53 protein-coding genes and 3 pseudogenes (1 of these 56 running past the window's edge) are annotated in these 57,671 nt (G+C 44.5%); 27 read left to right on the plus strand and 29 right to left on the minus strand.

The genetic code is table 11. The features are described from left to right. Window positions 1-1,225: gluconeogenesis factor YvcK family protein (locus F6K64_RS04220; RefSeq protein WP_287264921.1), on the plus strand; the 1,225-nt coding region annotated here is incomplete at its 5' end. 96 nt (window positions 1,226-1,321) lie between these two features. Then, window positions 1,322-1,816: a bifunctional alanine racemase/tRNA (adenosine(37)-N6)-threonylcarbamoyltransferase complex ATPase subunit type 1 TsaE gene (locus tag F6K64_RS04225; protein WP_008186100.1), complete on the plus strand. Its 495-nt coding sequence runs from the start codon at window positions 1,322-1,324 to the stop codon at window positions 1,814-1,816. An 8-nt stretch (window positions 1,817-1,824) separates the two neighbouring features. Here the strand turns inward: F6K64_RS04225 and F6K64_RS04230 are convergent, their stop codons facing one another. Next, complete coding sequence (locus F6K64_RS04230) at window positions 1,825-1,977, minus strand: hypothetical protein (protein WP_154659841.1); 153 nt, start codon at window positions 1,975-1,977, stop codon at window positions 1,825-1,827. A gap of 118 nt (window positions 1,978-2,095) precedes the next feature. Beyond that, complete coding sequence (locus F6K64_RS04235; protein ID WP_008186102.1) at window positions 2,096-3,451, minus strand: dihydroorotase; 1,356 nt, start codon at window positions 3,449-3,451, stop codon at window positions 2,096-2,098. Between the two features lie 334 nt (window positions 3,452-3,785). Here F6K64_RS04235 and lepB point away from each other — a divergent pair, with 334 nt between their 5' ends. Further along, on the plus strand, window positions 3,786-4,406 hold the full coding sequence (gene lepB, locus F6K64_RS04240) for a signal peptidase I (protein ID WP_044493708.1): 621 nt from the start codon (window positions 3,786-3,788) through the stop codon (window positions 4,404-4,406). Window positions 4,407-4,421: 15 nt separating this feature from the next. On the opposite strand, the gene F6K64_RS04245 is transcribed toward lepB, so the two are convergent. The 3 genes from F6K64_RS04245 to F6K64_RS04255 all read right to left on the minus strand — a co-directional run bounded on the left by F6K64_RS04245 (window position 4,422) and on the right by F6K64_RS04255 (window position 7,989). After that, entirely contained in the window at window positions 4,422-5,726 is a 1,305-nt protein-coding gene (locus F6K64_RS04245; RefSeq protein WP_008186106.1) for a dihydroorotase, read from the minus strand. Window positions 5,727-6,354: 628 nt separating this feature from the next. Further along, window positions 6,355-6,801 (minus strand): hypothetical protein, encoded by a 447-nt coding sequence (locus tag F6K64_RS04250; RefSeq protein WP_008186108.1) that lies wholly within the window; start codon window positions 6,799-6,801, stop codon window positions 6,355-6,357. A 261-nt stretch (window positions 6,802-7,062) separates the two neighbouring features. Continuing rightward, window positions 7,063-7,989, minus strand: coding sequence for a DMT family transporter (locus F6K64_RS04255; protein WP_008186110.1), 927 nt, complete (start codon window positions 7,987-7,989; stop codon window positions 7,063-7,065). Between the two features lie 104 nt (window positions 7,990-8,093). Between F6K64_RS04255 and F6K64_RS04260 the strand changes: the two genes are divergently transcribed. Next, the gene (locus F6K64_RS04260) at window positions 8,094-8,471 is read left to right on the plus strand and encodes a DUF1823 family protein (protein WP_008186111.1); all 378 of its coding nucleotides are present in this window, start codon (window positions 8,094-8,096) and stop codon (window positions 8,469-8,471) included. 119 nt (window positions 8,472-8,590) lie between these two features. Here F6K64_RS04260 and F6K64_RS04265 read toward each other — a convergent pair whose 3' ends face one another. From F6K64_RS04265 to F6K64_RS04300, 8 genes are all read right to left on the minus strand, one after another. Then, window positions 8,591-11,617 carry a hypothetical protein gene (locus F6K64_RS04265; RefSeq protein ID WP_008186113.1) on the minus strand — a complete coding sequence of 1,009 codons (3,027 nt, stop codon included), beginning with the start codon at window positions 11,615-11,617 and terminating at the stop codon, window positions 8,591-8,593. A gap of 397 nt (window positions 11,618-12,014) precedes the next feature. After that, complete coding sequence (locus F6K64_RS04270; RefSeq protein WP_008186115.1) at window positions 12,015-12,374, minus strand: hypothetical protein; 360 nt, start codon at window positions 12,372-12,374, stop codon at window positions 12,015-12,017. A 466-nt stretch (window positions 12,375-12,840) separates the two neighbouring features. Beyond that, window positions 12,841-13,422 carry a Uma2 family endonuclease gene (locus tag F6K64_RS04275; protein WP_008186117.1) on the minus strand — a complete coding sequence of 194 codons (582 nt, stop codon included), beginning with the start codon at window positions 13,420-13,422 and terminating at the stop codon, window positions 12,841-12,843. Window positions 13,423-13,591: 169 nt separating this feature from the next. Then, on the minus strand, window positions 13,592-14,446 hold the full coding sequence (locus F6K64_RS04280) for an OmpA family protein (RefSeq protein WP_008186118.1): 855 nt from the start codon (window positions 14,444-14,446) through the stop codon (window positions 13,592-13,594). A gap of 258 nt (window positions 14,447-14,704) precedes the next feature. Next, entirely contained in the window at window positions 14,705-16,234 is a 1,530-nt protein-coding gene (locus F6K64_RS04285; protein ID WP_008186121.1) for a hypothetical protein, read from the minus strand. Between the two features lie 367 nt (window positions 16,235-16,601). Continuing rightward, window positions 16,602-17,885, minus strand: a complete 1,284-nt coding sequence (hisS, locus tag F6K64_RS04290) for a histidine--tRNA ligase (RefSeq protein ID WP_008186123.1) — start codon at window positions 17,883-17,885, stop codon at window positions 16,602-16,604. A gap of 18 nt (window positions 17,886-17,903) precedes the next feature. Beyond that, complete coding sequence (locus tag F6K64_RS04295) at window positions 17,904-18,200, minus strand: hypothetical protein (RefSeq protein WP_008186125.1); 297 nt, start codon at window positions 18,198-18,200, stop codon at window positions 17,904-17,906. 292 nt (window positions 18,201-18,492) lie between these two features. Continuing rightward, entirely contained in the window at window positions 18,493-19,458 is a 966-nt protein-coding gene (locus F6K64_RS04300) for a hypothetical protein (RefSeq protein ID WP_287264923.1), read from the minus strand. A 52-nt stretch (window positions 19,459-19,510) separates the two neighbouring features. Between F6K64_RS04300 and F6K64_RS04305 the strand changes: the two genes are divergently transcribed. Next, window positions 19,511-19,735 carry a hypothetical protein gene (locus tag F6K64_RS04305; RefSeq protein ID WP_131826839.1) on the plus strand — a complete coding sequence of 75 codons (225 nt, stop codon included), beginning with the start codon at window positions 19,511-19,513 and terminating at the stop codon, window positions 19,733-19,735. Between the two features lie 47 nt (window positions 19,736-19,782). Here F6K64_RS04305 and F6K64_RS04310 read toward each other — a convergent pair whose 3' ends face one another. The 3 genes from F6K64_RS04310 to F6K64_RS04320 all read right to left on the minus strand — a co-directional run bounded on the left by F6K64_RS04310 (window position 19,783) and on the right by F6K64_RS04320 (window position 21,936). Continuing rightward, window positions 19,783-20,559 (minus strand): RNA polymerase sigma factor SigF, encoded by a 777-nt coding sequence (locus tag F6K64_RS04310; RefSeq protein ID WP_008186130.1) that lies wholly within the window; start codon window positions 20,557-20,559, stop codon window positions 19,783-19,785. A gap of 64 nt (window positions 20,560-20,623) precedes the next feature. After that, the gene (locus tag F6K64_RS04315) at window positions 20,624-20,764 is read right to left on the minus strand and encodes a hypothetical protein (RefSeq protein WP_154659842.1); all 141 of its coding nucleotides are present in this window, start codon (window positions 20,762-20,764) and stop codon (window positions 20,624-20,626) included. A 341-nt stretch (window positions 20,765-21,105) separates the two neighbouring features. Then, window positions 21,106-21,936 carry a photosystem II manganese-stabilizing polypeptide gene (locus F6K64_RS04320; RefSeq protein ID WP_008186133.1) on the minus strand — a complete coding sequence of 277 codons (831 nt, stop codon included), beginning with the start codon at window positions 21,934-21,936 and terminating at the stop codon, window positions 21,106-21,108. A 185-nt stretch (window positions 21,937-22,121) separates the two neighbouring features. Between F6K64_RS04320 and F6K64_RS04325 the strand changes: the two genes are divergently transcribed. The 4 genes from F6K64_RS04325 to F6K64_RS04340 all read left to right on the plus strand — a co-directional run bounded on the left by F6K64_RS04325 (window position 22,122) and on the right by F6K64_RS04340 (window position 26,826). Then, on the plus strand, window positions 22,122-22,577 hold the full coding sequence (locus F6K64_RS04325) for a hypothetical protein (protein WP_229414579.1): 456 nt from the start codon (window positions 22,122-22,124) through the stop codon (window positions 22,575-22,577). Between the two features lie 356 nt (window positions 22,578-22,933). Continuing rightward, window positions 22,934-24,376, plus strand: a complete 1,443-nt coding sequence (locus F6K64_RS04330) for a phosphoglucomutase/phosphomannomutase family protein (protein ID WP_008186138.1) — start codon at window positions 22,934-22,936, stop codon at window positions 24,374-24,376. 213 nt (window positions 24,377-24,589) lie between these two features. Then, entirely contained in the window at window positions 24,590-25,165 is a 576-nt protein-coding gene (gene rdgB, locus F6K64_RS04335) for an RdgB/HAM1 family non-canonical purine NTP pyrophosphatase (protein WP_071986902.1), read from the plus strand. A gap of 188 nt (window positions 25,166-25,353) precedes the next feature. Next, window positions 25,354-26,826: a zinc ribbon domain-containing protein gene (locus F6K64_RS04340; protein ID WP_008186142.1), complete on the plus strand. Its 1,473-nt coding sequence runs from the start codon at window positions 25,354-25,356 to the stop codon at window positions 26,824-26,826. A 152-nt stretch (window positions 26,827-26,978) separates the two neighbouring features. Here the strand turns inward: F6K64_RS04340 and F6K64_RS04345 are convergent, their stop codons facing one another. Continuing rightward, window positions 26,979-27,317 carry a P-II family nitrogen regulator gene (locus F6K64_RS04345; protein WP_008186144.1) on the minus strand — a complete coding sequence of 113 codons (339 nt, stop codon included), beginning with the start codon at window positions 27,315-27,317 and terminating at the stop codon, window positions 26,979-26,981. A gap of 322 nt (window positions 27,318-27,639) precedes the next feature. Between F6K64_RS04345 and F6K64_RS04350 the strand changes: the two genes are divergently transcribed. Together F6K64_RS04350 and F6K64_RS04355 are read left to right on the plus strand one after the other, a co-directional pair. Beyond that, on the plus strand, window positions 27,640-30,996 hold the full coding sequence (locus tag F6K64_RS04350) for a valine--tRNA ligase (RefSeq protein ID WP_287264925.1): 3,357 nt from the start codon (window positions 27,640-27,642) through the stop codon (window positions 30,994-30,996). A gap of 22 nt (window positions 30,997-31,018) precedes the next feature. Beyond that, complete coding sequence (locus tag F6K64_RS04355) at window positions 31,019-31,483, plus strand: HmpF-related protein (RefSeq protein WP_287249098.1); 465 nt, start codon at window positions 31,019-31,021, stop codon at window positions 31,481-31,483. Window positions 31,484-31,659: 176 nt separating this feature from the next. On the opposite strand, the gene F6K64_RS04360 is transcribed toward F6K64_RS04355, so the two are convergent. From F6K64_RS04360 to F6K64_RS04380, 5 genes are all read right to left on the minus strand, one after another. Next, window positions 31,660-32,328: an HAS-barrel domain-containing protein gene (locus F6K64_RS04360; protein WP_287249100.1), complete on the minus strand. Its 669-nt coding sequence runs from the start codon at window positions 32,326-32,328 to the stop codon at window positions 31,660-31,662. A 174-nt stretch (window positions 32,329-32,502) separates the two neighbouring features. Continuing rightward, window positions 32,503-32,694: an NAD(P)H dehydrogenase subunit NdhS gene (locus tag F6K64_RS04365; protein ID WP_044493740.1), complete on the minus strand. Its 192-nt coding sequence runs from the start codon at window positions 32,692-32,694 to the stop codon at window positions 32,503-32,505. Window positions 32,695-32,790: 96 nt separating this feature from the next. After that, entirely contained in the window at window positions 32,791-34,059 is a 1,269-nt protein-coding gene (rodA, locus tag F6K64_RS04370) for a rod shape-determining protein RodA (protein ID WP_008186160.1), read from the minus strand. Between the two features lie 132 nt (window positions 34,060-34,191). Next, complete coding sequence (locus F6K64_RS04375) at window positions 34,192-34,314, minus strand: hypothetical protein (protein ID WP_287249107.1); 123 nt, start codon at window positions 34,312-34,314, stop codon at window positions 34,192-34,194. Window positions 34,315-34,455: 141 nt separating this feature from the next. Continuing rightward, window positions 34,456-35,523, minus strand: coding sequence for an Mrp/NBP35 family ATP-binding protein (locus F6K64_RS04380; protein WP_502708028.1), 1,068 nt, complete (start codon window positions 35,521-35,523; stop codon window positions 34,456-34,458). Between the two features lie 545 nt (window positions 35,524-36,068). Here F6K64_RS04380 and F6K64_RS04385 point away from each other — a divergent pair. The 4 genes from F6K64_RS04385 (at window position 36,069) to F6K64_RS04400 (ending at window position 37,904) form a co-directional block, all read left to right on the plus strand. Further along, window positions 36,069-36,425, plus strand: coding sequence for an enolase C-terminal domain-like protein (locus F6K64_RS04385; protein ID WP_267872056.1), 357 nt, complete (start codon window positions 36,069-36,071; stop codon window positions 36,423-36,425). A 376-nt stretch (window positions 36,426-36,801) separates the two neighbouring features. Further along, complete coding sequence (locus F6K64_RS04390; protein ID WP_008186167.1) at window positions 36,802-36,945, plus strand: EamA family transporter; 144 nt, start codon at window positions 36,802-36,804, stop codon at window positions 36,943-36,945. A gap of 16 nt (window positions 36,946-36,961) precedes the next feature. Then, on the plus strand, window positions 36,962-37,342 hold the full coding sequence (locus F6K64_RS04395; RefSeq protein ID WP_287264927.1) for a 2-oxoglutarate and iron-dependent oxygenase domain-containing protein: 381 nt from the start codon (window positions 36,962-36,964) through the stop codon (window positions 37,340-37,342). Then, window positions 37,278-37,904 (plus strand): 2OG-Fe(II) oxygenase family protein, encoded by a 627-nt coding sequence (locus F6K64_RS04400; RefSeq protein WP_229414581.1) that lies wholly within the window; start codon window positions 37,278-37,280, stop codon window positions 37,902-37,904. The genes F6K64_RS04395 and F6K64_RS04400 overlap by 65 nt, the downstream gene beginning before the upstream one ends. A 347-nt stretch (window positions 37,905-38,251) precedes the next feature. Here F6K64_RS04400 and F6K64_RS04405 read toward each other — a convergent pair whose 3' ends face one another. Beyond that, window positions 38,252-38,938 carry a class I SAM-dependent DNA methyltransferase gene (locus F6K64_RS04405; protein WP_008186174.1) on the minus strand — a complete coding sequence of 229 codons (687 nt, stop codon included), beginning with the start codon at window positions 38,936-38,938 and terminating at the stop codon, window positions 38,252-38,254. 13 nt (window positions 38,939-38,951) lie between these two features. Continuing rightward, complete coding sequence (locus F6K64_RS04410; protein ID WP_287264929.1) at window positions 38,952-39,794, minus strand: aspartyl/asparaginyl beta-hydroxylase domain-containing protein; 843 nt, start codon at window positions 39,792-39,794, stop codon at window positions 38,952-38,954. A gap of 28 nt (window positions 39,795-39,822) precedes the next feature. On the opposite strand from F6K64_RS04410, the pseudogene F6K64_RS38725 reads away from it, so the two are divergent. From F6K64_RS38725 to F6K64_RS04450, 8 genes and pseudogenes are all read left to right on the plus strand, one after another. Next, a pseudogene (locus F6K64_RS38725) lies at window positions 39,823-39,921 on the plus strand (IS982 family transposase); the annotation flags it as partial. Window positions 39,922-40,042: 121 nt separating this feature from the next. After that, the gene (locus F6K64_RS04415; RefSeq protein WP_008186177.1) at window positions 40,043-40,198 is read left to right on the plus strand and encodes a hypothetical protein; all 156 of its coding nucleotides are present in this window, start codon (window positions 40,043-40,045) and stop codon (window positions 40,196-40,198) included. A gap of 231 nt (window positions 40,199-40,429) precedes the next feature. Then, window positions 40,430-40,810, plus strand: a complete 381-nt coding sequence (locus F6K64_RS04420; protein ID WP_008186179.1) for a 2-oxoglutarate and iron-dependent oxygenase domain-containing protein — start codon at window positions 40,430-40,432, stop codon at window positions 40,808-40,810. Beyond that, window positions 40,746-41,414 carry a 2OG-Fe(II) oxygenase family protein gene (locus F6K64_RS04425; protein ID WP_229414582.1) on the plus strand — a complete coding sequence of 223 codons (669 nt, stop codon included), beginning with the start codon at window positions 40,746-40,748 and terminating at the stop codon, window positions 41,412-41,414. The genes F6K64_RS04420 and F6K64_RS04425 overlap by 65 nt, the downstream gene beginning before the upstream one ends. A gap of 205 nt (window positions 41,415-41,619) precedes the next feature. Further along, on the plus strand, window positions 41,620-43,389 hold the full coding sequence (locus tag F6K64_RS04430; RefSeq protein ID WP_287264931.1) for a S8 family peptidase: 1,770 nt from the start codon (window positions 41,620-41,622) through the stop codon (window positions 43,387-43,389). Beyond that, a complete protein-coding gene (locus tag F6K64_RS04435) occupies window positions 43,386-43,610 on the plus strand; it encodes a hypothetical protein (protein ID WP_008186190.1) in 225 nt (74 codons plus the stop codon). Before F6K64_RS04430 ends, F6K64_RS04435 begins: the two co-directional genes overlap by 4 nt. Window positions 43,611-44,035: 425 nt before the next feature. Continuing rightward, a pseudogene (locus tag F6K64_RS04445) lies at window positions 44,036-45,345 on the plus strand (RNA-guided endonuclease InsQ/TnpB family protein). 1,007 nt (window positions 45,346-46,352) lie between these two features. After that, window positions 46,353-48,881: a CHAT domain-containing protein gene (locus F6K64_RS04450; protein ID WP_008186198.1), complete on the plus strand. Its 2,529-nt coding sequence runs from the start codon at window positions 46,353-46,355 to the stop codon at window positions 48,879-48,881. Window positions 48,882-48,960: 79 nt separating this feature from the next. Here F6K64_RS04450 and F6K64_RS04455 read toward each other — a convergent pair whose 3' ends face one another. Further along, window positions 48,961-49,545, minus strand: coding sequence for a hypothetical protein (locus F6K64_RS04455; RefSeq protein ID WP_008186201.1), 585 nt, complete (start codon window positions 49,543-49,545; stop codon window positions 48,961-48,963). Between the two features lie 64 nt (window positions 49,546-49,609). Between F6K64_RS04455 and speA the strand changes: the two genes are divergently transcribed. Further along, on the plus strand, window positions 49,610-51,757 hold the full coding sequence (gene speA, locus F6K64_RS04460) for a biosynthetic arginine decarboxylase (protein WP_008186202.1): 2,148 nt from the start codon (window positions 49,610-49,612) through the stop codon (window positions 51,755-51,757). On the opposite strand, the pseudogene F6K64_RS04465 reads toward speA, so the two are convergent. Then, window positions 51,757-51,981, minus strand: a pseudogene (locus F6K64_RS04465) (helix-turn-helix domain-containing protein); the annotation flags it as partial. The gene speA and the pseudogene F6K64_RS04465 sit on opposite strands and share 1 nt — an antisense overlap. Before the next feature lie 282 nt (window positions 51,982-52,263). On the opposite strand from F6K64_RS04465, the gene F6K64_RS04470 reads away from it, so the two are divergent. Then, window positions 52,264-53,373 (plus strand): homospermidine biosynthesis protein, encoded by a 1,110-nt coding sequence (locus tag F6K64_RS04470; protein ID WP_287264932.1) that lies wholly within the window; start codon window positions 52,264-52,266, stop codon window positions 53,371-53,373. A gap of 25 nt (window positions 53,374-53,398) precedes the next feature. Here F6K64_RS04470 and F6K64_RS04475 read toward each other — a convergent pair whose 3' ends face one another. Further along, window positions 53,399-54,436, minus strand: coding sequence for an agmatinase family protein (locus tag F6K64_RS04475; protein WP_287264934.1), 1,038 nt, complete (start codon window positions 54,434-54,436; stop codon window positions 53,399-53,401). Between the two features lie 205 nt (window positions 54,437-54,641). On the opposite strand from F6K64_RS04475, the gene F6K64_RS04480 reads away from it, so the two are divergent. Then, the gene (locus tag F6K64_RS04480; protein ID WP_287264935.1) at window positions 54,642-54,905 is read left to right on the plus strand and encodes a ParB N-terminal domain-containing protein; all 264 of its coding nucleotides are present in this window, start codon (window positions 54,642-54,644) and stop codon (window positions 54,903-54,905) included. Between the two features lie 137 nt (window positions 54,906-55,042). After that, window positions 55,043-55,522 (plus strand): Dps family protein, encoded by a 480-nt coding sequence (locus tag F6K64_RS04485; RefSeq protein ID WP_008186208.1) that lies wholly within the window; start codon window positions 55,043-55,045, stop codon window positions 55,520-55,522. A gap of 171 nt (window positions 55,523-55,693) precedes the next feature. On the opposite strand, the gene rppB is transcribed toward F6K64_RS04485, so the two are convergent. Together rppB and rppA are read right to left on the minus strand one after the other, a co-directional pair. Beyond that, window positions 55,694-57,088: a two-component system sensor histidine kinase RppB gene (rppB, locus tag F6K64_RS04490; protein ID WP_008186210.1), complete on the minus strand. Its 1,395-nt coding sequence runs from the start codon at window positions 57,086-57,088 to the stop codon at window positions 55,694-55,696. Beyond that, on the minus strand, window positions 57,088-57,671 hold the 3' portion of the coding sequence (rppA, locus tag F6K64_RS04495) for a two-component system response regulator RppA (protein ID WP_008186212.1). Its footprint extends 112 nt past the window's final position; the window shows 584 of its 696 coding nt (coding positions 113-696); its start codon lies beyond the right edge, outside the window; the stop codon is at window positions 57,088-57,090. The genes rppB and rppA overlap by 1 nt, the downstream gene beginning before the upstream one ends.

Below are 57,671 nucleotides of genomic sequence, written 5' to 3' on the forward strand. Positions count from 1 at the left end.
TGGTGTAGTGCTAACAAGTTTGGGATTAGCGATTTGGGTAAAGCTGACCCCAGTTTTTTACATCATTAAATTCACAGCCCAAGTTTTAGAGAAAATTACCACCATTATTCCTAACCATGTGTCTGGTCCAATTGCGCTGATCTTGGGTCTGGTTTTCATCTTCTGGGGGCAAACCCGGACGGTAGGATCAATTACGGAAGTTTTAAAACCCGACCACGATCGAAAACTGATTGATGTGCTGATGGATCATCGTCGGTTAAACCGGGGACCGAAAATTGTAGTCATTGGGGGTGGCACTGGTCTTTCTAGCTTACTTAGAGGACTAAAGGTTTATAGTGCTAATATCACTGCTATTGTTACGGTAGCTGATGATGGCGGTTCCAGTGGACGGCTGCGACGGGAAATTGGAGTGCTACCACCGGGGGATATTCGTCACTGTTTAACGGCACTGGCAGACCAAGAAAAGTTGTTAACCGAACTGTTTGAATACCGTTTTCGAGCTGGTAGTGGTTTAGTCGGTCACAGTTTTGGAAACCTTTTCCTGACCGCAATGAGTGATATTACTGGGGATCTAGAACAAGCTGTTGCTGCTAGTTCTCAGGTATTAGCAGTGCGAGGAAGAGTGTTGCCAGCTACCCTAACTGATGTCAGCCTTTGGGCTGAATTAGCTGATGGACGTCGGATTGAAGGAGAGTCTAATATTACTGATGCTCGGGGAGTGATCAAAAAAATTGGTTGTACTCCCGAACATCCACCTGCTTTACCAGCAGCACTCAAGGCAATTCAGGAAGCAGATTATATTATAATAGGACCCGGTAGCCTCTATACCAGCATTATTCCCAATCTGTTGGTGCCAGAAATTACCGATGCGATCGCAGCTCGCTTGATACCCCGCATCTACGTTTGTAATATCATGACCCAGCCAGGGGAAACTGATGGATATAGTGTCTCTGATCATATCAAAGCTATTGATGAAGCCTGTGGTAAAAGGCTATTTAACGCGATACTGGTGAATCGAAAATACCCCTCAGCTGGCTCACTGATTAAGTATGCTCAAGTTAAGTCTCATCCAGTATTTCTAGATCGAGAAGAAACTTCTAAATTAGGGCGTCGGATTGTAGTGACCAATGTAATGTATGAAGATGAGGAAACTAATTTAGTGCGGCACAATTCAGAAAGGCTGGCAAGGGTTTTATTACGATGGTATAGTCGAGCGCATGCTTAGATAAGGTGAGTGCGATGAAAATTTTTAAAGGAAAATAAAAGCTGAGATGTTAACTCAGAATAACCATTATTCGAGGTACTCTATTGCTAATAACTAATGACCAAAATTTTTCTAGCTGATGCTGAAGCAACGCGATCGCTAGGTGTGGAATTGGGGAAGTCTCTCCCAGCTAGTAGCATCATTTTGCTGGAGGGAGACTTAGGGGCTGGCAAAACAACCCTAGTTCAGGGTATTGGTGAGGGAATAGGCATTACTGATGCCATTGTCAGTCCCACCTTTACTCTGATCAACGAGTACACAGAGGGACGTCTCCCCCTGTATCACCTCGATTTGTACCGCTTATCTACCTCAGAAGTAGAGTCATTAAACCCAGAAAACTACTGGGAGGGAATTGAAGTTGCCCCAGGAATTGTGGCCATCGAGTGGGCTGAGCGCCTACACTATTTGCCACCCAGTTATCTACATCTGACACTAACCTATTCCCAGGACGGTGGACGTCAGGCTCAATTCACCTGTAACGGTCAGTTTGATTTAGGTTGGCTGTTGGATAGGTTATCTGGTTGTTCGCCCTTGGCGTCGAGTGTAGAGTAGGTTAAAGGTTAGTGGGATTGAGGTTGCCTGTTTGATAAGTTAGAAGGTTTAAGGTCTAAGGTTAGAAAGGTTGAACGCGATCGCGTGGCCGAAAGGCCAAGGTTAAGTACCTGGACATAAATTCCGTTAACTGTGTTGTTAACTTGATTAGAGTTACTCAACCCCTTTCTGTTTCCTGATCCGAAGTTCCCTATTTCTTGATATCAACAGTCAACTTTAATTTTTTCCCACTACCTATTCAATCCTATTATTAAATCCTATAGTTAAATCCGATAGTGTTTAACTGGTAAAAGTTAAAGCTTCACCTCGCACATCTGTGTTCAATTTTCCTCTGTCGTAGACTACTTGACCACCAACAATGGTCATCACTGGCCATCCGGTTAAGTTCCAACCTTCAAAAGGACTCCAGCCGCATTTTGTTAAAAGTTCTTCCCGTAACACTGGGTGGTAATTTTCCAAATCTACCAGTACCAAATCCGCATCATAGCCAGGAGCGATCGCACCTTTGTTGGGAATTCCATAAGCCTTAGCAACTGCTGTAGACATCCAGTCAGATACTTGAGCCACACTACACCGTCCCTCTATGGCTTGAGTCAGCATCAGTGGCAGAGATGTTTCTACTCCAGGCATTCCCGAAGGAGTGTGGGGGTACCCTTTGGCTTTTTCCTCCAAGGTATGAGGAGCATGGTCTGTAGCGATAAAATCGATCACGCCATCGAGTAGAGCTTGCCAAAGAACTTCGTTGTCGTGGCAGGAGCGCAAAGGCGGATTCATCTGTGCCAGGGTACCAATCTCTGCATAGGCATCGGTATTTAGTAATAAGTGCTGGGGAGTGACTTCCGCCGTCACCCAGCTAGGTTTGTCTTCCCTAAGCAATTCAGCTTCTTCCGCTGTGGATAGGTGCAAAATATGCAAGCGCCGCTGATATTTTTTAGACAACTTCAGGGCTAACTTGGTGGCATTAAGGGCAGCTTGATTGTCCTGAATCTTAGAGTGAACAGCAGGGTCAGTAATTCCAGCAAATTCCTTACGCCGCTGATTAATTCTAGCTTGGTCTTCAGCGTGTACTGCAATTAAGCGATTGTACTTCCGAGAACCTTCGCTAAAACCTTGAGCAAAAATTGGTTCTATCACTGCTTCATGATCTACCAATAGTGCACCATGAGCTGAACCCATGAATATCTTAATCCCACAAGTCGGCTGGGCATTGTGCAAATCTGGCTGATTTGCTGGTGTTGCACCGATAAAAAAGCCATAATTAACTAAACACTTATCTGCCGCTCGCTTGAGCTTGTCATCCAGTGGGGCTTGGGTCGTCGTCGGAGGACGAGTATTCGGCATCTCTAAAAAGGACGTCACTCCACCCTTGGCACAGGCACAACTGGCAGTAAATAAGTCTTCTTTATGTTCTAGACCTGGTTCCCGAAAATGGACTTGGGGATCAATTACCCCTGGCAACAAAGTTAAGCCTTGAGCGTCTATTTCTTTATATGCCGTAACGTCCGTTGGCACTGGGATTTCTGGGGCAACCTGAACAATCCTTCGACCGCAGGTGTGGATATCCCCCAGTAAAAATTCACCAGAGGGCAATAGAATACGAGCATGGCGGATAAACAAGCAAAAGTCAGACAACATAGGAGGATGTTAGAATTTGACAGTTTCCCTGCTCGGTGTCTAGGTAGATACAGTAGATACAAACCTGATATATAGCTAAATACAGACAACCGCAGCTAACCTACCACCATGGCACAAACAAACAGGGTTGTCCTGCCAAATTGACTTTATTCACAAAACTTTACATAATCTTGATTTAGGCTCCCCTACTAACTTTAAATTTTTAAGATCTAGCTAGAAAACCCCAGAGGTTTAAATTTGCTGTTAAATTTGCTGTTAAACTTGCTGATAATTTCCCAATCAGCTATTTGTTTAAATTTCCTCAAACTTGTGTATCGGTAGTAGTTGAATGGATATGAGTCGTGTACCAGATAAAAGACCAGAAAAAAAACCTACACAGCCTTCTAAAGACAATGCTTGGGTAGAAGGAATCAAAACGATTAGCTTGAGTGCTGTTCTTGCCTTTGGGATTCGCACGTTTGTGGCTGAAGCGCGATACATCCCATCGGGATCGATGCTACCGACACTACAGATTAACGACCGCTTGATTATTGATAAGATAAGTTATCGCTTTTTCCAAGACCCACAACGAGGAGAAATTGTGGTATTTGCTCCCACTGAAAGGCTGAAAGAGCAAAACTTTAAAGATGCTTTTATCAAGCGTGTAATTGGTTTACCCGGTGACAAGGTTTTGGTGAAAAATGGGCGAGTTTATATCAATGATAAAGAAATAGAGGAAAAGTATATCGAAGAAGCACCACAGTACGATTTTGGACCACAAACAGTACCACCAGACCAATACCTAGTACTGGGAGATAACCGTAACAATAGTTACGACTCTCACCACTGGGGCTTTGTCCCTCGTGACAAAATTATCGGTCGTGCTGTAGTGCGGTTTTGGCCGTTAAATCGAATGGGGAAATTGAAACCAAATCCGATTTATCCTGAAGGATTAAATCAGTCAACTGACTTATGAAGTCTAAGTACTTCATTATTTATATTTTACACTCGCTTCGCTCGCTGGACACCAAGTTTGCACGACACGACCAATTAATTCTTGCCCTAGCCAGGGGGTATTACTAGAAAGGGATTTGAGGTTTTTTTGGTGAACAATCCAAGGGGATTGAGGATTGAATAAGACTAACTCAGCGGATTGACCAGTAGCAGTGCTAGGGGGGTCTTGCTGTAGACAAATAGCAGGATTTGTGCTAAGACTTTTCCAAAGTTCTAAAGCTGACCAATCCCCTGTCTCGACTAGAGTATGCCAGAGCAGGGGTAGGGCTAGCTCTAAACCAATCACTCCTGGTGGTGCTTCAGCAAAGGCAACGGTTTTTTCTTCATAAGTGTAGGGAGCGTGGTCAATTGCGATCGCATCAATAATCCCCTCCCGAACACCTCGGATCAGTGCGGCTTGGTCAACTGGGTTTCCCAACGGCGGTTCCAAGCGCAAATTGGAGTTGTAACTGCATAAGTCTTCCGTATTGAGCAATAGATGCATCCAAGTGGTACTGGCTGTTACTGGCAACCCCGCTGCTTTGGCTGATTCAATCAATTGGACAGCACGACTGGTGGAGATACGCATGAGATGGACTGGCGTGCCAGTGGTTGCTACCACTTCTAATAAGGCAGCGATAGCGGATGATTCTGCGATCGCAGGATTCCCTGGCAAACCCAAAGCAATTGACTGGATACCTTCTCGCATCACTCCCCCATTTGCCAACTTAGGGTCACAAGCCCAAAGTGCCACTGGTTTACCCAAGGATTGTAGGTATTCCAACAACCGTCGAACTAGTGCTAAATTACATAAAGGACCTTCATCGGTAAAGCCCACTACTCCCCCTAAAGCTAGTTCAGCTAATTCAGTCATTTGCTGTCCTTCTAACCCGATGGTGAAGGCACCCCAGTGATAGAGTTGAGGTGAGCAAGGGGGGAGGCTTAGATAGGGAGAGTTTTGGAGTTCTTGCCGTTGTGCTAAAACAGCAGAATTGTCTAGGGGGGGTTTAGTGTCAGGCAAAATGGCTAAGCGAGTAAAGCCTCCATTTGCCGCTGCTGCCAGTAGTGAAGACCAGGTTTCCCGTTGCTCATGTCCTGGTGCACCAGAATGGCTGTAGAGGTCTACTAGTCCTGGTCCTAAAATGTGTCCCTGACAATCTTGCACCACTGTATCGCCAGAGATTTCCTTGATGTGAGTTTCTACTGCCGTGATTACACCATCAGTAATCAGCACATCAGCGACTTGGTCAATTCCAGAAACTGGGTCTAAAACCCGGACTTGTTGAAGTAGTTTACTATTCATTGGGGAAACGGAAAATGAAAAATAATTGGCTTTTAACTTAATCCCCCTTTCTAGCTAATCATATTTAAATTACTTGTTATGACGACTTATTTTTTACATTACTAAGTATATTTTTAAAATATAGCAGTCGCCAGCGATGCAGCGCGGTCTTGGGGAGGCAGCGCGGTCTTGGGGGTCCCCCCCATGAGCGACTGCCGTGGTTTCCCCCGGAGACGAAACCTGATTACGTTGAGCCTTTATGGTTGGTAGGTTATGCAAAAAAGGGTTAAAACTTATTGATTAAGGCTCAACTGTCTTACGGTAACTTCAAACCATGAGCGACTGCATCAAGACAGGGCAGTTAGGACATGACAAAAGTCTCACACCCTTTGTAAGCGCAAGAGTTTGACTTCTGACTTCTGACTTCTGACTTTTGACTTCTGCTATACCACTTTGCCAGATTTTGTCAGACTTATAAAGATGTAATAAATAGGCCGAAAACAATTTATTTTTCAAGCTTTATGAGTCATTACAGACTTTCTGGGAGCATCCAAATTTGGAATAAACATACCACATTAAGCTGTATTAACGTGATGTTAATGCCTATAGAATAAGAGATATTTCCCAAAATAGTATGCTCCCGAATTTATTAATTTTTATTGGCAGCAAATACGTTAACCAATTTGACCACTTGTGCAGGTCTATGATAAAATGTCCAATGCTGCGGAGACTCTGTTATAGCGTCAGTGTTGGATATTTTCAGCCTTTTTGTGATGTCTTCACTATTGGAAAACGTGGCTAAGTAAGTTGTTATTTCCCTAGCGCTGTAAGTAACATAATCATCATCATTTTCTATTTGACCGTTTCTATCTCCTGGAGCATCATTTTTCAAAAGAAGAAATGAGATATGGTTAGGGGGAGCAATAAGTTCCACATATTGCGTCGGCAACAGATCACGGTCACAAAATGAATGTAGAGTTAAGTCACATATTTCCATCTCAGTTTCACTACTCGCCAGGGCATTCATCCCATTGATTGTTAGCACTAGCATACAGGTTAATAACGTTACAAAACAAGTTTTGATCATTTTTTTCATTTCTTTTTTGCTTCTCCTACTTTTGGCAGACTGTAGTCAATTAACTAATTTTTTAACACTACTACGTTTTCTACCTGAAAGTTGAGGTGTAAAACCTAATAGTTGAGGTCAAAAAAATCTTTATTGAAGGCTAAACTCGAGCACTGTTGGACTTTTCTCATTTTATCAGTATAAACGAGTTGTTCGAGTTTAAAACCACTCGCTGCAAATAAATCATTATATTCTTATTCCGTGCGCCAGTAACCTTCAACCGATTAACCTTCAACCTATTTTCACATTCGCTCCATAAACTGCCACTGCAACCCCAACTAACAATACCACGGCACCTACCAAGACCAATACCCCCGGCACTTCCTGAAAAATCAGATAGCCCAAAAAACAAGCACCAACCGGTTCAAACAAAATAGCCAGGGTCACCAGGGTAGGATTAATCCAGCGTACCAACCAGTTAAAACTGGTATGTCCCACCATTTGGGGGAAAAGTGCCAATAACAAGATGTAGAGGTAAACTCCTACCGGATAATTGAGATAACTGACACCCCAGAGTAAGGATAACAGTAACAACACCAAAGCCCCCATACTGTAGGCGACAGCACTATAGCTACCGATACTCAAACCCCGCTGCTGTGCTTCACGTCCCCAAAGTACATACAAACTTGCTATCACTGCTGCCATCAATGCTAGAGAATTCCCCAACAGAGGATTACTCCCACCACTAATAGCACCCCCATCCCCCAAACTAATCAGCACAGCACCTACAAAGGCTACACCAATCCCCAAAACCGTCAGCCTAGTTAGTTTTTCCTTGAACCACAGCCAAGAAACTAGAGCAACCCAAATCGGAGTTGTGGTAACTAAGGTAGTAGATGCCGCAATGGAAGTAAAAGACAAGGAAGTAATCCAAGTCACAAAGTGTAGCGCTAAACAAATACCAGCCCCACTGGCATAGAGTAATGCACCTGGACCTAGCTGAGCTTGCCTGAAATTGCGCCAAGCTGGTAACAGTAGCATAGACGCAATAGTAAGGCGAGACCCAGCCACGAACAGGCTAAACCCTACCCCACTCACCCCAGCCGATGCGATCGCTAATCGCACAAAAATAGCTGATGTCGAAATCGCCAACACACCAGCCAAGAAAACCAATCCCACCTGCCACCGCAGCGGCTGCTTTATAATTTTCATAGCCATACAGCTTCAATCCCCAACCATTACCATTATTCCGCCAGAGGTACCAGGTGAGAAGTGAAGAAGTCTACTTAATCCTTGATAATTTCTAATTTAGAATTTAAACTATGTTTGAACTACCGCCACTCAATACTAATACAATTTGGTCAATTTTAAACGAAGAAATTGATGACGATACCGTTAATAAACTACTCTGGTACTATCTAGGTTATCGTTATAACTCAACTACCGGGCAGTGGGATATAACTGAGGTTAATCCTGAATGGCAAGAAGACTATCCCGAGCCACCCAATTTCCTAGAAAGCCGCCCTGCTACGGTAAAACTAACCCGTTCAATACCCAAAGAAAATAAACAGCTATTGAAAGAAAAATTAGGTTTCAAAGGTTACAAAATCGGGGAATTTGGTCCTCGACAAACTCGCCGAGCTACCGCAGCAAACTGGTTACTGAATTATATGGAACAAAACGGTATTGCCTCAGTCTAGCGTTTTTCATACTTATGAGGTACACAGGATTTTTTCCCTATTCCCTGCTCCCTGCTCCCTGCTTCCTAAAACTTAGGAAGTTGTACCTCAACCAATTGAGAAATGCTATGTAAAATACTTCATCCTTCAACCGTACTCGATAAATCAGTAGGAACAACTACACACTCCAACTCCGCCTTGTGACTCTCCTGCTGGTTCTCCAAATTAATTGCGATCGCTTCAATTCTGATTTGAGTCGTGCCTTCGGGTATAACTAATTGAGTCATTGCCTCCAGCTCCCCAGCCGCATTGGGGAGTAAATCTATAATAGAACGGGTTTCCTGGAGCAGAGAGCGAGTTTGCACGTCTTTAACCCACAATTTAATACATAGACGAGATTGACTAGGAGGAAGTTTTATGGTAACCATTACCTTTTCTCCAGCAACCAACTCCCTAGTAGTCGGTATTGATAAAGTGGGTGCTGTTAAGGTCGCATCCAACTCTAGGGATGAAAGATTCTCCAGTTTCGCCTTAACGTCATGTTGCTTAGTTGCAGTAGCTTTTGTAGCTTGTGGGGCTATTTCTATATCGTCTACTACAATTTCCTGAGTGCTCCAATCGTGACTAGTAATACCAACTCTAGGGGGTGTCTTTGGCATTGCTAATTCTGAACTAACTAGCGACAAATCCTCAGATTCTGTCATTGACTCCAAGACCTTTTCTGGAAATTCCCTAACCTCTTCTTGGTTGCTAGCCGTTTGATTCCTCTGTTCATCTTCCACTGCTGAGTGATCTTGCCCAGCAGGATTACTCTCTGGGGATAATTCTAACCTCAGCAATTCCATCAATTCATCATCTTCCGCTAAAGCACTCAACCGTGACCAAAAACGCTCTTCCATGTTTAAGGCTCGGAAAGCATCTTCTAAAGCGATTGACTCAGGATCTTGTACAGAATCTGGAGTCTCCCACCGAGTAGTATTCAATAATTGGTTTAGCTTGGAATTCTTGAACTGGGTATCAAGGGATTCTGAATCCTCTAACTGAACATCTGTCTGAGATTGATCAATCTCACTAATCTCAATAGTTTGGATTGCCTCAGATTCCGTTAGGGAATTAATCAGCACTTCAGAAGCATCATTAGAATTAGATGAGACCTCAGAATTTATCTCTAAGTTACTATCTTCAGTAGTATTTTTAGTACTATCTTTGGACTGTTCTACTGTGTCTTGAACTAATGTGTCTTGAACTAATGTGTCTTGAACTACTGTGTCTTGAACTACTGTGTCTTGAACTACTGTGTCTTGAGGCTGTAACTCTGACCCAGTATCTTGCTCTCGATTATTTAGTTCTGGATTGGCTGTAGTCGAGGATTCTTGATCATCTAGGGAAACGGAATCAGATCCTTTAGACTGATCTTGGACATCTTCGTGCTTTGCCTCAGGGTCAGCCACCGACTGCATTGTAGGCAAATTGGGCAATTCGAGGGATTTAACAGTTATGTCACTCGGCTGATGCTGGTAAAGTTTTGGTGGTAAAGACCGTCCAGAGATAGGTTGCAAGAACAGAGATGGATGGTTTTGGGGTAGCTCAACCAGATCCAGCGTAGTCTCCTCTAAGGGGTATTCATCTAATAATAGAAGGTCTTGATCAGGTTGATCAGGTTTGGCAGATTGAGCGATGCGATTAGCAAGTACTACCATGGTTTCCATGGGCATCCCCTGATTCCCTGGCACAATTACTTCTAATAAATCCTCTACATTAGCTGTAACAGTAAATTGTTGAGTTGCTAAAGGAGTTGACTGTGAATTATAAAGGGTGATTTTTCCTAAAATTAGACCACTTTGGCAATCCGTCGGAATATCTAGACTATGGCTAAATCCTAAAAATAACTCCTCTTGAGATAGTGAGTACTCAATATCTAACAAACGTTTTCCTGTTTGAGGAAACCGCAATTGATAGCGTAGAGTAGCAGGGAATAAGTTTTCTAAAACACTATCTAAAACACTAACTGTTATACTATCACCATTATTATTAATTTTATCATTATCTACTACCAATGCTCCTTTGATAGTCAACGACTCTCCTCGCTTTGCCAGGAAAATTTCCTTATCTAGTCTTAGGGTTAAACCGTACTGATTAACATCTGTATCTGAAACCCAATCTGAATCAGAGGTTTTTCTTAGCTGTTGGTTATCTTCAGATTCCCTATCTTCCAACTCATCCAATACTGGCTGAAGCACCTGTTGTAGTAGTTGCTCCAAAGTTTCCAGAGATTCCTCCATGATGGAATTCTCAACAGTCGATTGGAGTGGTAAGTCTTCCGAGATAGTTGCTGTTAGTTGTTGGTTGGTCTCAGAATTAACCGGTGCCTCTGGGTAAACCTCTTCTACCTCTTCCAAAACTGTCTCTGGGCTAGGACTAGATTCCTCTGGGCTAACCCCAATTGGTGCTTGGGCTTGGTCAACAGGTAACTCTGGTGCAGCAATGGTTATGGGTTGTTGCTCTGGTGGTGTTATCTGACTCTCGTACTCCTGAGGGTTAGATAATTCTGATCTAGCATCTGAGCTAGCATCTGTTACTTTCAGGTCATTAGCAATAGTATTGGTGGAGGGAGAATCAACAGCTAGCTCAGGTGTACTCAGGGAATTGTCTAGTTGAGGCGGCTGAGTATCAGTTTCGGTGACTTCTACTGGGGTGGCTTCTACTGGGGTGGATTCTACTGGGGTAGATTCTACTGGGGTAGATTCTACTGGCGTGGATTCTGCTACTGATGAGGATACAGAGGTTTTCGGGGGTGTCTCTACATCTTTGACTTTGGGTATGACTTGTAGCGCTAAAGATTTTCGCCAGGACTCACCCAGAAAATCGTCCATGATATCGTTACTGCAACGTAACTTCCACAGACCAGGTTTAAGCTTGGTGAAAGGAATAACCACCATTAACCCTTCTGAGTTGGTGCGACGCCATCGTTTCTGGGACTTGCGTTTGGGTGGCACTTGCTCTGTGCTATCATAGCTGACGCAAATTTCTACATCAGTATTGGGCCGGTTGGAACGAGCCACTATCCGATACCGACCGGATTCTATCTCCATCTCAGAAGACTTGATTGGCTTCCAGGAGCGCTCCCCCTCTTTCTGTAGTAGAAATTCCCAGTACTTCTTAGCCATTGTCGATATCTATGACCCAAAGACCTGCTAATGGACTTGATTGCTTTTCCAATTAGCTTACACTTTAAGTCGAGTATTTTGCTTATCCCCACCCTCGGGATTTGTCAACCACCGGATTCGACAGAGTGACTGACATCTACTCTGTTTAAGGGGATAAGAAAGCAATACCACAAAATTAACCTTTAAGATGTGCTTGTTGATACTAAATTTTAGGGCTAATCTTAAGAAGTAAGCATTCAGCTATCAGCTATCAGCTATGAACCGAAGGCTTGTACCCATGTTACGGGAATGGCTCAGGGCTGACGACTGACCGCTGACCGCTGAATGCTGACGTTAAGGATTCTTCTAAGCCTCAGAGATCGCCTGCCTAAAGTGTTGCTGATTCGAAAGCTAGAATTTACCAATTCATCAGTTCATCTATTACAGTGCGAATACGATAAGTGTTCCGGTCACAAGGATTCACACAAATAACATCTACCCTGACATAATCACCTTTGGGAGCACATACAAGATTAAAAATAACGTTATTTCCTCTTTTATAGCGCCATGGGTGAAATTCAGTTTTTTCGATTTCTCCTCCATTTACAAGAATATTCATTTTTTCTATACCTTTCTTGTTACAGCTTGTCTCACTCCCACTACTAACGGAATGCCAACCTGTACTACCTCCATTTGCGCTTATTGCATTAGCTAATCCTTGGTTTAGGGTCATACTTACAATAGTTGCAACAGATAAAATGCTTAATTTATTTAACATCGTGATTCCTCCTTATCTCTTGTTAACTAATTTTATAACATCTTATTCTTATTGATTATTCTTAATAATCAATAAGAATAAGATGTTTTTAAAAAACTTAAAATTACTTAATATTTATTGGGTATAAATTTAAGGCATTGCTGAATTAAAATAGATAATAGCGTTTTCAAACGAGTTGTAAAATTATAGATTGTCGAAAAAGACAAGAAGCAAGAGGCAAAAAGCAACAGGGAAAAGAGCTCCAGAGTTTTATAGGAAACTCAAAAAAGACATTTTCAGTTTACATCTCAAATACAAATGCTATAAAACCGTAGGGGGTAAATCTCAATGCATGCTGTTTGATCCGGTGGGTGGAACGGGCATCTTGCCCGTGGGTGGAACGGGGCGGGCTGTCCCAATTCTGGCTACGAGGAGGAACATGAAGGCTCCCCTAAGGCACCCTACTCGACTAATCTTAAGGATTTTTCTAAGCCTCAGAGATAGCTTGTCTGAAGTGCCTAATAGCTTCAACTTTGGAAGCCATCATCAGACACCGAGACAATAAGTCAATATCCAAATCTGGCAAGACTTCACTCTGGGAAATTTTTTCGTAACCATCAAAGCGCAAGTGATACAAAGCAAATACACCATCCTCCCAAAACCAAACTTCGGGTACTCCTAATGATTGGTAACGACTTAGTTTGCTCTGATTACCACTGGTAAAGACAACTTCAATAGAGAGGTCTGCAATCACTCCTGACGCTCTACCAATTAGGTAAGATTGGTCTGCTTGTGCAGATGCTTCCCCTTCCTTCTCTTGGGTAAAGCTACCGGTTGGAGTGAACTCAATTTGTTTTTCAACAAAATAAGTACCCAGCAACAGTGCTATGACACCACTGAAGACTTCATGGTCTTGGGAAACTGCCAATATTTCTACCTCACCCCTGTAGTAGAACAGTCGAATTCCTGGGGAGTTGACGAACCCCGCTTGAATTGATTTGAAGTTATGCCAACTTACCCCGGAGTGGACTAGCCGTTGGTCTGTTTGTTTATCTACGACATAGGTCATGGCGATTATTCCTTGTTCACCATAGAAAGCCTAATCATGGAGTTTGCGATCGCAAACTTCCTGACTACCATCTTTGTAACCATTCAGCTGACAGCTGAGGGCTGACAGCTGACGGCTAACAGCTGACGCATCTTTCCTTACCAGATTAGCGAGATTATGTCCTCTTCAGCTATTGAACATTTGTTACCTTACCGAGACGAGTAAAGCGAATTTCAATCCTGCGCCTAGTTTGATCATCCTTTAAACTAATCGGAGCAATTTTTCCATTAGGTAAAATTAACTGGGCTGCAGAATAAGCCCGAAATTGCAACCCCTTCAGCCGCCCTTCCTTAGATTGAATCTCACGGAGTAATTGCACAACTGCCAAAGCTCGCATCAGTCCTAAATCAGCATTAGATCCTGGTCTAAGTTGACTGATAGAGGAATTTTTATTAACTACATTCCCAATGGTCTGGTCGATATTGCCAGCACCAAGATTAGGTTGACCATCGGTGTGACCAATCAGTTCTACTACATTAATTTCATAGTCCTTGGCATTGCTTTCAATCGCAGGGACAATTTGCTGCCGAATATAGTCTTTCATCGCTGAGGGAATTTCCGCACTGCCGGAATCAAATCGGTAAGCCCCCTGATCTTTGATTACAATAATTGGAGGTGTATCTGGTGGTTTTGGTGCTGCAGCAATCTGTACCTGCAAAGCCCTAACCTGCTGTTCTAGTGCCTTTTGGCGGTCAGTTGAGCGCTTTGCCCTAGCTCTCCAAATCGCTACGCCACGCTCAAGTTGATCAACCCGAACTGCCTTAGCTCGTAATTCCGCATTCTCCCTTGCTAATTGCACCACTTCATCTTCACTTCTGGTGAGATCATCAATGGTTGATTCCAAGGCAGTTTGTGCCAGCACAGACTTCAAAATAGACAGCAACAAAAATAAGATCAGGATCATGAAGGCATTAGACATTAAGTCTGTAAAGGCTGGCCAGAGATTTATCTCTTCATTCCAATCATTATTTCGTGAACGACGCATTTTATCAATTTCCTGTCAATTTTATAGTTATTATGTAAGTATTCAGCCGTCAGCCGTCAGCCGTCAGCTTATGCCCATAGCGCACGCTACTAATGGTGCTTTTGAATAAGCGATGCAGCCCCTACCCACTCGCGCTTTGCATCAAGAAAAGAGCTAAGCATTCGTTTAATTTGAGTTAGGTTCCAGCGTCGAAGCCTGTGCCACAAAGCTGATAGCTGATAGCTGATAGCTTACGTGATTATTTGTCATTTGCCAGGTTTATCGTTCACTGCTCAAACGCCTGACTAGCTCTCCTACAGTCATATCTTGGGTTATGCGAGTTGAACCATCGACTTGATTGGACTCAATCATTTTTTTGCTAATCTTAGCAATTTCCTGATTAGTGTTATTGAGATGATTGACAACTTTTTCAAGATTGTGTCGCATAATTTCATAATTATGCTGGTCAGTATTAGCTTGCTGAGTAAGACTTTGATCAAGGCGATCGCCTAAAGCCTGAATGCCCAGACTTACTCCTTCGGTATAGCTTTTCACATTTGACACTAACTTAGCCAATTCAGCCTGAACGTCACTCAAGCTATCGCTTCGAGAAACAATCCGTTGCTCTAATTGATCAAGCCTAGCGATCGCTGACTGAAATCCCTGTGCTCCTTGCTGAAGTTGGGGGATAATCTTCCCTAAGGCTTGTTGACTGTGATGATGCTGCTTCACTACATCTATAGAAGATTGTCTGAGGGCACTGATTTCTTCTGCCAATTTTACCAACTTAACCCCATGAAGTTGAAGTTCAGCCATTGCTACTCCCATAGCTTGGACTGATTGGGATAGCATACTGGCTGACTCAGAGAAACTGCTTTGGGTTCTAGTTAAATCTACTGTAGCCTTAGATAATTTTTGAGGAAACTGGCTATGCTCGAAGGTTTGAGCCACTTGGGTAAATTGAGCAGCAGCTAACTGAAATTCCTCAGCACTTCTGGCGATAGTACTAGCAGCTTGGAAGAATCTATTGTAAGAATTTTCTGCTATTTTAAGCACTTGAGTGTTAGCATCAGCAATTTCTTGAACTTTTTCTCGTAGTGAGGATTCCACTGCTTCTCGAACAGTCTGACCAAATTTCGCCAAAAAGTTGTCAAAGATATTGGACATCCCCTGAACCAATACATCCAGGCGTGTTTGCCCTACTAAAGTCGGCTGATAAATATTATCCAAGTAGTCTTCTAAGTAACTAATTAGATTATTTTTGGCTAGCCCTGTATTGAAGGCGACATTAACTACGGTTAAGACAGCACTAAAAAAGATCGCAGTTAAGCTAGTGGTAAAAGCAATCCCCATCCCTTCTAGGGGTTGCTGTAATTGGTTAACTAAAGTATTGATATCGGTAGCATCAGACTGACTGATTGTTTGACTCAGTGCTAACAAATTGATGGTGATGCCGATAAAGGTACCTAGTAAGCCAAAGGATAACAGTAAGCTAGGCATAATCCGACCAATGTAATCAATTTGGTCACAAGAGATGCCAACAACTTTCTCGTGGCTGTAGGCTTGGTCAATTAATGCGCCTGTATTGACCTGCTCTAAATGTCGGCTAGCATCTGAGAACCGTCTTTCTAGCTCCTCTACAATTCTGGGTTTTTTCCCACGAGGCTGTCCATGGATTAGTCTTCTTACTCGCTTCCCTAGGGATAAAAGATGGGTATGGAGAGCAAAACGTAGTAAAATTACGAATACTGATGGGATTACCACCAGTACTACAGTCAGGGCAATTAAGTAATCAGGTATTGGTAGCATAGCAGCAGCTGGGGAACTCTATAGGTGAAATGGTAGCGCAGCATCCTCAGGATGATAACCCATTTCTTTATAACCTAAGCATACCCAGACTTATCTCAAACCATTGATATTTAACTACGAAATAATAGGAGGTTATTGAGTGTTAACACTGAATAGTCAAGGGTGCATCTCCTAACAGTTTGACCCAGCAGTGGTGCGTTACGGGCAACAACCTCACCCTGGCTACGAGGCCAAATATCAAGGCCCCCCTAACACACCCTACCCATACGAAGGTGCGTTACGGGCAACAACCTAACCCTGGCTACGAGGCGAAATATGAAGGCCCCCCTAACGCACCCTAAGCAACTCAACACTCAACACTCAACACTCAACGCAATTGTTCTATCTGCCCTTTTAACTGGTCAGTTTTATCCAATAAATCAGCTTGGGTCATAGTTTCTTGTTCCCCAGAGGCCAGCCATTTCAAATTCACTGTGTTGCTCTGAGCTTCAGCATCTCCGATCACTAAACAAGCCACCGCACCACTGCGGTCAGCTCGCTTAAACTGTTTACCAAAAGCACTTCCACTCAAGTCCAGTTCTACAGCCAACCCAGCTTGGCGCAGTTGTTGAGCCAGTTTCAACCCTTGAGCTTGAGCTACTTCACCTCTGGATACTAGATAAAAATCTAGCGCTAGGGTTGGTGATGCTTGCAGTTGTTGCAGCAAAATCACTAAACGCTCCAAACCAATGGCCCAACCAACGGCTGGAGTTTTATTTCCCCCCAATTCATGGACTAATCCGTCATAGCGACCACCACCACAAACTGTTGCTTGAGCGCCTAAGTCATCAGAGATAATTTCAAAGGCAGTGTGGGTGTAGTAATCCAACCCCCGCACCAAGCGAGGATTGAGCTGGTAACTAATCCCATTATCCTGCAACAACTGCTTTACCTGATCAAAATGACTTTGGGACTCTGAACTGAGGTAGTCTAAAATGCTCGGAGCATCCTGAGCAATCTCTTGAGTACGTTTGTCTTTACTATCTAAAATCCTGAGGGGATTGCGAGTTAAACGGTCTTGAGAATCTTCGTCCAACTCATCTTTGTAAGGAGTGAGGTAATCTACCAGAGCCTGTCGATACTGTTGACGGTCTTCGGTACTACCGACAGAATTCAGGTCAAGTTTCAGGTTAACTAGACCCAAGGTATTTAGGATATCGATTGCGATCGCAATTACTTCTGCATCTGCCCTCGGATCACGAGAACCAATCACCTCTACCCCCAATTGATGAAACTGTCGCTGTCGTCCAGCTTGGGGATTTTCATAGCGAAACATCGGACCGGTATACCAGAGCCGTTGTACTCCACCAGCAGCATAGAGGCTATTTTGAATATAAGCTCGCACTACTCCCGCTGTCCCTTCTGGACGTAGTGTCACCGAACGAGGAGGGGTTGCCCGGTCGTTGAAGGTATACATTTCCTTCCCCACCACATCAGTAGCTTCCCCAATCCCCCGTTCAAACAGTTCAGTGCGCTCAAAAATGGGAGGACGAATTTCTCGATAAGCCGCTCTATTGAGAATCTGTTGTGCGATCGCTTCTACTTGCTGCCAATATCCCACTTCGTCTGGCAGGATATCCCGTGTTCCTCGTAAAGCCTGGATTAAACCCATTAACCTTTTGCTTCCCCATCATGTGAGCTGCTGTCCACCATCGGAAGTGTCTTCTTCCCAGGCACCATAGCGATTTTGATAATAGGACAAAATTTGCTTGACCCGTTCTGTTTCTAATTTATCAGCAGTCTCGGCATACTCAATCCACAATCCACCAACTTGGCTCTGATTGTAATCAAACTGCTGGGATGTTTGGGGTAGTAAATCAGCGTCTACCCCTGTCACTTGCCGTAAATGGGCAGCTACCTCTCGATATACTGCCAAGGGTAAACCAGGACAACTAATTTGATAACGCAATAGTTTACACTGCTCCATGATCCTAGGGTACCTTGTATTAGGGATTAAGTAGCAGAACCATTAACCCAATTTCTAACACCTTTAGCTATCAGCGTGTCGCGTATCAGCTATCAGCCAAAGGTCTGTGGCAACGCTACTGCAACAGTTTATGCCCATAGCGTACGCTACTAATACTTTTTCATAAAATCAGCACAATTAGTAGCGTCAGCCAAGGCCAAAGGCTTTTGGGCCACGGTACGGGAATGGCTGATGGCTGACGGCTGATAGCTGAATGCTTACCTAACACCTAACACCGTGCCCTAAGGTTACCTCAAGAAGCTGATGTTGAGGTTTCTCCAACTCGTCTAGAGACTTCAACACCGTTTTCTTCCAGAATCACCACTGGATCTAAGCCTCTATACATTTCAATCCGCTTGACTAGCACTTGTCCACCTAATAGAAACTGTCCAGCTTGAACGCTACGACTAGGCTCATTAGGGACATCTAGGATAGCGTAATAGACACCCCTACCATTGTCAACTACCCCTGTGACACTGATCTTATATGCCAGTTCTGGTTCTGGTAGGATTGGCAGTTGCAGATCAAATTCAGGAGGGATAGGGGGGATACCATCCTTGACAACAGAGCTATTGTCTGGTTTTGAACCAGGCTTAGCTTTGCTCGTCTGTGTAGGCTGAGTTTTCTGGGGCCGTGGCAAAACATTTCCTCTTGATGAGCCAGGAGACTTTCTAGGGATTGATGAGCTTGGAGCCTTACGGTCGGGCTTGCTAGCTCTTGAAGGGCTGGTCGGCCTGCTAGCTCTTGAAGGGCTGGTCGGCCTGCTAGCTCTTGAGGGGCTGGTGGGTTTTACTGCTACACTACTTCCTGTCCCAGGACGCGGACGCCAAGCCGGTCTTGGTGGTGTAGGAATCAGAGGCTGTACCCTCGTAGGGGAACTACTTGGTCTGCCAGGATTGGGCAAAATCTCCACCTCTGGTTGCACTGAAATTGCTGCAAACGGGTCAAGACGTCCCTTATCAATCCGATTTCTTACTTCATTGCTTGGCAAGGTTGTGATCAACGGTGGTATTGGTATTACCTTTTCCTGCTCCGGTTTTTCCGGGGATTTAGGAGCAAATTCAGCTACAGGAGGAGAAGGTTTGGTGCTATCCGGGGAAGCCACCGGAGTAGGTTTAGGGGTAGTCGGCTCCACTTGATCAGCCTTTCTCCCCGGTTGACAGCCTCCTATAAGCAGAGCCAGCACACTCACCCATACGATGCATGATACTTTACCCATGACCACCTAAAAATAACGCTTTATCCGAGCATACCCTTGAAGTTATCGATCTGTGGCACCAACTTCTTTGAAGATAGGATTTTTTTGGCAAATTTCCAAAACTGGAGACTCTAAGCAAAAGGCTGTGGGCAGGTCAGCCGTCAGCCTTTTGCCAAAGGCTCACCCTTGGCCAAAGGCTACGCTGCGCGAATGCGAACAGCCGTCAGTGGTCAGCTTATTTTATCCAAAAGCACCTCAACTAGAGTCCAGTTACTTTGCCAGCTGTATAGGATTCTAGATAATTTTATATTATATTTATAATAATGTATGTAGTGAAAATTAATCTTAATCTTGTGTCGGTGTCATTAACTTTTGCAAAGCTTCCAAGCCTTTTTTAACGCGGCGGGATACCGTTACTACACTGATGTCTAAGCGCTGTGCTACCTCTTTTTGGGTCAAGTCATGTAAAAAAACAAATTCCAGCACTTCACGAGTGCGCTTTTCCAAATGAGCTAGGGCTTGTTGAATGCGGATTTGGTCTTCCTGTGCCAGCTGAAAACTGCGATAGCGAGGATCTGGCACTAACTCACCCAAGCTGGTGTTTCTGTCCTCTGAATCTCCCACTGGTGTATCTAAGCTCAGAGGTTCCCGATTTTGATGAGCTAGGGTAATTTCTTGCCATTCTTCTAGGGAAATGTTTAATGCTGCTGCTATTTCTTCTTCTGTCGGTTGCCGGTTTAACGTTGCTCGTAAATTTTGAGTAATTTCCACAGATTTTTGCCGTAGGGCTAGCCAGCGTCGAGGAATGCGAATTGAATAACCCCGATCTCGTAAATAGTGCTGAATTTCACCACGAATGTAGGGGATAGCGAAGGAACTAAATGCTATGCCCTTGGTGGAATCAAATCGTTCTATGGCAACAATTAAGCCAATACAGCCAACCTGAAGTAAGTCTTCGTAGCTTTCATTACACTGCTTGACCCAATGATGAGCTTCTCTCCTCACTAGTCCTAAATTGAGAGCAACTAGCTGATTGCGAAGTTCAGGGTCAGGATATTGCTGGTACTTTTGTAATAATGTTAAGCTTTGATACTTAAGTTTATGGTTAAGGTTAGTCGCCATAACAAAGTTGAAGGTGGTAGATTACAAGTAGATCACAATTAGATCACAATCGGCTATGAGACCGCTAACTCGTGCCAATTATCCTGGATGGCTGCAACAAATTTTTACTCCCTTTTGCTAATGGGTCAGGTTGAATTGGTAATGGTTGTCGGATTCCCGATTGACGATTTCCCGGATCCAATCCCCGGAAGATCTTATGTTGCATTCCTTTTCGATCAAGGGGTTCAGTTTTATTGGCGTGGGTTTATGCTAAAGTTTTGTTTGATAACATAGGTGATTTAGTTAATTTAGTTTATTAATCTCCAAAAGCACCGCCCTGGTCATAGTGTTATTGCTTTAATTGTAGATTTACCATTAAGTTTATTAAAACAGTAATTTCACCCGAATCCCGAATTAGAAACGATGAAAGTTTATTAATAATACATACAGGATAACGAAAACGCCACATTCCGATCAAAAAAGGGGCATACGCCCCTTAGCAATTAACGTTTTTGCCAATTTCCCATGCTGGGAGTCAGTGGCTTCCAAGACTCAAACCAAGGTCAGCTATGCTTGTTTTGGTTGAATGCGACCGTAAAATATTCCCTGAACTTTCACTTCTTCTGGCTCATCAGCACCTAAGTCAGTATCTGAGGGTTGTTCACTTATGAATGTACCAGCAATTTCGCCACTCTCGCTATCTACTTGAGCTATGCGCAGCTCAATGGTGCCTTCTCCCACATCTGCGCTCTTAACATTGGCAAACTCTTGGCTATCCGCTTGAGATGGCAGAGCAACCGAATTATCATAACCACTAGCCAGACCTCGACCTTTGGGATCTAGGAAAACAGCACCCCGATAAGAGGGGACGTAGAAATCACCAACAAAGTCGGTGGAAGCATTGATGCTCTCCAAACCAGGCTCAGTTGTGGCAACCAATTTTTTAATGGTAAACAGGAATGGGACTTGCTCACCTCCAGGCAACTGAATAGTGATGGGTTGGAAATCTATACCATCCTTTTCCAAAAACTTCAGACTACCATCTTCTTGAAAAACTAAGTCTCCTCGCACTTGAACCAGGCTAGAGGTATAACGGGTCAATAATTTGCCGGGAAGATATTCTGCCTCTTTGCGCTTAGTTCCTTCTTCCTTGACAAAGAAGTTGGTTGGCTGTACGCATATATCGACAATCTCATAGGACTGGTCAGGGTCTACAGGAATAGCACCCCGAGTCATTTCTGACAGCTGTGGACAGTTATTGGCTAAACCAGTGTTTTTAATCTGGTCATAGGTAAGTCCTTCGATACTTTCCAAGCTGGCTACATCTGGAGAACAGGAAGCTGTAAAGACCCCCAGACATAACGCGAGGAAGGCACAAATCAAAGCACGATACTTCATAGTCAATCTCAATCGTCAATAATCAGATCTAAAAATGTATGTTAGGTTGGTTCTGGAATTGGGTTGCTGGTGCCATAGGAGTTAAACAGCTGCTGCCCTCTAGGCATTGACCAGTATGATCCACAATTCACACCACACCCATGTTATAAGTCGGGCTACACACAAACTATCGGGAAGCTTGTTATTTGGTTGAACTACTGCCATTTGGGCATAGGGCATGCAAAAATGGCACCGATTCCGTGAGCCTCAGCTGTTCTTTAGAGCATTGTACACGGGAAGAGCCGCCTTTACTGCGACAGTTATTTGATGGAATGGATCGGGATAAAGATTTGGATTCAGAGCAATTACAGGCTAAATTACTAGAGATTAGCGCTGATCTTCGTTCTTTGGCAAAGAATTACCAAGATGATAACTTAGCGCTGTTGGCTATACTCAGGGGTTTAGAGGAAGTCCATGGCGAGATTCGAGACGGGTTATTTCAAGCCTCATTGCCGGATACTCGCCAGAAACTATATGATTTTCTAAAGGATATTGAAGAAAAGGGTGGTTGGCCCTATATTGAACGCATGAATCTAATCTCTGTACTTAATAAGCTGCCTGAGTCAGCCCGATCTAAGCAGGGTATCACTGACGACCACTAGGAAACTGTTGCCCAAGTCCTGGGATGATTGATAGAGATTTAGAACAGACCGAAGAGTCCGGAAGAGCGTGAAAACCAGACTATATCCCGCTTAAATTTAGGAAAAACCTTGCTTGCTGAGCAAGTCATCGGTGCTAGGCAATAGCCCAACGTCAATGGTGGGAGCCAATACACCCACTGGACAAAATCCCGACAGAGTGACTTAAGTTAAGTAACTACTATCAGTACTACTAGATGACGACAAAATAGCGAGACAAGCCAGATCAAGCTTTGGCGGGTCAGCAAGACACTAACTCTTTCCAATGCTAGGATTTTGCCGTCAGAGTATTAAAATTTAAGTAAGTATATACTACTATTATGGCGATTGCCGGAGATTCAATTAAATTTGGGACAGACGGCTGGCGAGGTATCATTGCCGCCGATTTTACCTTCGAGCGCTTGGCAATAGTTGCCCCTGTTGCTGCTCAAGTTCTGGCAGATGCTTATGGGGAAACCACGGGTAGCCAAACGATTATAGTGGGTCATGACCGACGCTTCATGGCAGAAGACTTTGCCAAAAAAACTGCAGAGGTGGTTCAATCTGCTGGTTTTGATGTCTTACTCTCTAACAGTTATGCTCCTACACCAGCCTTCAGTTGGGCAGCCAAGTCCCAAAATGCTTTGGGAGCTTTGGTAATTACTGCTAGTCATAATCCTGGCAATTACCTAGGCTTAAAAGTCAAAGGAGCGTTTGGTGGATCAGTTCCTCTAGAAATAACTAAACAGATTGAAGCCAAACTTTCTCAAGCACCAGCTACACCTAAGAAAGAGGGTAGTATCAAGACCTTTGACCCATGGTCAAGTTACTGTGATGCCTTAAGACAAAAGGTTGATATTGCCCTGATTCAACAGCTGATTAGTCAGGGTAAACTGACTGTCTTTGCCCATGTGATGAATGGTGCAGCAGCAGGAGGCTTGAACAAGATTCTTGGGGTACCTATTATCGAAATTAAGGCCGAACGGGATCCCTTATTTGGTGGCAAATCCCCAGAACCTTTACCCGGTTATCTGTCTGAGCTATTTGAAGCGCTCCAGAGTCACCACCGCGAACCGGGTGTTGAATTAGCGGTTGGGTTGGCATTTGATGGGGATAGCGATCGCATTGCAGCGGCTGATGCTCAGGGCAATTTCCTTAGCCCCCAAATCCTGATTCCCATCCTGATTGAACATCTAGCATCACGACGTAACTTTAGTGGTGAAGTGGTCAAAACCCTTAGTGGTTCTGACCTAATTCCTAGAGTGGCAGCACTGTATAATTTGCCAGTTTATGAGACTGCTATCGGTTACAAGTATATTGCTGACCGGATGTTATCCACTCCTGCTTTGCTAGGGGGTGAGGAATCCGGAGGCATTGGCTATGGCAACCATATTCCTGAGCGAGATGCTTTATTATCAGCACTGTACATATTAGAAGCGATCGCTAAATCTGGAAAAGACTTAAGTGAACTCTACAAGAGTCTCCAAGAGCAAACTGGCTATGCTTCTGCCTATGACCGGATCGATTTACATCTATCGGGGATGGAAGTGCGATCGCGTATACAAGAACAATTACAAACTCAGCCTCTCCAAGAAATTAATGGTCAGGCAGTGGTGGATTGCCAAACCACCGATGGGTACAAATTCCGTTTAGCTAACGACAGCTGGTTGCTGATTCGTTTTAGTGGCACTGAACCCTTATTGCGACTCTACTGTGAAGCAGCTACCCTTGAACAGGTAACTCAAACCTTGAACTGGGCTAAAGATTGGGCCAGTCAGTTTTAGAGTTGAAATGTTGGATTAGTGTTGGATTTTGGGTTAGCTGGTTTTGGGTGCGATATTGAAAATCTGGGCAATGGTTAAGTAAGATCACAATCGGGCATTAAACGCTGCTTGAACTGTATCGAATTGACTCTGATTGCCAGTTAACCTTTCATCAAACAATCTGACCTTGTTGCTTTGAGTAATCCAAAATCCCAACATCAAACCCCAAATTTGCTGCCAAAATTGCTGGTTGTAGCTACAGGCAATCCTGGTAAGCTGCGGGAAATGCAGACATACCTAGATTCTTTGGACTGGGAATTGCAGTTAAAGCCACCAGAGCTAGAGATTGAAGAAACTGGGGATACATTTGCTGCCAATGCTTGTCTGAAGGCATCAGTAGTAGCCCAGACAACTGGAAAATGGGCAATTGCTGATGATTCCGGTTTGCAAGTCGATGCCCTAGATGGTGCTCCAGGGATTTATTCTGCACGCTACGGCAAAACCGACCAAGAGCGAATTGACCGGCTACTGGGGGAGCTAGGTTTGGAAGTCAATCGGCAAGCCCAGTTTGTTTGTGTAGTGGCGATTGCCCGTCCAGATGGTGCGATCGCTTTCCAAGCTGAAGGGATTTGTCGGGGAGAAATTTTGCCAGCTCCTCGGGGAACTGGTGGCTTTGGCTACGACCCAATTTTTTTTGTTCCAGAGCAGGGGTTGACCTTTGCTGAGATGGAGCCTGAGATCAAGCGATCCTGCTCTCATCGTGGCAAGGCTTTTGAATTACTACTGCCTCAGTTGAAACATTTAGGTTAACTAGCGTGGGATACTCTTAAACCGTCAATTCCCTATAAAAATCAACTGAGGCACGCTAACTCGGTAAACTGTGCCTCGCAATTAAACCCCTAAAAATAGGGATAAATCAGTATTTAACAGCATGAAATGGACATGGATATTTTTATAGCGCTAGTGTATAATCAAGGTATAGGACTTAGCTGTTGATAATGCCAAAGAAAGTAGGAGCAACAAAAAAGATATCAACTCAAGTTGTCCCAGTAGTGGGGATGACTGGATCGGTTGAAATTGAGTTGCTGTCTACTATGAAAAAGCTGGGGGTAGTTAGGTCTGAGTCTTACAACAAGCTAGGTAGCATTAGCTATTGGGGACTTGACTGGAAGAAAGCTTACCCAGAAGTTAGAAGTTTTAGACCTCCCGAATCATTGGGACTACCCTCTAAATTGATGGAATGGACGGTTAGCGATGTAGCCAAGGCCATTACAGCGAGCCAGGCGGCCTGTATAGAGGTAGTAATAAAGAAGGTCTATCGTAAATTTCCTGGAGATAAGAATAAAAAAACCAGAAAAGAGCTTTGTCAACAACTAAAAACCTTGACTTTCCTAGAAAGTTCATTGCTGCACAGACTCGTAAGAAAAGAGTTCCAAAAAGGACATTCTTGGGTTAGGAACCAGATAGTTTATCAACAAGGATGTTATAGCTGCCAGCAACTCTCTCGTAATACCTATCAACTGGAATTGGCGGGATTAAGGAGAGGGAAGAGGAACAGGATAGTGGTCAGATCTAATCGAAAAATCAAAGGACAGATTAGGTTGATCTACAACAAACTTCAGCAAAGATTTGAAATTCACTTCTTAGTAAACCATGGCACTTCAGAAATACCTGCCGACCGTCAGAGTATTGGAGTAGACAAGGGATACACTGAAGCATTCTATGACTCAGAAGGTCAGGGACACGGGAAAGGACTAGGTAAAGTAGCTACAATAAAATCAGATAGAATATGTAAAAAAAATCGAAACAGAGGAAAGCTGTGGGCTATTCACCGGAAACTAGAAAAGATAGACTCAGCCAAGTCTGCTAGAATACTAAGAAACAATCTGAGCAGAAAGACCGAGAATAAACGATACAGGAGAAACCAATCAGAACTAAAGGCAATAATAGGAGCTGCCTCAAAGTCTCTTTTTGATGAAAAATCCTTAAAAGTATTTGCAGAAGATTTAACACAACCGTTTAAGAATAAGCGTCAGTCTAAGGCTATGTCCCGCAAACTCAATAGTTGGATGATTGGAGTTATGCGGGACTCCTTGCATAAATGGGCGAATTGGACTGGCTCGGTTGTCACGGAAGTTCAGCCTAGTTACACGTCGCAAGTTGACTCCAGGAATGGAACCCTATTAGGGAAAAGGACTGGGGATAACTTTACCGGATTTGATGGGGTCGTGTTACAGGCTGACCACAATGCCGCCAAGAACATCCTTGCTAGGGGTGCGGACAAGGAAATTTCTCGGTTCTCTTCTAGGGCTGAGGTTCAGGCAGTGTTGTTGCGTCGTACCGCGCGTTTCTTGAAAGGTATGGGACTGAGCTTGCTAGATGCAGTTGAGCTTGGCTGGCTTGACTCCAAACATAGCAAAACTCAGGCTTTCAAGCAACTCCTGACCGGGATGCCAGGAACGTCCAAATAGACGAGTGGGAGGTTCAACTCCAATTACTGTACGACCACTCCTCACTTGGACAACAATAAATTGCACCTTGACCGGATTATCTGGGTTTATCCCAACTTATACCGGTTTAAGAGTATCCCTCAGCTCCCTTGGTATATTGGTATATAGGATATTTAGACGGCTTCTAGATTTTTTTCCCCAGTACGAATTCTGACCACCTGATCGACGGGGCTAATGAAAATTTTACCGTCGCCAATTTCACCGGTGCGAGCTGCAGCGATCACTTTGTCTACGACCATATCGACTTGTTCATCTTCTACGACGATTTCTACTTTGAGTTTTTGTAGGAATTCCACAGTGTACTCTGAACCGCGATAACGTTCAGTCTGACCTTTCTGGCGTCCAAAGCCTCGGACCTCAGACACTGTCATTCCTACAATGCCAGCGTTGACTAGGGCGATTTTGACTTCGTCCAGCTTAAATGGCCGGATGATGGCTTCTACTTTTTTCAAGCTCCTAACTCCTCAGTTGTTCTGCTATTCATTTGTTATATGATAAGCATGACACTTTATCTGACTGTGGATGTGGAAATTTTTGTAAATGCTGATAGGGTAACTCTCAAGTGTTGATCTCGATTGATCAACCGCGAAGACGACTCGCTTTTCTATACTTATCGATATATTAGCTGCACAGGTATTTGGTGACTGCCCACCAACTCATGCTCCCCTGCTTTTATGCCGCACGCATCCTTCCCGTCTTTGCAGTTCATTCCCTTAACTATACCTTGAGCCTGTGGCAAAATTGAGGTAAGCCCATCTATTCACCATTCCCAGCATGACCGCAACCACACCCACCCTGGCAACCAAATACGAACCCAAAACCACCGAAGCCAAGTGGCAAAAATACTGGGAAGAAAACCAAGTCTTCAAAGCTGACCCAAATCACCAGGGTGAACCCTACTGCGTTGTTATCCCCCCACCTAACGTTACTGGGAAGTTGCACATGGGTCATGCCTTCGAGAGTGCCCTGATTGACACCCTCGTGCGTTACCACCGGATGACAGGACGCAATACCCTGTGGCTACCGGGAACTGACCACGCTAGTATTGCTGTACAAACCATTCTCGATAGACAGCTAGAAGCTGAAGGCAAAACCCGCTATGACTTGGGACGGGAAAAGTTTCTTGAACGGGCTTGGGTGTGGAAGGAAGAATCAGGTGGCACCATCGTTAACCAGCTGAGGCGTTTGGGAGTCTCGGTGGATTGGTCGCGGGAACGCTTCACGATGGATGAAGGCTTATCGAAAGCGGTAATTGAAGCCTTTGTCCAACTTTATGATCAGGGACTGATTTATCGGGGCGAATATATGGTCAACTGGTGTCCAGCCTCGGAGTCGGCTGTATCAGATTTGGAAGTGGAAAATAAGGAAGTTGATGGGCATTTGTGGCATTTTCGATATCCCCTGACTGATAGCAATGGTTTTGTGGAAGTAGCTACCACTAGACCAGAAACTATGTTGGGGGATACGGCGGTTGCAGTTAATCCTGATGATGAACGCTACCAGGATTTAATTGGTAAAACTGTAACCTTGCCAATTATGGGACGAGAAATTCCGATTATTGCTGATGAGTTGGTTGATCCAGGGTTTGGCACCGGTTGTGTCAAGGTAACTCCTGCCCATGACCCTAATGACTTTCAAATGGGTCAGCGTCATAGTCTGCCATTCATTAACATCATGAATAAGAATGGCACCTTAAATGAAAAGGCTGGCCCTTTCCAAGGACAAGACCGGTTTGAAGCCCGGAAAAATGTGGTGAAGCAGCTCGAAGCAGAAGAGCTGTTGCTTAAGGTAGAGGACTACAAACATACGGTACCCTATAGCGATCGCGGAAAGGTTCCTGTTGAACCCCTAATCTCAACGCAATGGTTTGTCAAAATTCGCCCCCTAGCTGACAGAGCCCTAGAGTCTCTTGACCAGCACCATTCACCAGTATTTATCCCGGAACGTTGGACAAAGGTCTACCGAGATTGGCTGGTGAAATTAAAAGACTGGTGCATTTCCCGCCAACTCTGGTGGGGACACCAAATTCCGGCTTGGTATGTGGTGAGTGAAACCAATGGCACAATCACTAGCGAGACTCCGTTTATTGTGGCTCACCATGAAGCAGAGGCTAAGAAGAAAGCATTAGCAAAATTTGGAGAAAATGTCAAGCTAGAGCAAGACTCAGATGTGTTGGATACCTGGTTTTCTTCAGGATTGTGGCCCTTCTCTACTATGGGGTGGCCTGATCAGACCAAGGATTTGAAGACTTACTATCCGACTACCACCCTGGTAACAGGTTTTGACATCATTTTCTTCTGGGTTGCCCGCATGACCATGATGGCAAGACATTTTACGGGTCAGATGCCGTTTAAAAGTGTTTACATCCACGGCCTAGTGAGGGATGAGAACAATAAGAAAATGTCTAAGTCGGCTAACAATGGTATTGACCCCTTAATCCTGATTGACAAGTATGGTACGGATGCCGTGCGCTATACTTTGGTTCGGGAAGTGGCAGGTGCAGGTCAAGATATCCGATTAGAGTATAACCGCAAGACCGATGAGTCAGCTTCTGTAGAAGCATCTCGCAATTTTGCCAATAAACTGTGGAATGCAGCACGGTTTGTAATGTTAAACCTTGATGGTAAAACTCCCGAAGAGTTGGGTCAACCAACAGTAGAGGCATTGGAATTATGCGATCGCTGGATTCTTTCGCGTTTTCATCAAGTGGTGCGTCAAACTAGGGATCATCTAGATGCTTATGGCTTGGGAGAAGCGGCTAAAGGACTTTATGAATTCATCTGGGGTGATTTTTGTGATTGGTACATTGAACTGGTCAAATCCAGGCTCCGTCAGGATGCTAAGTCTCCGTCGCGGGTTGTGGCACAGCAAACTCTAGCTTACGTTTTAGAGGGTATCCTAAAGCTACTCCATCCCTTCATGCCCCATATCACTGAAGAAATCTGGCACACCTTGACCCAGAAATCTGGGGAAGTGTTGGCACTACAACCTTATCCTATAGAGTACCTAGATGGTCAAACTGGGGAACAGGAACTACAGACCACGGAGACCGAACTACTAAACGATAATAAATCAACGGATAATCAAGGTGCGCTTTCCGATGAGCCTGATTCCCAATCACCCAGGTCAGGAACAGCGTTGTCTATGGGAAAGGAAATCTCTAACCAAAGTTTAGCTGTATTGTCTAAACTGCCAGAACTTTCTAAGACGTTGTTCGAGAACTACAAACAACCGATGATCGCAGCGGGGTTGGTTGTGGGAGGAATTATTGCTCTAAATATCCTCACAGCCTTCGTGGGTGCGATCAATCGCATTTCCTTAGTCTCAACTAGTTTAGAACTGATTGGTCTAGGATATGCCATTTGGTTTGTTTCCCGTTATGTGCTCAAGGCTGAGAATCGTCAAGAGTTATCGGAAGAAATTCAATCCATCAAAACAGAAATTTTTGGCAAGGAAGAAACTCAGCAATCCTCGGAATTGAAGAAAATCGAGTCCAAAATGGGTATTATTGATGGCAATATCAAACAGGGAGAAGATATTAAAGATATAGAAGATATCAAAGATATAGAACAGAGGGAGGTTAAAACAGACCGTAACATTTCGTCAATAGGCAATACCCAATCTTCTATATCCCCAAGTTCTCTAATTGACTCAGAACTAGAGCAAAGGTTTGAGCTGCTGATCGGTACAATCCGTACTATCCGCAACCTCCGAGCTGAGGCAGAGATTAAACCAGGGGTGACCGCACCTGTTATTTTGCAAAGCAGCAACAGTGAGGAACGTCAAATTTTGGAGGCGGGTATTGCCTATATCAAAGACTTAGGTAAGGTCAATCAATTAAGCATCACTCCAGCCTTGGACCAAGAGCTCAAGAATACCATGGCGGGTGTAGTCGGCACTGTCGAGGTGCTAATTCCCCTAACTGGTGTGGTGGATGTGGATGCTCTACGGGCTAAGTTAGAAAAGAATTTAGGTAAAGTGGAGGCGGAAGTCAAATCCTTGTCTGGGCGTCTGAGTAATAAGAACTTTGTGAGTAAAGCTCCAGAAGCAGTGGTTAAGGGTGCTCAAGAGGCATTAGCTGAGGCTAAAAAGCAAGAGTCTATTTTACGCGATCGCTTAAATAGACTTTAAACAGATTTCTATCAAACCGGTAATGCTACACCTAGCTCAAGTTCAAGACAATGATGATTTTGGCGGGCTGCAATTGCAACTACTTGCCCGCCAAAACTCTGATCAATTCTGGGAATTCATTGAGCCAAGACCTGTCACGTTTACTAATTCCCAAGCTTTCAAAGAAGGTTGCTTAGTCTTAATAGATCTGGCTGAAACTCAACAGGTGATCACGATTCAATCTGCCACCGATTGGGTATTAGATTTAGTCAAGAAGTATTTAACAGCTGAGGTTAAGTCTACCTTTTTAGACGAAGAAATGAAACGGGCTGAACAATGGCGGCAAGAGCTTACCTTGAAAAGCCAAGGGTTAGATATCCGCGATTTAGAAGTAGAAGCACGTCGCGAAAAAATTGAAGCTTTAGCAGAAAACTTGAAATTGGAGAAGAAACAGCTGGAGCAAAAGGTAGCTCAATTGGAGGCTAAAATAGATCAAGCTGGTAATTAGTAAAGGTAATAGGGAACGGGGAACAGGGAACGTAAGCTATCAGCTATCAGCTATCAGCTATCAGCTATCAGCTTATGCACCATGGGAAAATTTCCAAACCTTCAATTCTTTTCTTTCAATAAGTAATGGGTAGGATAACCCGTTATCCCCGTAAGGGATAACAGGGGAGGAGGATACTACCAATGAATCTGACTTAAAATATACCGCAAGCGGTCATAATCATCCTTAAGTAAGACACTCAAGGTTCGTCCGGCCTTGACTAACCAGTCACGGTCAGTCTGACGAAGACGATAAACTTCTCTAATTACAGCTGCTGTCAGGGGGTCTACTGGGGCACCATTAACTTCCAAAAGTGTTCGCAAAAAATCCAACTGTTCACTAAAGTGAATAACCTCTGATGGTTCACACTGGTAGACAGGTTGATGAATTTGCGGTGGACGGGGTGGAAGATACTGATAGACTCGACCGTGATGGTTGCTAAAACCATTAACACCCTCTTCCGAAGACATAAACCCAACGATGGCAGCACGAAACTCAGTTTTGAGCATTGCGAAAATCTGAGGCTGCTGCTCACGTAATTCTGCCAGTGACAATCCTAAAGCTGTTGCTCGATGAACCGAGTCAATCGGGCTAGTAGTAGCATAATAAACTACAGCAAAAATTTGATTACCTGACTCATCATCTACAGATTTTACCCAGCTGCCAAAAGCAGGCATGACTGGAAAGCTTAGATCTTCTGGCTCTAAACATTGAGCTAGAAATTCTGTAGTTGCTGTTTCAATCACCTCAGCAAGGTGATGTTCTGAGCGATTGCTGGGGGTAAACTGGGGTAAGGGAAGGCGCATGGTTTAGTTATTAGTCATTAGTCATTAGTTATTGATGTATGCCCCTTGATTGATTTATGCGATTGATGTATGCCCCAGTTTAATGCCCCAGTTTGAAGAGGGTGTTGAAACAGTAGTCTGGTAGAGTTTTTTAGAGGCTGATTAGGGGCTTACTGGAGACGACAAGTGATCTATCTAACCCTTTTTACCAATTTTTGGTTTCACCTCTTCGATTTCCGACAGCTGAAACGTCACTAATTTATCCCAGTTACCTCCTTCAAACAGCACAGCTGCTTTACCATCACTAACGCGCTGTACTAACCCCTCAAAGCGATAATAGGTATCGTCAACATTGATTACACGAACTATAGAACCTGGAAAAATCATGAGTGCCTAAAAACTTAGATTGCCTTACTTAGATTTCCTTTACTAGGATAGGGGCTATTGGACTTATTAGTCATCCAGTATCTTACAACCCATAACTTATTGGAACTTCAATCGCTGTCGATAATTGGCCACTGCTTGAGCCAACCCTAGGCCAAGAAAGTTGGTTAGTAGGGCTGAACGACCGTAACTGAGTAAAGGTAGAGGAATTCCTGTGATGGGAGCTAAGCCAATAGTCATCCCAATGTTGATCACGGTTTGAAACACAATCATTGAGAGCACGCCAATTGTTACCAGAGAGCCAAAGTTGTCTTTAGCATTCTGAGCAATCAGCACCAAGCGTAGGCACAACCACCACAGGGCTAATAAAATACACAAGCAACCTACAAAGCCTAGTTCTTCACCAATGGCTGAGAAAATGAAGTCAGTATGCTGTTCCGGGATAAAGTGGAGTTGAGTTTGAGTTCCCTGGTTTAGTCCCCTTCCCCAAAGTTGACCAGCACCGATCCCAATCCGAGACTGAATTAGGTGATATCCTCCTCCAAGAGGGTCTAGATCGGGGTTCAAAAAGAGCGTTAATCGGTCTTTTTGATAGTCCTTCAACAGATTCCAGAAGACTTTTCCTAACGGTCCGACAACTAGGTTAATAACCAGGGTACCCAAGGCTCCCAACCAGCGCCAAGGGAGACTGAGGAAAGCAATCAGTGTGATTACAGCAGCCCAGGTATACCATGCAGGTGAAGATAGACTGAAGACAATGGCTGACACCAGAGGGGAAATCAACACGAGCAACCAGGCGGGATTGGCATTTGCCCAGTAAAGCATACTCAAGGTAATTGCCCCAAACACCAAGGATGTTCCCAGATCAGGCTGCCCAAACACTAATGCCCAAGGTAATATAGTTACTGCTAAAGCTGCTATTACTGCTGGAATGGTAGTAGCGGGTCGTTTGTGCAAGATGGCAGCTAGAGTAATAATCAAGCCGATCTTGGCAAATTCTGAGGGTTGAACATTAAACCCTCCAATGGTAACCCAACGCTGAGCCCCCTTAGCACTGGCACCGATCATCATTACAGCAATTAAGGACAGATTGGTGATGGCGTAAATTACCCAATGCCATTGGATCAGGGAATGATAGCGCGATCGCGCGATGAATAGAGCGATGAACAATCCAATACTACCAATGAGCAAGTGGGAGACCCAATAGTTTCCACCATTGTCGATGGCTGCAGAGCGAATCATCACTGCCCCAAAGATGGTTAGCCCCACAGTCAGGAATAATAGTTGCCAGTCTAAGTCCTGCCAGGGGGCCCACAACAGCCGCCAACGAATACTATTTCTAATTCTAAATTTATTAATTTGTACCATCAGTTATGAGGTATGAGCGATTAGGTATGAGCTAAGCTATCAGCTATCAGCTATCAGCTTTCAGCTATCAGCTTTCAGCTATCAGCTTTCAGCTATCAGCTATCAACTATCAGCTTATGTGCTACGCACACGCTACTTGAGGTGCTTTTGAATAAAATAAGCTGACGGCTGAGAGCTGACGGCTGACGGCACCTCAAGTAGCGTGGGCATAGGGCACGCTACACCGAACAGCTTTTGAATAAAACAAGTAAGCATTCGTTTAATCTAAGTTAGGGAAAGCTGACCGCTGACCGCTGACCGCTGACGGTATGAGCTATTAGGCATTAGGGATTACAAAATTGTTAATGGTGATTTTCCATGTTCTATTTTTGAGTTATTATTGCCTGCAAGTCTTTGTTAATTAGAAAGGGCAGCAATGGAAACTTTGGCTGCAATCTGAGATGCGATCGCTACCAGTGCTTTAGCGGAGGCTGACTCTGGATTGCCAACAGCGATGGGCAATCCTTGATCCCCTCCCTGCCGTAGGGAAATTTCTAGGGGAATACAACCGAGCAAGGGAATCCCTAGTTCTTTTGATGTTTTTTCACCTCCTCCAGAGCCAAACAGGTCATACTGACGATCGGGCAAGTCTGGTGGGATAAAGTAACTCATATTTTCTATGATTCCCAACACGGGGACTCCCATTTGCTCAAACATTTTCAAGCCTCGGCGGGAGTCTAAAAGAGCGACATTTTGGGGTGTTGTCACAATTACTGCTCCTGCCATCGGTACTGCTTGGGCTAAGGTTAGCTGAGCATCCCCAGTGCCTGGTGGCATATCCACAATCAGATAGTCCAATTCACCCCACTCTACTTGATAGAGGAACTGGCGAATAATTCCATTTAACATCGGTCCGCGCCAAATCACTGGCTGGTCTGGATCAATTAGAAATCCCATGGACACTAGCTTGATACCGTGGTTGAAGGCTGGCTCGATCACATCCCCCTGTTTTCCTTTCTGAACCATGACTTTGGCATCAGCTAATCCCAGCATGGCTGGAGCATTGGGACCATAGATATCAGCGTCTAGGAGACCGACTTTAGCCCCCAACTGAGCCAAAGCAACTGCCACATTTACCGCAACAGTACTCTTACCGACGCCCCCCTTACCACTGGAAATGGCTAAAATATTTTTCACGCCCTCAATACCAGTGCGGTCAGGTAAGGATTTTTGCTGAGGTGTTTCAGCGGTAACATCGACTACTACATCTTCTACTCCCGATAGCTGTTTCACTGCCTTCTGGCAATCCTCTACAATAAATTCCCGCAAGGGACAGGCTGGGGTGGTCAACACTAGGGTAAAACTCACTATACCGTTGTCAACCTTGACATTGCGGATCATATTTAACTCCACCAAACTCTTCTGGAGTTCGGGGTCTTGTACCGGTCGTAATACGTCTAAAACTGAATTTGTATCAAGCATCACAGATAGGCGGGCATAGCGTGTGTTATATAAGGCCACGAGGAATGGGGCTACGGTTAGATTGTAGAGCTTTTACGAGGCGAAGTGATTGCCAATCAGACTAAGAAAACAGACAATTGCTAAGCATTCAGCTGTCAGCTATCAGCCGTGAGTCTTGGGCTATGGCTGATAACTGAATGCTTAAGATAGCTGAATGCTTAAGACAATCGAGGCGATCGTTAGCAACTGTCTTGAACTGTATCGGATTGTTTTTGTATTTGACTCACAGTCTAACCCTTGTCTTCTTGTTTTGAACTGTATAGGATTGTTTTTGTATTTGACTCACAGCCTAACCCTTGTCTTCTTGTTTTGATGCAGTCGTTGATGGGGGAAACACCTTCCTTTTGGCCGTGGTGCATCGCTTTTAGGCTTGTTGTGATGCCCACCTACTTACTGACTCTATTTGTTATTTTGAACAACCCTGTGAAACCTATGAAGAATGTCTTCAAGTCCGTCGCGTCACATCTCATCTGATTATCTTAGATTAATGTATTCAGCGCTATGGGGATATTGTCCGCGCTCAAGGTGACCATGCTTGTGAAGCAATTGGGTTAAAAATTAATCGGGTTGCTGGTTTAACTAAAGCCAAGCGCATCCGAGATTTTTGTGTGGAAACTGGGATTCGGATGAATATTGAAGAAACTGGGGGTAGTGTGATTGCAGATACGGCAGCGGTGCATCTTGCCCAGGCAACTCCACGAATGTTTTTGCGTGCGACTTGGTTATGTAATGATATGCTAACTATTGACACAGCTACAGGTGGTGCCCGCAATCAAGGGGGTAAAACCTTTGCGCCAGAAGCTCCAGGGCTGGGTGTAGAGCCAATACTTGATGTTTTGGGTGAAGCGATCGCGGTGTATAAATAAATAGATTAAAGAATGGTTTATACCCACATTAGGCACAGTTTTATCTTGGGGATTTTGGGCTTTCTTACCTAAATTTTCTGATCAGTACATTAGCGCTAAAAGTGCCATTGTCTACCAGGGATTAGGGGGAACAATCCTTGCCTTACTTATCCTGATAAACCTTGGTAATAGCTTGAAAAACCATCCAAAAGGCGCTATTTTAGCCATTATTGCAGGTATGCTGAACTTTTTGGGGGTGCTATTTTATAGCAGTCGCCAGGGCAGTTAGGACATGACAAAAGTCTCACACCCTTTGTAAGCGCAAGAGTTTGACTTCTGACTTCTGACTTCTGACTTCTGACTTCTGCTATATATCAAGGCAGTTTCTAAAGGTTCTATGGCAATCGTTTCTACCCTATCAGCCCTTTATCCCTTAGTGGTCATTGTCCTGGGGTTAGTTGTTTTGCACGAAACACTGACCCTGAAACAAATGATTGGCATTGGTTTTGCCCTAGTTGCGATCGCGCTAATTGCTACATAAATTAGGAGAATTATAAATGAATACCTTACCGGTAATTTCATTAGCAAAGTTAAAATACATCAATGGTTTAAACTCAGGTAACGAAGAACACAAACGCCTTTCCAACATCTGCTTAGATCATGGTTTTTTCTATTTGAAATATCATGGCATTTCTGCTGATTTATTTCAACAAACCATCGACAGCTCTCGTAACTTTTTCCAGTTGCCACAGGACATTAAAAAAGCCTACGGCCAAGACAAACAAACCGTTTATCCCAACACCTCTAGGGGCTACGTTCCCGTTTACGGCGAAATCCTCCATGAAGACGTTGGTCCTGATTCCAAGGAACTGTTTGACCAAGGCAATCGAACATCCACCTTCAGACAAGCCGTTTACTGGCCCGACCTTGATTCCTGATCATACTGTAGCCCCTGGTTTTGCGGCATCCCACTATCAGCTTCAAGGGGAAATTATGACTAAAATTGTTCCCCACCTTCTCAGGGCACTGGCTGTTGCTTTGAACCTTGACCCGGATTGGTTTGACCCTTATTTTGACGATCCAATCCTGATCCATCGAACCATTTACTACCCCTCTGAAAGTGGTGTGGCAGGAAAACATACAGACAACGGCATTTTTACTGTGTTAATCCAAGAATATTTTTCCACCCCTTCCCTGCGGGTTTATACGAAAAATGCCTGGATTGATGCGGTTTGTTTAGAAGATGCTTTTGTGATTAATTTGGGGGATATGTTGCAACTTTGGACAAATGGTTTGTTTGTGAGTACTCCCCACGAAGTGATTCATACACTCTCCAGGAGTCGGATTTCGATTCCTTTCTTTGTTTATCCAGATGTCAACGCAACATTTGAACCGATCGGAACCGATAAAAAGATCAATGCTACTGACATTATGCTGAAAAATTTGAATTCAATTTGGGTGAATAAAACAGGGGCAGGTCGGGCTAAAGAATTAAAGTAATTATAAGTATTCAGCTATCAGCAATCAGCTTTCAGCTAAAGAGGTAAAATTTCGAAGTCTTAAATTCTAACGTTTGCGTAGCGTGGACATAGGCTTGCATAGGTTGATTTTAAGCTGTTCGCTTACCATGAGCCTTGGCCTTGGCCGTTGGCCACGCTACCCGAATGGCCAACGGCTGAATGCTTACAGTGAGACCATTGGGGCTTGACTGATTATCAGTTATTATTAAAAACTCATTGTAGACCCGAAAAACTTATCTCTTGAGTCAGTTTAATTCATCTAACCATTGCCTCCGATTTTTCCGCTACTTTTTCAGCAAGCCCTAGTTAGGAGCGCAAAAGCCTGTACTAAAGAACTTGGCAGGCAAAGTAAACTGCTTGTACCCCATCAGCAGGTAGATAGTCCCCACACTCTTGAGCAACAATCTTCCAGGATCGATTTTCTTCTAGGCGTTTGATCATGGCTGTTATCGCTGAATCAGACTTGTCATACACAGATTTGCGAACGCTAAATACAACAAACCCTCCTGGTCGAGTGACTCTTACAAATTCAGGCATTGCGGAATCAGGCATTGCTGCATGACTGAACCCTCCAGCACACAGGACTGCGTCAAATTCATCTGGCTGCAAAATTTCATTTGTTTCTGGGAAGCAGGCATGATGAAGTGCCTCATAAATTCCTCGCTTCTCTGCTTGCGCTAACATTTTTGAGGACAGATCAACACCTATGATCGAGAGAGGATTGTAACCCAGATTGATCAGTTCAACTCCACCAATACCTGTACCAACCCCTGCATCCAAGATGCGCAGACCCTTATGTTTTGGCACGTGCCTACTAAAGAATAGGGTTGTATAGTGACTACAGCCAGATGTACCGTCTCCAGCTAAGTCCAAGAGAAATTCATCGTAATTCTCTGCATGCTTATCATATGCTCTCTCTAGCCTATCTGGATCATAAGTGAGGGCATGCACATCTCTGTGAAATTGTCCAAGACGACCGTCAATGATCTTACCTTCAATATGATCTTGTTGCATGATCTGGCTGCTCCTATTTATTCTTGACATTTTGAAGTTCCTCTTGATGCAAAAATCTATACTTTCTACTAATCCATTCCTGCACCTTTTCAAGCCGGGAATATTTTTCGTACAAACTGACAACTAAGTCATAGGAAAAACCTAAGGGCTGATTGTATTGCAAAAAGGTTGTAAGTAGCATTTCCTCAGCATCGTGTTCTCGATTCTCATCAACAAGTCTAGCAGCAAGGCTAAGTAGTTTATTGTAGATATCAGGGGTTGGTTCAGGCAGTATGGTTACACTTTCTTCAAGTAAATATACTTGATCAATTTCATTGCTGAGTTCATTGTTTAGATAAGCATCTATTATTAAATGGATTCTTACAGACTGTCCATTTATAAAACCATGTACATCAGAATCAGGTCGTAAAAGCCAGAGAGTATCTGGCTTCAAGTGAACTGATGTATCAGAGAAAACCATGTAGCTATCTGGTGATGTGGAAATTGGTACATGCAGCCTGACTTTCTGCTTCTCAGACAATTCAGAATAATCTCGATGTTCCCAAAAGCAAGTACCTGGAGCAAGCTTGTTTAATCTAACCCACATCAACGATAGATTGCAATGCTCTAAAAATGAACGTATTGTTGGCAATTTATCAAGTTCAAGAGTTGCTTTTGGGCTGCAATCTTCAATAATTGTATCGGTGGAGTCTCCAGTTTTACTAAAGAGTGACAAAACTTCATATCCCTGACTTGTATACTCACGGTAAGAATTTTCTTGCCATGGCAGAGAAGTTGCTTGCTCAATTTCTTTGGCGGCATCATGGGAAAATCCAGTTGGCAAATCCCGAAGAATTCCAATAGTTCTACTAAGCATTAATACTCACCAAGCTTGGGCTAGCGGTCAAATTTTGGAATTGATGCCCTGGTCTGTGATTCTGTTGTGCTGTTTTCTGCACACTCGCACCAGAGTTGTGACGGGCATTTCCTTGATCGATTATACGAAAAAACCGGCTTTAGAGTTAGAAGTCAAAGATTTACCCCTCTGCCTCCTGCTATTGTGTAATATCTAGTTGTATTAAATAACCGTAATATATCACAGATGCAAGACCCAGCTCCAAACTGATGCCCAAGCGAATCAGTATAGAACCCCATCTGAGTATAGGAGAACTAGAACAGCGCTATCGTCAAGGGAAAGATCCGATTGAACGCTCCCACTATCAAATCATCTGGTTGCTAGCCCAAGGCAGAACCAGTGAAGAAATCGCTGTTATGACTTAATATAAACGAAGTTGGATTTATAAACTCGTGTGGGGCTACAACTGGATTGAACCCCTGACCTTGGGAGATGTTAGGCGTAGAAACCTTGGAGATCCTACTAACTTTAGTCAAGTCCTGCAACTCCTCGAACCATAAGCATTTGAACACTTTTGACTTCAATTTTTGTCAGTTAACCAGGTTTTGCCCTAGTTGCGATCGCGCTAATTGCTACATAAATCAGGAGAATTATAAATGAAAACCTTACCCGTAATTTCATTAACAAAATTAACAGACCTCAATGGGTCAAAATCAGGTAATCAAGAACACAAACGCCTCTACAACACCTGCTTAGATCATGGTTTTTTCTATTTGAAAGATCATGGTATTTCTGCCGATTTAGTTCAACAAACTATCGACAGCTCTCGTAACTTTTTCCAGTTGCCAGAGGACATTAAAAAAGCCTACGGCCAAGACAAACAAACGGTTTATCCCAACACCTCTAGGGGCTACATTCCCCTTTATGGCGAAACCTTCCATGAAGAGGTTGGTCCTGATCCCAAGGAAGTTTTTGACCAAGGCAATCGAACATCCACCTTCAGACAAGCCGTTTACTGGTCCTACCTTGATTCCTGATGACACTGTAGCCCCTGGTTTTGCTGCATTCCACTATCAGCTTCAAGGGGAAATCCTGACCAAAATTGTTCCCCACCTTCTCAGGGGGCTGGCTGTGGCTTTGAACCTAGACGCGGATTGGTTTGACCCTTATTTTGACGATCCAATCCTGATCCATCGAGCCAATTACTATCCTCCTGAGTATGGCATTGCCGGAAAACACACAGATACCGGCATCTTCACCGTGTTAATCCAAGAGTATTTCCCAACCCCTTCCCTACGGGTTTATGCCAAAAATGCCTGGATTGATGCGGTTTGTTTAGAAGATGCTTTTGTGATTAATTTGGGGGATATGTTGCAATACTGGACGAATGGCTTATTTGTCAGCACTGCCCATGAAGTGATTCATACAAGCCCCAATAGTCGGGTTTCTATCCCTGTTTTTGTCTTCCCTAATTCCAATACAATTATTGAGCCAATGGGAACCAATGAAAAGATTAACTCTACCAACATTATGCTGGAAAACTTTAATTCAGTTTGGGTGACTAAAACAGGGGCAGGTCGAGCTCGGGAATTAAAGTATTCTGAACATGAAAAAACCAAACTAGCAAGGTTACCAAAGTAGCATGATTGGGATTTTGTAAATAAATTACAAAGATTCTAGCTGACCTGTTGCCCCTTCAGCCTTGGTTAACTGCTTTTGGCCGCGCTGCATCGCTACTCCCTACTCCCTACTCCCTACTCCCTACTCCCTACTTCCTACTCCCTACTCCCTTTGCTATATAAGTTATCGTGGTGATTAAAGACTCGCGAACCAGCGACAGATTGCCATGAGAAAATTTTTGATACTGTGTCTGTTTGTAGTAGGGCTGGGTTTTGCCCTGTTTAACTTTAAAGGATTGGCAAATCAGGGGAATTTTGAGTCGATTGTGATCGACTTCCGGGAAGATATCCCAGCTGCTCAACTTAATGAGCAATTGCAAGCGATCGCACAACAATACGAGGTGAATCCCCAACTCAATAGTGAATTTTCAGCAGCGGATCACATATATATCCTAAAGGGAGATAAACAACTGCTGAATACCCTGAAACAATCAGGACTATCCCAAGCAACAGAATATATTGAACCGAACTATACCTATAGTGCCTTCGAGGTTCCCAATGACCCTGACTATAGCAAGCAGTGGAACCTGCGCAGCATTAATATAGAATCTGCCTGGGATGACACCAAGGGTAGTGGGGTAACAGTAGCAGTGATTGACACTGGGGTCAGCGCAGTCCCAGATTTGAAAGATACTGAATTTGTTGAAGGCTACGACTTTGTTAATGACCGGATTGAAGCATGGGATGATCAAGGTCACGGTACTCACGTAGCCGGTACCATTGCCCAATCTACCAACAATGGTTACGGTGTTGCCGGAATTGCTTACGAAGCTAGCCTGATGCCCCTGAAGGTATTGGCAGCCCATGGTGGTGGTACAGTGGCTGATATTGCAGAAGCGATTCGCTTTGCCGCTGATCATGGGGCAGATGTGATCAACATGAGTTTAGGAGGGGCTGGTGAAAGCAATCTGATGGCAGAGGCAATCGACTATGCCTACCACAAAGGTGTTGTCCTAGTGGCTGCTGCTGGTAACTCTAACCAAAATGCTGCCGCTTATCCCGCCCGCTATCCCCATGTTATTGGTGTTTCTGCCCTTGATTCCGCAGGTCTGAAAGCTCCCTACTCTAACTTTGGTGCTGGGGTAGATATCTCAGCCCCTGGTGGCAGTGAAAATGGTAAGATTTTGCAAGAGACGATTGATGGAGATACAGGCACCCCTGTATTTGCTGGCTTCCAAGGCACCAGTATGGCATCGCCTCATGTTGCTGGTGTGGCAGCTTTAATCAAAGCTAGTGGGATTCAAGACCCTGCTGATGTATTGAATGTACTCAAGCAGTCCACCCGAGTTATAGAAGATGACCCCCTAAACCACTATGGTGCTGGACAATTAGATGCTGGTGCTGCCGTTCAACTTGCTCTGAAAGGACAAATTACTTTCCAAGACTTCTTCCGCTGGTTACGGGATAACGGCTATCTCAATCCTCGCTTTTGGATTGACGGTGGTGTGATCGCCCTGTGGCCAAAGATTGCTATGGTACTAGGTTCCTATTTGCTGGCCTGGTTCTTGCGCAATTATTTTCCTTTTACTTGGAGTTGGTCTCTTGCCACTGGCTTAGTAGCGGGGAGTTCAGGATTATTCTTCCTGAAAGGTTTGTATATATTTGACTTACCCCAATGGCCTTTCCGAGTCATGGGCAGTTCGATTCCAGAATTAGGTAGCGCTATTGGCAGCAGCAGTTTTCTCAACCCTCTATTTGCCAGTGTTGTGATTCCATTTATTTTAATCGCCCTACTGTTAGGACATCCGCAATGGAAGTGGTTAGCGGTTGGTTCAGCTCTCGGTGTGGCCAGTTGCCTAGCCGTGAGTGCTGTGGTTTCACCTGAGCTAATTTGGCTAGGAGGCGGGGTTTTGTCTCGGGTGTTCCTGATTGCCAATGCCTTGCTCTGTTTTGGACTAGCTTATTTAGCCGTTCAAGGGGAGAAACAATCAGCATGACGATCAGCATCACAGGCGTGATTGAGCGCAAAGAGATGGGGTCAGGAGCCTGGGCACTGGTTTCTGACTCAGGGGAAACCTATGAACTCAAGGACACTCCCCCAGAGTTAAAGCAATCGGGAATAAAGGTCACGGTTACAGGAGAGGTGCGAGAGGATGTGATGAGCTTTGCGATGATTGGTCCGGTGTTAGAGATCAAGTCCTTTGAGTTACTCGATTGAGGATCTTACCTCTTAAAGCAAGATAATCAGGACTTACCCATCAAGACCGTTAAAACCAGGTTTATAGTTGTCTTGATGCAGCCGCTCAAAGCTATCCTCAAAATTCACCTACGGATGGGGTGAAACCCCAAGACTCAGTAATTACCAAAAAACTGGGTCTAAAGCCCCGTCCTTGTAGGACGGGAGCATGTCAAATTCGTAGAATAAATGTACTAAAACGACTGATAACTGGTACTCAATCCCGGAAAACACTATAGTTCAAGAGTTTGTAGTTCAAGTGTTCTTACAAAATTGACCTGCTCCCTTCTAGGATTCTAGGACGGGTTTTTACTGAAAATTATCCTGACGATTTTCGCGCTCGTGTGGTATAATAAAATGTTACAGGTAAAGGTGGATATACCTTCGCGGAGCGTGACCTTAGGTAAATGATTATTTTAGAGTTTAAAGCCAAAGGTAAAAAGCACCAATACCAAGCCATTGATGAAGCTATTCGGACAATGAAATTTATCCGAAATAGTTGCATTAGGCTATGGATGGACAAGAAAGGGACTGGTAAATATGACTTAAGCAAATACTGCAAAGTTTTAGCTAAGCAGTTCCCTTTTGCCAATGAATTAAACTCTACTGCCCGCCAAGCTGCGGCTGAAAGGGCATGGTTAGAAGTTACCGTAAGAATAGTGGAGCCTTATTTCATGAGTTTTAACCCTTTTCTGCATAGCCTATCGCCTATAAAGGCTCCACTATTCTAAGGTTTCATCTCCGGTCATCGATATCCCGTTTCTACGATAATTGCCAGAAAAAAGTACCTGGAAAAAAGGGTTTTCCGAAGTTCCAAAAACACTGCCGCTCTGTTGAATACAAGCAGTCCGGATGGAAATTGTCCCCTGACAAAAAGTCGATAACGTTTAGGGACAATAAGGGTATTGGGAAACTAAAACTCAAAGGTACTTGGGACTTGTGGCGCTTCGACAAAAAACAAATTAAGAGGGTTAGGATAGTTCGACGGGCTGACGGGTACTACGTCCAGTTCTGTGTTTCAGTTGATATCAACGAAAAATTAAAACCAACTGGAAACACTGTCGGGCTAGATCTAGGACTGAAGGATTTCTATACGGATTCCGACGCCAATACACAACCCAACCCTCGGTTTTATAGAACGGGTGAAAAGCGTCTCAAGTTTTATCAACGTCGGGTTTACCGAAAAAATAAAGGCTCTGCTAACCGTCGAAAAGCCATTAACAAACTAGGTAGGGCACACCTAAGGATAAGTAGGCAACGTGAAGAACACTGCGCGAGCAATCCCTCGCACGTTGCGTAGCTCAGTCTAACGATTTGATCGCCTACGTTCGCGCAGCGTGCCGAAGGCAAGACCTAAGGGTAAAAAATCTGGTCAAAAACCACTGCCTTGCTAAGTCTATTAATGATGCAGGTTGGTATCAGTTTAGAAAATGGTTGGAGCATTTTGGCGATAAATATGGCAGGATAACTGTTGCAGTAAACCCTGCCTATACTAGCCAGAATTGTTCTAGTTGTGGTGAGGTGGTCACGAAGTCACTATTAACTCGAACCCATACCTGCAAGTGTGGTTGTCAGCTAGATAGAGACCACAGTGCCGCCATCAACATACTCGCGCATAGCCTTGGGTACGGTGGGGCACACCGGAACCTGGGTCGTAGACCCGAACACTTGTGGAGATTTGGCCTCTATTCCTTCTGGTTCCGACCAGATTGAGTAAGTCGAATCGTTGTTCGCGTAGCGTGGCCTACGGCCAAGCAAGAATCCCCAAGCCTTTCGGCAAAGCCGACGCTACGCGAACAGGCCGGGGAGTGTCAACGAGTCTTGTCAAAATCTTTACAAAAACCATAATAAAGCTCAAAGAATACCCCTAGAGCTTCTGCCTAAGACTGAAAAACTGCTTAATACCAAGGATTAGGCACTCTTGACCTGAATTAGCAAAGTTGAGGATCAGGCTGACTAAAATGCTCTGCAGACAGTGATGAAACCCCAAAAGAGTATCTTGGGCAAAATTTCAGATGTTAAGCTAGTTGATAACACGCTTATCATAGTATGGATAAACCTACACCCTAATCCTTCCTCCTGGAAACCTTACTGATTCAGTACATCCAAGGCTGGGTATGAGTACCAATTCCCGAGGGGGAAATTAGCTGCTTGCCAAAGCAATTTCACCTGTTTTAAGTGCTTAAAACCGTGTCTTGATGCAAAGCGCGAGTGGGGGAAACCACGGCAGTTGCTCATGGGTGGAACCCCCAAGACCGCACTGCCTCCCCAAGACCGCCCTGCATCGCTTAATCAGTTCGTGTTTAGAGGAAAAGGAGCAAGCAAACTAATCTATAGAGATGGCTACATATAGTGGGTAACACCTTACCACCCAGTGAAAAAAAATCCCCAGCTCACCAAAGTGAACCGGGGGTGTCAATCAGGGTGCATCTACCATTTCACTTTTCCGAGATTGGTGATAGCAATCCGGAAAAATCTGGGTAAAGTGGCACCCAAATGCTGGAATTAGGAAATTTTCTGATTCAAAACAATTAACAGAGTATGCCTTGGAAACCTTAAATAAAAAACGGCATCAATACCATGAGCCAACAAGAATTTTCCCCTAAAGGAATACTCCTCAATAAGCAAATACTAAACAAATATTCAAGAATTTTTAAACCTTCAGCCAAAGCTCGTCACTATGAGCAAAATTGATCCCTTGAAATTGAGCAAAATTGGGCAACAGTGGCACAGGAATTCCATATCTCCGTAACCCCCTTAGGAAAACATGATGATTATCTGGTGCGCATCGAACGAGTGGCACCGGGAGTCTCATTGGCAGAAGAACAAGTCAGTTGGCCGGTAGAAGAATGGTTAACCCAGGCCAAGCAACTGATGAATGACCCCCTATTTAGTGTCCTGCAGGGTAGGGCAGCTGGGGTGGATGGCAGTTTTGCCATGCCATCTTGGGGAGAACCGTACTCTCAATCCTCTTTAAACTTAGTTGCCTTGGGTCAGGAGCTATACAATGCCCTATTTAAAGGAAGCTTGCGCGATAGCTGGATGATGGCGCAAGCGATCGCTCAAAATCAACGGTCGGTTTTGCGGCTGCGTCTGGGATTGAAAGGTACAGAATTACCCCGCCTACCTTGGGAAGTACTCCATGCTGGGGATCGTCCCCTAGCCACAGGAACTGATGTGGCTTTCTCCCGCTACCAGATGACCAAAGGCTTGATTAGACCAGTTCCGAAGCCTTTGTCTCCACCGAATCAACCTCTGAAAATTTTGATGGTGATCGCGGGTCCAAGTGATCAAGAAAGTTTAGAACTCTTACAAGAAGCATCTCACCTGAAAGAAGAACTCCGCCATCGTTCACCCAATGGACCCCCAGCGATTCATCTGACAATTCTGGAACAGCCAGGACGGGAACAGTTAACCCAAGCCCTGGAACAAGGAAAATATCAAGTCTTCCACTATGCTGGTCACTCTAACCTAGGGGAATCAGGTGGTGATGTCTACCTGGTTAGTAAAAAAACTGGTTTGACAGAGACCGTAAGGGGTGATGATCTAGCGGGATTGTTAGTTAATAATGGTGTCCAGCTGGCTGTATTCAACTCCTGTCGTGGTGCTCATACAGCTGCTTCACATACCCAAGAAAACGGTAACGATCAAAATCTCGCCCAAGCACTGGTTAAGCGCGGTATTCCTGGTGTTCTAGCCATGGCAGAGCGTATTCCCGATGAGGTAGCCCTGACCCTAACCCGACTATTATACCGTAACATCAATCAGGGTTATCCCATTGACCTAAGCCTCTCGCGAGCTAGACAAGGACTCATTTCTGCTTATGGCTCGAACCAGCTTTATTGGGCATTACCTGTTCTCTATCTGCATCCGGAATTTGATGGTTTCCTGACCAATGATGACCACAGTTATGACCGAACTCAAATATTTAGTCTGCCCGATCCTCCTGGAATGTCTGTAGGGTTAGACCCAGAAGAGGCGTTTTTTACACCACCAGCAGATAATAATTCTACCACATTCTCAGAATTTGAGGAAGAGTCAGCTCTTGTCTCTAGGGGAGAAGCTGAGTATGACCATGAAAGTCTCACTGGTGTAACACCGGGTTTAGAATCCCATGAACTAGAAGCAGACGATCCCGCTGCTTTCATTAAGGGATTGCTGGATCAGCTCAATACAGAGGCTCAGGGTGGGGAATCACAAATAGCAGCATCGAATTTAGAGGGGTTATCCCAAAACCCTTACTCAGAGGCTGCTCAGAAGAACTTACCAGTCCATACCCCAAGTCAACTACCTGCTGCTTCGAAAGCTTCAGCTGCAACCCTGACAGCGGCTTTGTCTAGCGAGGGCTCAACCCAATCAGCTCCAAACCTTGAGGATTCTACAGCAGAACTTGAGGGGAAAAAGGTCACTAATCCTAAACAGAAGGGTTCAAGGTTACCACGTTCACCAGTGTGGATCGGACTAGGAGCAACGGGAACTCTGGCCTTGGTACTTTTGGGGGTTTGGTTTTTCCAGAACCCTCCTAGTCCTGGGCTAGGCAGACAATTACCACCAGGTCTCTCCAAACCTGTTGATTACTCAAATGTGAATTTGACAAAGGCTAAGACTAAGACCGTCACAGCGATCGCAATTCAAGCATTCAGTGAGGGGAATATTATTCGAGGAACCGAAGCTGTCAGGGCATTGCTAGACCGGGGTGCATTACCCCAGGCTTCTGCTGCCCTTCAGGAAGTTCCCTCAGAACAATTGAATAAGTCAATGGTGAGTTTTTTAAGAGGGCGTCTGGCATGGCAGTCGATCCAGACAGGCTCGGATGAATACAGTTTCGATGATGTCAGACGTTATTGGGAAAGAGCAGTCAAACAAGAACCTGACTCTTGGACTTACCGCAATGCCCTAGGGTTTGCCTATTACGCTGAAGGCAAATACGAGCGAGCTAACCAAGCTTGGTATGATGCATTGTACAGGAGTAGCAACAAGAAACCTACAACAGTTGGATCTGGAAAATCCAGCAATTCCCAAAAATGGAATACCTATGCTGGCTTAGGGCTAGGCTTGTGGAAATCGGCTCAAGAACAAAACGGATCTAAGCGGGCGAGCTTGTCCCAACGATCCCTCAAGCTACGGCAACTGGTGCTCACCAATGACCCCATTAACTTCAAACCTGATGCCTTGAGCAAGAACTGGCTTTGGTCACAGCAAGCGATTAAAGATTGGCAATCCCTGTTAGAGGTTAGAACTTCTAACAATTGACGGTTAACCGTCAAGCGTCAAGAGTGAACAAAGGGCAAATTAAGGGCACATTAAATAAATCACCACTAGCATCAGCTGATTATTGATCCCGCATCAAGGAAGACAGAGAGCGGCGCTTACGCATATCCATCATGTTGGCAAGAGTCTCGTCTTGAGGATTGGTCTGATCAGTAGGCTCTGGTGGCAAAACCGTTACCTCGGTCTGTTGGTCATCACTCTTGTTTTGTGATGGTAATAATGGTAATGATTTGACTGGTTGTTGTTTGCTAGTAGCCTTACGGCGTCTAGAATTACGGCGTCGCCTTCTACTGCTGACACTAGATGTTATCGGTCTTTTCGGTTTCGTTTTCCGGCTTGGAAATTTTAGAGCCTGAGTAAGCAATAAGCAACCGCTGGCGCAGCCTACAGCAACAACACCAAACAAAGACAGAGGCACAGCCTCTTTGGCCGCTGATGCCCGCAGTTGAGCCAGAGCTGGTTGTGGATTATTGGCTTCTTCCTCAATCGGTCCAGGATCAATCAGACCAATAGTTGCTATGCTACCGGCTAAGACCATAACAACCCAAAGCCCAACCCAAACAGCAATCTGATAATTGTATATTAGCTTTTGGATGGACTGGAAATAATCTTGCTTTTGAGCCTGATGACCAGATGGTTTAGACATCGACGCTCACGATTAGTTAAAAAACACGCTGACGGCATTTTAGCATGGCTTGTCAGTTCGACCAATGTCTTTAAGGAGGTTATTGGTGACACTACAGCGTAAATCCCAGTTTCAAGAGTATTTAACCCCTGAGACGACTACTGAGACTACTAATGAGACTACTACAGGGTTCTCGACTCAAAATCCTACAGATTATGGTGTTAAGTTGATAGACTCATCCTGTTCTCAAATCCCTAACCAGAACCAAGATCAGAAGACCTCTAAATCTTGGACAATTGAGAAAAGTGAGGAGCTTTATCAGATCCAAGGCTGGGGAGAACCCTACTTTGCCATTAACACTGCTGGTCATATCATGGTTTCCCCTAAAGGCAATGGGGGCGGCTCGTTGGATTTGTTGGAACTGGTAGAATCCCTGAAGCAGCGCAACTTGGGACTACCATTATTAATCCATTTTTCAGATATCTTGGCAGACCAGATAGCGCAATTAAACGCCTGTTTTGCCCAAGCCATTACTCGCTACAAATACCCTGGTCGTTACCAAGGAGTCTTTCCGGTTAAATGCAACCAGCATCGACATGTGGTAGAGGATGTCGTGTATTTTGGTCAACCTTATCAATTTGGTTTAGAAGTCGGTTCTAAACCTGAATTGATGATTGCTCTAGCAACATTGCTCACTCCGGATTCCCTAATTATTTGTAACGGCTACAAAGACCGGGAATATCTTGAAACTGCCCTTTTAGCTAGGCGATTGGGACATAATCCGATAATTGTCCTAGAACAGCTAGAAGAAGTGCAGCTAATTATCGAGGTAGCTGCTGAGTTAGGAGGCATCACACCAGTGCTGGGGGTGCGAGCCAAACTGAGTACACAAAGCATGGGTCGTTGGGGAAACTCTGTAGGAGATAGAGCTAAATTTGGTCTGAAAATTCCAGAAATACTCCAAACCATTGACCAGCTACGAGAGGCTGGAATGCTTGAGTCATTGCAGCTGTTGCACTTCCACATCGGCTCTCAAATCTCTGCCATTAGCGCAATTAAAGATGCTATTCGCGAAGCCAGCCAAATTTATGCTGAGCTCAAGGGATTAGGGGTGAATATGCAGTATCTAGATGTAGGTGGTGGGTTGGCAGTGGATTACGATGGCTCCAAAACAAACTTCCATGCCTCCAAAAACTACAACATGCAGAACTATGCCAATGACATTGTGGCTGCGGTGAAGGAAGCTTGTGAGGAACATCAAATTCCGGCACCAACACTCATTAGTGAAAGTGGTCGTGCGATCGCATCCCATCAATCAGTCCTGATCTTTGATGTTTTGAGTACCAGTGATGTCGAATCTCAATCCCCTCCACTGGCAACGGAACAAGACCATCTAATTATCCGAAATCTTTGGGAAACTTACTGTACTATCGACCTTGAGAATTACCAGGAAGCTTATCATGATGCCATCGAGCTTAACCAAGAAGCAAAAAGCCTGTTTAGTTTAGGCTATCTGAGCATTACCGAGCGGGCTAAAGCCGAGCAGCTTTATTGGGCGTGCTGTCAAAAGATTCGGGAAATTATCAGAACACAAGACTATGTTCCTGAGGATCTAGCAGACCTGGAAACGATCATGGCATCAATTTATTATGTCAACCTATCAGTCTTCCAATCAGTGCCAGATTGCTGGGGAATTAACCAGCTATTTCCGATTATGCCCATCCATCGGCTGGATGAAGAACCAACTCAAAGGGGGATCCTGGCTGACCTTACCTGCGATAGTGATGGTAAGATTGACCAATTTATTGACCTGCGGGATGTTAAATCGTTGCTGGAACTACATCCTTTGCGCAAAGCCGAGGAGCCAGAGAGAATTTCTAATTCCAAATCCCAAATCCCAAATCCCAAATCCAAAGAACCCTACTATTTGGGTTTCTTCCTAGTCGGTGCCTACCAAGAGATTATGGGGAATTTACACAATCTTTTTGGTGATAGTAACGCAGTTCACATCAAATTAAGCCCCAGAGGGTATGAAATTGAACACGTGGTTAAGGGAGATACAATCACGGAAGTTTTGGGTTATGTGCAGTATGATGCTGAAGATTTGGTGGAAGGTATGCGCCGCCGCACAGAACAGGCGTTGCAAGAGAACCGAATTACTTTGGCAGAATCTCAACGGCTGCTGGAAAATTATGAGCGGAGTTTGAGGAGTTATACCTATTTGAGTTCGTGACTATTTTGTTGAAGATGGTAGCTAGGGAACGGAGTATCAGCTGGGATGATGTATTCCTTTGACAAAGAACATCTATCCACATCACACTTTCGACTTGCCAACCAGTCTTTCAACTCCCTCAGAGCGTAGTTGTAGACGCCGCGACAAGTCTCTAACCACTCAAGTATTTGAACTTGCTGGCTCGCACTTGGATAGATTCGGTAGCGATAGTTCATCATCAACATACATTACAGTCTACCATCAATACACAAATTCGTAGATGTATTTTTCTCACCCCTTGAAGGGGTGAGAAAAATACTGGGGGAGTCGATGTATCCCCCAAACCCCCTCGCAAGTTAAGCTCAGGACTTACCTAGTAACTCTAATTGTAGGGAAAGCTAAAAAAAATTATAGAGTTTGGTGCTCAGTTTCATGAATCATGAACCATCAATCTTGAGATTACAGAATGTTGCTCATTAAGTTATAACGGTCGTTAAGCGCAAGTTTTCTCCAGTGATTTGACTAACATGCCCACCAAAGAAAATCGCTTTTTGCAAGGGCGTAAAATCGCTCCCCGTCCGATTACGGCACAAATCCCAATCACAGAGTTGATCGACCAGACGTTTCTAGCCTACAATTCTGGTCGATTACGAGAAGGCTGCCAATTATTGGTAGAGCGGATGTTGCAGCCCAACGTAACGGTGGGTTTAAGTTTGACAGGAGCATTAACCCCCGCAGGCTTAGGAATGGCCGCAGTGATCCCACTGATGGAGGCAGGGTTTGTCGATTGGATAGTATCTACGGGAGCCAATCTCTACCACGACACTCACTTTGGCATCGGATTGGAACTCCATCAAGGGCGGCACGATATCAGTGATGTGGTATTGCAGAAAGAAGGGGTTGTTCGGATCTATGACATTTTCTTCGATTATGACGTGCTGCTATCAACGGATAAGTTCTTTCGTCAGATCATTGAACAGCCTGAGTTTAAGGGTCGAATGGGAACGGCAGAGTTTCACTACCTCTGCGGTAAGTACATTGCTGCACGGGAGCAGACATTGGGACTGAAAAACCAATCCCTGCTGGCGGCAGCTTATCGGTTAGGAGTCCCCATCTATACCTCCAGCCCTGGAGATAGTTCGATTGGGATGAATTTAGCAGCGCTAGGGTTGCAGGGAACCGGACCAGTCATTGATGTGTCCTTGGATGTGAATGAAACGGCAGCAATTGTACTGGCAGCTAAAAACCATGGGGGAGCCAGTGGAATTTGGATCTTGGGAGGTGGCTCGCCGAAAAATTTTATGTTGCAGACGGAACCGTATCTTCAAGAAGTCTTGGGTATTGATGAGAAGGGGCATGATTACTTTCTTCAGGTAACTGATGCCCGTCCAGACACAGGGGGTTTGTCAGGAGCAACCCCATCGGAGGCGGTCTCTTGGTGCAAGCTTGATCCACAGAAGTTATCAGAAACAGTAGTGGTTTATTGCGACTCGACCATTGCTATGCCCCTACTGACAGCTTACTGCCTAGCTAAGGTAGCGCCTCGTCCTCTAAAACGCCTCTATGACCAAAGAAAAGCCTTACTGGAGCAGTTGAAAGAGACACATTTGGCTACCCAGGCGACAGGAGTCAGATAAAAATTTAGTGATGGTGATTTTTTGATTAATTAGTCCTATACCTCGTCAAACAGGCAAGCTTGTACAAAATTCTAGCCCCAACATTGCCATCCCACTCATCCCCAGAGTCTCCGGGAGCAACTTCGCACAGATCAAAACCAATAATAGTTTTTCCAGCTTTGACTAGCGATCGCACTAAATACATTGCCTGATTAAATTCTAATCCTCCCGGCACAGGAGTACCTGTATTGGGACAATAGGCGGGGTTCAATCCGTCAATATCAAAGCTAATATAAACTTTATTCGGTAAATTAGCAATAATTTCCTGACACTGGGCTGCCCAGGTTATACCTTCGTAAGTGTTAGCTTTGAGCTGCCAGTCATCAAACACTACAATCCGGCGATCGCTGTTTGCCCAAGACATTTCCTCTTCACAAACATCTCGGATGCCAACCTGAACTAAACGATTAATCTGAGGTAGGGTCAGGGCATTGTACATGATCGAGGCATGGGAGTAAGTAAACCCCTCATAGGCTTGCCGGAGATCGGCATGGGCATCAATTTGTAAAATCCCGTATTCATCGTGTTGCTGTGTTAGGGCTTGCATTAACCCAAGAGGAACACTGTGATCGCCACCGACGATGGCAACCAGCTTGCCTTGCTCCAGCAGTTCCAGTGCCTGAGTGTAAACCCAGTTGTTGAGACCAGCACAGGCTTGATTAACGATTGCTAACTGTTTTGCGATCGCATCATCATCCACATTGCCACCAGCTTCTAAATACTGAATAATCTCTTTAGCTATCAACCTCATGGCACGATTTTGGTCAAGGAGAGCTGAGTTAATCGGTATAGTTCCACACCTCGTTTCCCAAGCTTGGGGTACATCAAAGTCGTACCAATCTAACTGTACCGAAGCATCTAAAATTCCTTGGGGACCGTTTGCTGCGCCCTCTCGGTAAGATGTGGTCACGTCCCAAGGAACAGGCAGGAAAACGATTGAAGCCTCCTCAACCGAATAGGGCAAGCCAAAGAAGCAGCCATTGGGCACAGTAATCTCATTAGGATTAAAACTGGCTTGATTCATTAGCCCTTGGTAAATTTTTCCTATTCTACCCAACCCTTGTCCCTACGGGCATCCTTGTATTAGGGATTAGGCACGCTTACATTAGGGACACTTACATTAGGCACGCTTACATTAGGTACTAAAACCCTTAACCCAACCCCTAACCCCTAACCCCTAACCCGCAACCCCATTACCATCAAAACTAAATTGACAAATTACTAGCACTATGATATACATCAAAGAAATTCCCCTAGAGCAAATCCGCCGTCCCCTACCACCACAAAATGATCCAAACAAGGTGGCGGCGCTAATGGAATCAATTGCCAAAGAAGGTTTGCTCGAACCCATTGATGTGTTAGAAGTAGATGGGCAATACTATGGTTTTTCCGGTTGCCACCGTTACGAAGCACACCAGCGTTTAGGAAAAAAAACCATTAAATGCCGCGTGCGTCGCGCTCCTCGGTCGGTCTTAAAACGGCATTTAGCCTGAAAATTAGCAATTTTGGGACAAAAATAGCTTCATCCCTTGGGTGTATTCCCAAGGAAACCAGAATTGCTTAAAGTTAAGCTGTTTAAAGCTTACCGTCGCTACTATTAGTTTTGAGTAGGAACCTTTAGGAGAGTACTATGGCAACGATTGTACCTGTCAATATTGGTATTGATGAACAAGACCGCAAAGAGATTGCTGAGGGACTGTCTCGTCTACTAGCCGACACTTATACCCTATACCTGAAGACCCATTACTTCCACTGGAATGTTACTGGACCAATGTTCAACTCCCTACACCTGATGTTTGAGCAACAGTACAATGAGTTAGCTTTAGCAGTGGATGCGGTAGCAGAGCGGATTCGTACCCTAGGCTATCCTGCTCCTGGCAGCTACAGTCAGTATGCACAATTATCCTCTATCCCCGAAACCAGCGATGTTCCGGAGGCTGAGGACATGGTGCGCTTGCTAGTGGAAGCCAATGAGGCAGTGGTAAGAACTGCACGGTCTGTTTTCCCAGCCGCTGAACGTGCTAACGATGAGTCCACAGCTGACCTGTTGACCGAACGGATGAGCATACACGAGAAAACGGCTTGGATGCTGCGCAGTATTTTAAAATAAGCTTATTAAGTATTAAGTATGAAGGATGAAGTATTAGGTATTAGGTATTAGGTATTAATCATGAAGGATGAAATAGTCTAATTTATTGGTTGTTAAATAACTGGTATCGTTTGAGCTATATCTGTTTATCCTTCAATATTTGCCTTTTTTACTTTATCTTTCATGCTTCACTTAGGAGTTTGATTGGAAAAAAACTGGAGCACTAAAGTGTTCCTTATCGAAGGAAGTAACTGGCTTGGGCAATCGAAGAGTAAACCTACTACCAACACCTCGTTCGCTGTATACTTGCAAGCTACCGTGGTGGGCAATAGCGATCGCATTAGCAATTGCCAGCCCTAATCCGGAACCTCCTGTGTGACGAGAGCGATCGCTATTGACTCGATAAAAGCGATCAAAAATTCGCCCTTGGTCTTCTTGGGCAATACCAATCCCCGTATCTTCTACCTGGATCACCGCGTGTTGGTCGCTCTTGTCTAAAATAACAGTTACTTTACCACCCACAGGGGTGTATTGGATACCATTAATAATTAAATTAGAAACTAGGCGATAAAGCTGCTCAGAATCACCCACAACCTCCAGAGGAGTTGGCACTAGCACCGAAGATGTCAGTGTAATTTCGGAAGCGATTGCCAAGGCTGCCAATTCCTCAACTAAATCGCTAACCAGGTCATTGAGACAGCATGTCTGGTGACGTACAGATGCTGGTTGTCTATCTAAGCGAGACAACAACAACAAATCCGCAACTAACTGAGTCAGCCGCTGATTTTGACGTTCAACAATTTCAAGAATGTTTCGTGCTTCTTGTTGATCCAAGCTAGGCATCAAAAGTGCCGACTCAACCGTTGCCAGTGTCGCAGCTATCGGTGTCCGTAGCTCGTGGGCAGCATCAGCGGTAAACTGTTGAATCTGTCTGTAGGATTGGTAAATAGGTTGCATCGCCAACCCTGCTAACCACCAACTGCCACTGCCCACTAAGATCATTGCCATTGGCAGCCCCAATACCAAGATTAATTTTACCGTATTGAGGTACTCCTTGAGGTATTGGAAAGAGTGCCCCACCTGCAAATACCCCCAATCCCGCTGATCTTGAGTATGTAGCGATAGAGAAATTTGGTGATAGGAGTTGCCCTTACCATCGGACAGGGTTTGCCAAGGTGCTTGATTAAACACCTGGGGTAATCCCTCTGGGTAAGTTCCTGCAATGGCAATTAAACGTCCTGAGGTATCAAATAGCCGGATGTAGTAGTGAGCTTGGCTAACAGCACTGAGGATGTGGCGTTGGGGACTAACCAGTGGTTTAGAACAGTTAACTCCAACGATACACAGATTAGGTAAAAGTTCCCCAATTATTGGCTCTACCCGTCCCGGTTCCTTGAGTTTCCATTCCAGACTATCATGGAGTGTCCCCGCAACGGATTTTAACTCCCGGTCTGAAGTGACTAAATGGGTATGAGCGATCCCTCTGTAAACACCAAATCCCAACAAGCTCAAAATAAACCCCATGACAATGGCATAGGAAAGTGCTAATTTTCCACGAGTCTGGTTAAATAGCTTATTTTGATTCATTATTTTTTCAGATTGAGACGATACCCCAAACCATGCACAGTTTCAATGGGAATGCTGGAGTTGATTGATTCGAGTTTCCGACGTAGCAGGCGCATTTGAGCCGCCACTACGTTACTAATTGGTTCTGCATTCACTTCCCAAAGTTGATTGCGAATTTGGTTGGTGGTCATCACCTGATTGGGATGCTTCATAAAATACTCTAAGAGCTGGAATTCTTTATTCGTGAGTGGAACGTGGAGTTTCTCACCGTTAGCAGCAAGACGATAAACCGTTCGGTTACCATAATCTAGAATAAGGTCACCCACCTGAAGTTGTTGGGGCTGGAGTAGGGGTGTTCGCCGGTGCAAGGCTCTAACTCTTGCTAGCAACTCTGCCATTAGGAACGGTTTGACTAAATAATCATCGGCTCCGGTATCCAAACCCATCACTCTATCTTCCAGGCGGTCTTTTGCCGTTAGCATCAAAATAGGCAAGGGATTATTACTATAGCGTAACTGACGCAGTAACTCTAGTCCGGATAGCCCTGGTAGCAACCAGTCGAAGATAGCTAAGGTATATTGGGTTTCGTGATTGTTTAAATAAC

This window comes from Moorena sp. SIO3A2 (assembly GCF_010672265.1).
GTDB lineage: Bacteria > Cyanobacteriota > Cyanobacteriia > Cyanobacteriales > Coleofasciculaceae > Moorena > Moorena producens.

Coding starts and splice junctions, on each gene's coding strand:
- F6K64_RS04225 (WP_008186100.1), top strand. CDS start 1,322: ATGACCAAAATTTTTCTAGCTGATGCTGAAGCAACGCGATCGCTAGGT.
- F6K64_RS04235 (WP_008186102.1), bottom strand. CDS start 3,451: ATGTTGTCTGACTTTTGCTTGTTTATCCGCCATGCTCGTATTCTATTG.
- lepB (WP_044493708.1), top strand. CDS start 3,786: ATGAGTCGTGTACCAGATAAAAGACCAGAAAAAAAACCTACACAGCCT.
- F6K64_RS04245 (WP_008186106.1), bottom strand. CDS start 5,726: ATGAATAGTAAACTACTTCAACAAGTCCGGGTTTTAGACCCAGTTTCT.
- F6K64_RS04250 (WP_008186108.1), bottom strand. CDS start 6,801: ATGAAAAAAATGATCAAAACTTGTTTTGTAACGTTATTAACCTGTATG.
- F6K64_RS04255 (WP_008186110.1), bottom strand. CDS start 7,989: ATGGCTATGAAAATTATAAAGCAGCCGCTGCGGTGGCAGGTGGGATTG.
- F6K64_RS04260 (WP_008186111.1), top strand. CDS start 8,094: ATGTTTGAACTACCGCCACTCAATACTAATACAATTTGGTCAATTTTA.
- F6K64_RS04265 (WP_008186113.1), bottom strand. CDS start 11,617: ATGGCTAAGAAGTACTGGGAATTTCTACTACAGAAAGAGGGGGAGCGC.
- F6K64_RS04270 (WP_008186115.1), bottom strand. CDS start 12,374: ATGTTAAATAAATTAAGCATTTTATCTGTTGCAACTATTGTAAGTATG.
- F6K64_RS04275 (WP_008186117.1), bottom strand. CDS start 13,422: ATGACCTATGTCGTAGATAAACAAACAGACCAACGGCTAGTCCACTCC.
- F6K64_RS04280 (WP_008186118.1), bottom strand. CDS start 14,446: ATGCGTCGTTCACGAAATAATGATTGGAATGAAGAGATAAATCTCTGG.
- F6K64_RS04285 (WP_008186121.1), bottom strand. CDS start 16,234: ATGCTACCAATACCTGATTACTTAATTGCCCTGACTGTAGTACTGGTG.
- hisS (WP_008186123.1), bottom strand. CDS start 17,885: ATGGGTTTAATCCAGGCTTTACGAGGAACACGGGATATCCTGCCAGAC.
- F6K64_RS04295 (WP_008186125.1), bottom strand. CDS start 18,200: ATGGAGCAGTGTAAACTATTGCGTTATCAAATTAGTTGTCCTGGTTTA.
- F6K64_RS04300 (WP_287264923.1), bottom strand. CDS start 19,458: ATGGGTAAAGTATCATGCATCGTATGGGTGAGTGTGCTGGCTCTGCTT.
- F6K64_RS04310 (WP_008186130.1), bottom strand. CDS start 20,559: ATGGCGACTAACCTTAACCATAAACTTAAGTATCAAAGCTTAACATTA.
- F6K64_RS04315 (WP_154659842.1), bottom strand. CDS start 20,764: ATGCAACATAAGATCTTCCGGGGATTGGATCCGGGAAATCGTCAATCG.
- F6K64_RS04320 (WP_008186133.1), bottom strand. CDS start 21,936: ATGAAGTATCGTGCTTTGATTTGTGCCTTCCTCGCGTTATGTCTGGGG.
- F6K64_RS04330 (WP_008186138.1), top strand. CDS start 22,934: ATGGCGATTGCCGGAGATTCAATTAAATTTGGGACAGACGGCTGGCGA.
- F6K64_RS04340 (WP_008186142.1), top strand. CDS start 25,354: ATGCCAAAGAAAGTAGGAGCAACAAAAAAGATATCAACTCAAGTTGTC.
- F6K64_RS04350 (WP_287264925.1), top strand. CDS start 27,640: ATGACCGCAACCACACCCACCCTGGCAACCAAATACGAACCCAAAACC.
- F6K64_RS04355 (WP_287249098.1), top strand. CDS start 31,019: ATGCTACACCTAGCTCAAGTTCAAGACAATGATGATTTTGGCGGGCTG.
- F6K64_RS04360 (WP_287249100.1), bottom strand. CDS start 32,328: ATGCGCCTTCCCTTACCCCAGTTTACCCCCAGCAATCGCTCAGAACAT.
- F6K64_RS04365 (WP_044493740.1), bottom strand. CDS start 32,694: ATGATTTTTCCAGGTTCTATAGTTCGTGTAATCAATGTTGACGATACC.
- rodA (WP_008186160.1), bottom strand. CDS start 34,059: ATGGTACAAATTAATAAATTTAGAATTAGAAATAGTATTCGTTGGCGG.
- F6K64_RS04375 (WP_287249107.1), bottom strand. CDS start 34,314: ATGCTTACTTGTTTTATTCAAAAGCTGTTCGGTGTAGCGTGCCCTATG.
- F6K64_RS04390 (WP_008186167.1), top strand. CDS start 36,802: ATGGCAATCGTTTCTACCCTATCAGCCCTTTATCCCTTAGTGGTCATT.
- F6K64_RS04395 (WP_287264927.1), top strand. CDS start 36,962: ATGAATACCTTACCGGTAATTTCATTAGCAAAGTTAAAATACATCAAT.
- F6K64_RS04405 (WP_008186174.1), bottom strand. CDS start 38,938: ATGCAACAAGATCATATTGAAGGTAAGATCATTGACGGTCGTCTTGGA.
- F6K64_RS04410 (WP_287264929.1), bottom strand. CDS start 39,794: ATGCTTAGTAGAACTATTGGAATTCTTCGGGATTTGCCAACTGGATTT.
- F6K64_RS04415 (WP_008186177.1), top strand. CDS start 40,043: ATGCCCAAGCGAATCAGTATAGAACCCCATCTGAGTATAGGAGAACTA.
- F6K64_RS04420 (WP_008186179.1), top strand. CDS start 40,430: ATGAAAACCTTACCCGTAATTTCATTAACAAAATTAACAGACCTCAAT.
- F6K64_RS04430 (WP_287264931.1), top strand. CDS start 41,620: ATGAGAAAATTTTTGATACTGTGTCTGTTTGTAGTAGGGCTGGGTTTT.
- F6K64_RS04435 (WP_008186190.1), top strand. CDS start 43,386: ATGACGATCAGCATCACAGGCGTGATTGAGCGCAAAGAGATGGGGTCA.
- F6K64_RS04455 (WP_008186201.1), bottom strand. CDS start 49,545: ATGTCTAAACCATCTGGTCATCAGGCTCAAAAGCAAGATTATTTCCAG.
- speA (WP_008186202.1), top strand. CDS start 49,610: ATGTCTTTAAGGAGGTTATTGGTGACACTACAGCGTAAATCCCAGTTT.
- F6K64_RS04470 (WP_287264932.1), top strand. CDS start 52,264: ATGCCCACCAAAGAAAATCGCTTTTTGCAAGGGCGTAAAATCGCTCCC.
- F6K64_RS04475 (WP_287264934.1), bottom strand. CDS start 54,436: ATGAATCAAGCCAGTTTTAATCCTAATGAGATTACTGTGCCCAATGGC.
- F6K64_RS04480 (WP_287264935.1), top strand. CDS start 54,642: ATGATATACATCAAAGAAATTCCCCTAGAGCAAATCCGCCGTCCCCTA.
- F6K64_RS04485 (WP_008186208.1), top strand. CDS start 55,043: ATGGCAACGATTGTACCTGTCAATATTGGTATTGATGAACAAGACCGC.
- rppB (WP_008186210.1), bottom strand. CDS start 57,088: ATGAATCAAAATAAGCTATTTAACCAGACTCGTGGAAAATTAGCACTT.